Origin of the sequence: Bacteroides sp. L008, from assembly GCF_040812255.1 — a bacterium.
Classification (GTDB): Bacteria; Bacteroidota; Bacteroidia; order Bacteroidales; family Bacteroidaceae; genus Bacteroides; species Bacteroides vicugnae.
In genome coordinates this window covers 1,211,099-1,265,126 of sequence record NZ_JBFNXO010000002.1, presented here as the reverse complement: position 1 = coordinate 1,265,126, position 54,028 = coordinate 1,211,099, and the positions used below count along the sequence as shown (strand labels likewise).

44 protein-coding genes are annotated in these 54,028 nt (G+C 40.6%); 12 read left to right on the top strand and 32 right to left on the bottom strand.

Features of this window, described 5'->3' with window-relative positions:
- The 8 genes from AB3G73_RS23840 to AB3G73_RS23805 all read right to left on the bottom strand — a co-directional run.
- Positions 1-5,712, bottom strand: a 5,712-nt coding sequence (locus tag AB3G73_RS23840) for a leucine-rich repeat domain-containing protein (RefSeq protein ID WP_367745719.1), incomplete at its 3' end; no start/stop codon positions are given.
- A gap of 5 nt (positions 5,713-5,717) precedes the next feature.
- Positions 5,718-6,104: a hypothetical protein gene (locus AB3G73_RS23835; protein ID WP_148364451.1), complete on the bottom strand. Its 387-nt coding sequence runs from the start codon at positions 6,102-6,104 to the stop codon at positions 5,718-5,720.
- Complete coding sequence (locus AB3G73_RS23830) at positions 6,101-6,691, bottom strand: N-acetylmuramoyl-L-alanine amidase (RefSeq protein WP_148364450.1); 591 nt, start codon at positions 6,689-6,691, stop codon at positions 6,101-6,103. Before AB3G73_RS23830 ends, AB3G73_RS23835 begins: the two co-directional genes overlap by 4 nt.
- On the bottom strand, positions 6,688-7,062 hold the full coding sequence (locus AB3G73_RS23825; RefSeq protein WP_148364449.1) for a hypothetical protein: 375 nt from the start codon (positions 7,060-7,062) through the stop codon (positions 6,688-6,690). The genes AB3G73_RS23830 and AB3G73_RS23825 overlap by 4 nt, the downstream gene beginning before the upstream one ends.
- Positions 7,063-7,072: 10 nt before the next feature.
- Positions 7,073-9,412, bottom strand: coding sequence for a DUF3672 domain-containing protein (locus AB3G73_RS23820; protein WP_258979783.1), 2,340 nt, complete (start codon positions 9,410-9,412; stop codon positions 7,073-7,075).
- Positions 9,412-12,801: a hypothetical protein gene (locus AB3G73_RS23815; RefSeq protein ID WP_367745717.1), complete on the bottom strand. Its 3,390-nt coding sequence runs from the start codon at positions 12,799-12,801 to the stop codon at positions 9,412-9,414. Before AB3G73_RS23815 ends, AB3G73_RS23820 begins: the two co-directional genes overlap by 1 nt.
- Positions 12,798-13,214 carry a hypothetical protein gene (locus tag AB3G73_RS23810; protein WP_148364448.1) on the bottom strand — a complete coding sequence of 139 codons (417 nt, stop codon included), beginning with the start codon at positions 13,212-13,214 and terminating at the stop codon, positions 12,798-12,800. Before AB3G73_RS23810 ends, AB3G73_RS23815 begins: the two co-directional genes overlap by 4 nt.
- A 4-nt stretch (positions 13,215-13,218) precedes the next feature.
- Positions 13,219-17,394, bottom strand: coding sequence for a tape measure protein (locus tag AB3G73_RS23805; protein WP_259011394.1), 4,176 nt, complete (start codon positions 17,392-17,394; stop codon positions 13,219-13,221).
- Positions 17,395-17,600: 206 nt separating this feature from the next.
- Between AB3G73_RS23805 and AB3G73_RS23800 the strand changes: the two genes are divergently transcribed.
- The 6 genes from AB3G73_RS23800 to AB3G73_RS23775 all read left to right on the top strand — a co-directional run bounded on the left by AB3G73_RS23800 (position 17,601) and on the right by AB3G73_RS23775 (position 22,192).
- The gene (locus AB3G73_RS23800; RefSeq protein WP_148364446.1) at positions 17,601-18,335 is read left to right on the top strand and encodes a hypothetical protein; all 735 of its coding nucleotides are present in this window, start codon (positions 17,601-17,603) and stop codon (positions 18,333-18,335) included.
- A 76-nt stretch (positions 18,336-18,411) separates the two neighbouring features.
- Entirely contained in the window at positions 18,412-19,134 is a 723-nt protein-coding gene (locus AB3G73_RS23795; RefSeq protein ID WP_258979768.1) for a hypothetical protein, read from the top strand.
- Between the two features lie 71 nt (positions 19,135-19,205).
- Positions 19,206-19,928 (top strand): hypothetical protein, encoded by a 723-nt coding sequence (locus AB3G73_RS23790; protein WP_367745716.1) that lies wholly within the window; start codon positions 19,206-19,208, stop codon positions 19,926-19,928.
- 73 nt (positions 19,929-20,001) lie between these two features.
- Positions 20,002-20,748, top strand: coding sequence for a hypothetical protein (locus AB3G73_RS23785; RefSeq protein ID WP_148364442.1), 747 nt, complete (start codon positions 20,002-20,004; stop codon positions 20,746-20,748).
- Positions 20,749-21,279: 531 nt separating this feature from the next.
- Entirely contained in the window at positions 21,280-21,480 is a 201-nt protein-coding gene (locus tag AB3G73_RS23780) for a hypothetical protein (protein ID WP_259022482.1), read from the top strand.
- A gap of 58 nt (positions 21,481-21,538) precedes the next feature.
- The gene (locus AB3G73_RS23775) at positions 21,539-22,192 is read left to right on the top strand and encodes an Ig-like domain-containing protein (RefSeq protein ID WP_148364440.1); all 654 of its coding nucleotides are present in this window, start codon (positions 21,539-21,541) and stop codon (positions 22,190-22,192) included.
- 85 nt (positions 22,193-22,277) lie between these two features.
- On the opposite strand, the gene AB3G73_RS23770 is transcribed toward AB3G73_RS23775, so the two are convergent.
- From AB3G73_RS23770 to AB3G73_RS23755, 4 genes are all read right to left on the bottom strand, one after another.
- Positions 22,278-22,985, bottom strand: coding sequence for a hypothetical protein (locus AB3G73_RS23770; RefSeq protein WP_148364439.1), 708 nt, complete (start codon positions 22,983-22,985; stop codon positions 22,278-22,280).
- Between the two features lie 69 nt (positions 22,986-23,054).
- Complete coding sequence (locus tag AB3G73_RS23765; RefSeq protein ID WP_148364438.1) at positions 23,055-23,522, bottom strand: hypothetical protein; 468 nt, start codon at positions 23,520-23,522, stop codon at positions 23,055-23,057.
- A gap of 177 nt (positions 23,523-23,699) precedes the next feature.
- Positions 23,700-24,152, bottom strand: a complete 453-nt coding sequence (locus AB3G73_RS23760; protein ID WP_148364437.1) for a hypothetical protein — start codon at positions 24,150-24,152, stop codon at positions 23,700-23,702.
- A 17-nt stretch (positions 24,153-24,169) separates the two neighbouring features.
- Positions 24,170-24,355 carry a hypothetical protein gene (locus AB3G73_RS23755; protein ID WP_148364436.1) on the bottom strand — a complete coding sequence of 62 codons (186 nt, stop codon included), beginning with the start codon at positions 24,353-24,355 and terminating at the stop codon, positions 24,170-24,172.
- A gap of 691 nt (positions 24,356-25,046) precedes the next feature.
- On the opposite strand from AB3G73_RS23755, the gene AB3G73_RS23750 reads away from it, so the two are divergent.
- Both AB3G73_RS23750 and AB3G73_RS23745 read left to right on the top strand, forming a co-directional pair.
- Positions 25,047-25,460, top strand: coding sequence for an HU family DNA-binding protein (locus AB3G73_RS23750; protein ID WP_367745715.1), 414 nt, complete (start codon positions 25,047-25,049; stop codon positions 25,458-25,460).
- 6 nt (positions 25,461-25,466) lie between these two features.
- Positions 25,467-27,266, top strand: coding sequence for a hypothetical protein (locus AB3G73_RS23745; RefSeq protein ID WP_148364434.1), 1,800 nt, complete (start codon positions 25,467-25,469; stop codon positions 27,264-27,266).
- Between the two features lie 144 nt (positions 27,267-27,410).
- Here the strand turns inward: AB3G73_RS23745 and ccsA are convergent, their stop codons facing one another.
- The 11 genes from ccsA to AB3G73_RS23690 all read right to left on the bottom strand — a co-directional run bounded on the left by ccsA (position 27,411) and on the right by AB3G73_RS23690 (position 41,870).
- A complete protein-coding gene (ccsA, locus tag AB3G73_RS23740; protein WP_367745713.1) occupies positions 27,411-29,888 on the bottom strand; it encodes a cytochrome c biogenesis protein CcsA in 2,478 nt (825 codons plus the stop codon).
- A 44-nt stretch (positions 29,889-29,932) separates the two neighbouring features.
- Positions 29,933-31,063 (bottom strand): PTS cellobiose transporter subunit IIC, encoded by a 1,131-nt coding sequence (locus tag AB3G73_RS23735; protein WP_259022478.1) that lies wholly within the window; start codon positions 31,061-31,063, stop codon positions 29,933-29,935.
- Between the two features lie 39 nt (positions 31,064-31,102).
- Positions 31,103-31,987, bottom strand: coding sequence for an aryl-sulfate sulfotransferase (locus tag AB3G73_RS23730; RefSeq protein WP_148364431.1), 885 nt, complete (start codon positions 31,985-31,987; stop codon positions 31,103-31,105).
- A 151-nt stretch (positions 31,988-32,138) separates the two neighbouring features.
- Positions 32,139-33,941: a c-type cytochrome gene (locus AB3G73_RS23725; protein WP_320995906.1), complete on the bottom strand. Its 1,803-nt coding sequence runs from the start codon at positions 33,939-33,941 to the stop codon at positions 32,139-32,141.
- Positions 33,938-36,451 carry a hypothetical protein gene (locus AB3G73_RS23720; RefSeq protein ID WP_259022475.1) on the bottom strand — a complete coding sequence of 838 codons (2,514 nt, stop codon included), beginning with the start codon at positions 36,449-36,451 and terminating at the stop codon, positions 33,938-33,940. Before AB3G73_RS23720 ends, AB3G73_RS23725 begins: the two co-directional genes overlap by 4 nt.
- Before the next feature lie 47 nt (positions 36,452-36,498).
- The gene (gene deoC, locus AB3G73_RS23715) at positions 36,499-37,215 is read right to left on the bottom strand and encodes a deoxyribose-phosphate aldolase (protein ID WP_148364428.1); all 717 of its coding nucleotides are present in this window, start codon (positions 37,213-37,215) and stop codon (positions 36,499-36,501) included.
- A gap of 42 nt (positions 37,216-37,257) precedes the next feature.
- Entirely contained in the window at positions 37,258-38,292 is a 1,035-nt protein-coding gene (locus tag AB3G73_RS23710; RefSeq protein ID WP_367745711.1) for a zinc-binding dehydrogenase, read from the bottom strand.
- A 23-nt stretch (positions 38,293-38,315) separates the two neighbouring features.
- On the bottom strand, positions 38,316-39,833 hold the full coding sequence (xylB, locus tag AB3G73_RS23705; RefSeq protein ID WP_367745710.1) for a xylulokinase: 1,518 nt from the start codon (positions 39,831-39,833) through the stop codon (positions 38,316-38,318).
- A 31-nt stretch (positions 39,834-39,864) separates the two neighbouring features.
- Positions 39,865-40,344: a hypothetical protein gene (locus AB3G73_RS23700; RefSeq protein ID WP_148364425.1), complete on the bottom strand. Its 480-nt coding sequence runs from the start codon at positions 40,342-40,344 to the stop codon at positions 39,865-39,867.
- Positions 40,345-40,357: 13 nt separating this feature from the next.
- Entirely contained in the window at positions 40,358-40,729 is a 372-nt protein-coding gene (locus AB3G73_RS23695) for a hypothetical protein (protein WP_004325051.1), read from the bottom strand.
- 52 nt (positions 40,730-40,781) lie between these two features.
- Positions 40,782-41,870, bottom strand: coding sequence for an SMP-30/gluconolactonase/LRE family protein (locus tag AB3G73_RS23690; protein WP_148364424.1), 1,089 nt, complete (start codon positions 41,868-41,870; stop codon positions 40,782-40,784).
- Positions 41,871-42,336: 466 nt separating this feature from the next.
- On the opposite strand from AB3G73_RS23690, the gene AB3G73_RS23685 reads away from it, so the two are divergent.
- From AB3G73_RS23685 to AB3G73_RS23670, 4 genes are all read left to right on the top strand, one after another.
- The gene (locus AB3G73_RS23685; RefSeq protein WP_004301932.1) at positions 42,337-42,630 is read left to right on the top strand and encodes a hypothetical protein; all 294 of its coding nucleotides are present in this window, start codon (positions 42,337-42,339) and stop codon (positions 42,628-42,630) included.
- Between the two features lie 11 nt (positions 42,631-42,641).
- Complete coding sequence (locus AB3G73_RS23680) at positions 42,642-42,932, top strand: cell division protein ZapA (RefSeq protein WP_074557855.1); 291 nt, start codon at positions 42,642-42,644, stop codon at positions 42,930-42,932.
- Positions 42,933-43,055: 123 nt separating this feature from the next.
- Positions 43,056-44,591 carry a ribonuclease Y gene (rny, locus tag AB3G73_RS23675; protein ID WP_074557854.1) on the top strand — a complete coding sequence of 512 codons (1,536 nt, stop codon included), beginning with the start codon at positions 43,056-43,058 and terminating at the stop codon, positions 44,589-44,591.
- A gap of 64 nt (positions 44,592-44,655) precedes the next feature.
- Positions 44,656-45,411 carry a copper homeostasis protein CutC gene (locus AB3G73_RS23670; protein WP_298043830.1) on the top strand — a complete coding sequence of 252 codons (756 nt, stop codon included), beginning with the start codon at positions 44,656-44,658 and terminating at the stop codon, positions 45,409-45,411.
- Positions 45,412-45,529: 118 nt separating this feature from the next.
- Here AB3G73_RS23670 and AB3G73_RS23665 read toward each other — a convergent pair whose 3' ends face one another.
- From AB3G73_RS23665 to AB3G73_RS23625, 9 genes are all read right to left on the bottom strand, one after another.
- A complete protein-coding gene (locus AB3G73_RS23665) occupies positions 45,530-46,744 on the bottom strand; it encodes a sodium ion-translocating decarboxylase subunit beta (RefSeq protein WP_148364422.1) in 1,215 nt (404 codons plus the stop codon).
- Positions 46,745-46,758: 14 nt separating this feature from the next.
- Positions 46,759-47,190, bottom strand: coding sequence for a LapA family protein (locus AB3G73_RS23660; protein ID WP_367745708.1), 432 nt, complete (start codon positions 47,188-47,190; stop codon positions 46,759-46,761).
- A gap of 247 nt (positions 47,191-47,437) precedes the next feature.
- Positions 47,438-48,280: an FAD/NAD(P)-binding protein gene (locus tag AB3G73_RS23655; RefSeq protein WP_320995921.1), complete on the bottom strand. Its 843-nt coding sequence runs from the start codon at positions 48,278-48,280 to the stop codon at positions 47,438-47,440.
- Entirely contained in the window at positions 48,273-49,286 is a 1,014-nt protein-coding gene (locus tag AB3G73_RS23650) for a 4Fe-4S dicluster domain-containing protein (RefSeq protein WP_074557848.1), read from the bottom strand. The genes AB3G73_RS23655 and AB3G73_RS23650 overlap by 8 nt, the downstream gene beginning before the upstream one ends.
- Before the next feature lie 9 nt (positions 49,287-49,295).
- Positions 49,296-50,096 carry a 4Fe-4S binding protein gene (locus AB3G73_RS23645; protein WP_367745706.1) on the bottom strand — a complete coding sequence of 267 codons (801 nt, stop codon included), beginning with the start codon at positions 50,094-50,096 and terminating at the stop codon, positions 49,296-49,298.
- On the bottom strand, positions 50,089-50,562 hold the full coding sequence (locus tag AB3G73_RS23640; protein WP_074557844.1) for a hydrogenase iron-sulfur subunit: 474 nt from the start codon (positions 50,560-50,562) through the stop codon (positions 50,089-50,091). The genes AB3G73_RS23645 and AB3G73_RS23640 overlap by 8 nt, the downstream gene beginning before the upstream one ends.
- A gap of 14 nt (positions 50,563-50,576) precedes the next feature.
- Positions 50,577-52,577, bottom strand: a complete 2,001-nt coding sequence (locus AB3G73_RS23635; RefSeq protein ID WP_367745704.1) for a 4Fe-4S binding protein — start codon at positions 52,575-52,577, stop codon at positions 50,577-50,579.
- Positions 52,565-53,431 carry a CoB--CoM heterodisulfide reductase iron-sulfur subunit B family protein gene (locus AB3G73_RS23630; RefSeq protein ID WP_367745703.1) on the bottom strand — a complete coding sequence of 289 codons (867 nt, stop codon included), beginning with the start codon at positions 53,429-53,431 and terminating at the stop codon, positions 52,565-52,567. The genes AB3G73_RS23635 and AB3G73_RS23630 overlap by 13 nt, the downstream gene beginning before the upstream one ends.
- A 2-nt stretch (positions 53,432-53,433) precedes the next feature.
- Positions 53,434-53,988 carry a 4Fe-4S dicluster domain-containing protein gene (locus AB3G73_RS23625; RefSeq protein ID WP_148364418.1) on the bottom strand — a complete coding sequence of 185 codons (555 nt, stop codon included), beginning with the start codon at positions 53,986-53,988 and terminating at the stop codon, positions 53,434-53,436.
- Positions 53,989-54,028 lie beyond the last annotated feature (40 nt).

Here is a 54,028-nt window from a genome sequence, read left to right as displayed (position 1 = left end):
AAAGTATTTAAGTTCATCAAAGGACGTAATAACCGAGTTCCCTTTGAACTTAGTACCTAAATTGGTTACCGAAGCAGCTTGTTCGACAGTTAACTCACCATTGCTACCCCAACTAGCTACACACATATTCTTTACAGTGGAATCTTTGAAATCAATATATGCCTTTCCGGTCATATTAAATAATATATTTGGATAATAGCTTTTTAAGCTATAAAGTTTATCCGGAGAATAATTAGCAGAACAATGCAATTCTCCTGCTAGAACAGGGATGATACTGTCATCTCTATTTCCTTCTTGATTAATCCCATGATAATCATTTTCTGCAAATGCAACAAGAGTGTTTAGAATCGAACCATCTCCATAAAAATTCTCTTCAAAACCTATCGCTCTAATATATCGAAGTGCATGACCACTTTTTGAATAAATTGAATCCAATGTTGAAAGCGTATGCCTGTTTTTATCACAGTTCTCCACCCAAAAATCTATTATTTCATCTTCGTTATTTATTTTCAATACGGCCTTAGAATACCCAACCATTCTTATTTTACTGGAACCACTATTATAAGTTACGCTTTCAAGATTATCAGTAGGGTCCGGCATTGCTTCAATTATGTCATCGGAGTCAATAATCAGATTTGTAATATACGAGCAGTCTGATAAATCTAAAACAATACTACTTCCTGTAAAAGCAGATGTCGCTAATATCTTCAATGTATCAGGAAGAGTTATGGTGTCTAACCTGGAACATCCTATAAACTCGTTAGTCAAAGAAGTAATTTTAGATAATACAAGTTCATTGAAAGACTTAATTTCTTTTCCCACAAAAACATTTCCCAATTCAGTAACCTCTCCCATTTGTCTCTCGCTTGTACCTATCCCATCACCAAAATGTGCCGCACATAATGATTGTACTAAATTGTCCATAAAACGGGTATAAAAGTCTCCAGATATGTTCAAGGCTAGTTTCTTGAACGTTTCCCGCAAAGATTCAACCGTATCTTTATATGCACTCGCATTGATATTAAGTGTGCCGTCAAGCACCGGAAGGTCATCCTCACCGGACAATCCCTCACTGCTCAAACCGCTATATGTACCATCCGACAAATCCACCAGTTTTTCTAGTATCAATGAATCTTCATACGATTCCTCGAAACCGACAGCTCTAATACGTTTAAGGGCATGGGCGGTACCTTGCTCTGCCTGTGCATCCATAATGCTGACAAGTAATTCCATCGGTCGCATTTGGATACAGTCAACAATGAAGAAGTCGCTAAGAACCGGTTTGCATAATTCTATTTTAACCCCGTCGTTTGTAAGAAGGGGGTAATTGGATAATAATAGATATTGGTTATGCGCACTGAACTCAATCAATTCAAGACCACCACCATTAGGCAGCTTAATTTGAGATAAAGAGGTTCCATCAGCATATACTTCCTTCAGATGTGTACAAGCCGACAAATTTAAGTTTCCGCTAAGAGTTGCAATATTAGATAATATCAACTTTTGTAATGATACGCAGTTCGAAATGGTTAAAGACGAAATGCTGATAACAACAGGCTCTGTTTTATGCCCCAAGCGTATATCACGAAGCATACGTCCCTGGATAATCATGGAGCCGGTTACATTCTTATTGTGCCAGTCTCCTATATCTTGCAAATAAGAAGCTCCCTGTATCGCATTTTGTTGGTCACCGGAGCCGGACAGTTCTATTTCCATTTCGCATACTTCACCCGCTTTCGTTCTTTCTCCTCGGATAATAGATGTACCGTTAGCAATTGCCGGATACATATCCATTGCAGGAGTCAGCTGATACGTTATAGTATTTCCAGCTGCACGAACTGTAATGGTGTCCGTTCCATTCGCGGAGAATAACCCGAACGAATATTTTGACATCATATATAAGATACGCTTCGTGACCCATCGCTGTTCAGCAAGATAATGATCGCCCAATGATTGTGTGATCGGGTCCGTATCATTTGAATATCGTCCTTCATTGTATGCTAGTTTACCATATTCATAACAGTACTTCGCATCAGCATTGAAGGCATTTGCAGGAAAGTATTCCTGTGCCTGGTCGAAAAAGTACTTTTGATAAAATGCGTAAATTTTTTCAAGGTCATTACCAGATTTCAATCCTCCTAAAGCTTGCATACCCGTCATAGACTTGCGCATACTGGCAATCTTCTCTTCCGGGAAAGCGAGTTCCATCAAGTTAAAGAAATTGTTCGTCTCGCCATTCCATATTGCAGCTCCGGTTTCATCCAAGTCGTGCGTTTCAACGCTATATTTTTTATCAGGAAGACCGCGATTCGTTGTATCGAAACGAGTATCCGCATCGTCTACACGCCATCGCCACTTGGAAGTTATGGTACCGAAACAGTAGGGGTACGTATTTTTTGCACGTTCGTCAGTACCGGCATTGAACTCTACATTATTCATGAAAAACAAGCAGTCGTCAATCTCCCAATACAAAGGAGCTTCCAATCGGAATTTGGATATACGAGCGTTAATAAACAGGGCGTTCAGCTCGTCATTGCTCTTTCCTGTAAGATCGGACGCGGATAAGCCGTAACCATTACCCGCCAGTTGAGTGACTAAGTTTATTTGCCCTTCTCCGATATCAGAAGGCATAAATCTACCTTCTGCCGACTCAAAGTAGTAAACGTTGTATTGATTAATGTCATCCTGTTTAGCAATCCAGAATTCATAAGGCTCATTCTTGTAATCGGCAAGTCGGGCGTTCAGTTCTTCCAGCGTTCCATTGAAGGGACGCAACCTCGGGGAACACTGATATACAATGTTGTATGCCGGAATGAATCGTGAGATGTTTTCGGTTGTTCCTGCCGCAAAATTCCATGAATTCGCACCGTTGTATTGCCAGGCTTCTTTATCTTCATTATAAACGATATAAGGCTTATCCGGATTCCAGGGAACGCGGAAAAGAGTGCATAATGGAGAGTTGTCCGAACCTTCGATACTTATCATATCAGGGTATGTATCCGTATTATAGCCGAAAGTGTCCGCATCTCCCTTATCAGGACCGAACGTATACAAACCACGGAAGATATATACTATTTCCCCTTCATCGTTAGTTTGTTTTTCAAAGCAGACAAAAGGTGCCTCCCATACTGATACACGAACTTTCTCATCGTTCTGCATCGCTTCATTAAGAATACCGACTTCGCGTACTAAATCAGTGTAAGAGTTAACAGCACCGATTTTATGAGACTGCATAGAGGAAGCGTAATTTTTCTTGGCAGTAAATTTGCGCCCTGCCGGGAGATTCGGTGTCATTGACCATTTGGCACCGGCTTTTGAAGTTGTGCCGTCAGCATAGATTATAACGGACAGTTTCTTGTCAAGCTGATAGCGGGTATTCCATATCCAGTATTTCATGGATGATGTACCCTGACCTTTGCCGGTTACGTTACTGATTGTGACATTCCATTCCGGGTGGTCATAGAAAAGAACTTCAAGATTACCGATACGTTGTGTCTGGTCGGCCATAGATGGAATTGCATTGTCAAACACCAATACATTGAATTGATCCTTCGTGTTCTCAAAGTCTATTTCTGAACCATGTGAGTCAAGAATGTCATTATCTTCCGTTTCCTGTAATTTTGAATCAGTGGTGACCAGCCAGTTGATGAGATTTCTTAGAACACCCTGTGATGTCAGACCTAAATTATATTCGCGGATACCATAAACATCCACATCGGCATAATCCGATCCTATTACAATATTGCCGGAATGGGCAAAGTAATCGTTATCCTCGTAGGTAAATTCGCGATTCTTTCTGCCATTAATATACAAGATACAAAGGTTTAGTTCACTATGACCATAGGCGTTTGGTAGAACAGTCAATGTCAACCGTGTACGTTTCCCCTCGAAGGTATGCAGGCTCTGTACGCTATCCTCCTTTAAAGATTGAGTATGCATAATGATATCGTCCGCATAAATATTAAGTCCGACAAATGAATCTCCGGAAGGACTGGAGATGGTAATGACAGGTTCGGAATAATCGGTTACATTGTCAATCTTATAATCTATTTCAAATGTTTTTCCAGTACGGGCACACTCTGCAGAAAAAGGGGCATAGTTTATCTCCAGCAATGAACCTGCCATTAACCGAAGCGCTTTGTTCCCGTCTTCGTCCGACTGCCATCCGTCATTACCCCAGTTCATGTTCTCCCAAAGACCATCGATTACAGTACCGTCGATTTCATTGACAATCTCTTGCCTGTTTCCCTGCCGGTTAGAACGAGTTTTGGGATTCATATAAAATACGGCTCCGGCAGTTGCGGAATATCCCAGAGAGTTGTTGACCGGAAAAGTGATGGAAGATGTTAATTCTGTTCCGTTATCGTTATGAATGTGCGTAACTATTTCAAAATCGGAATTATCCATAGTCTCAATTTCCATAGGGAATGAAAACGTATGTTTGGTTGAGCAGGCAATAGAATCTTCATTGGAAGTAAATACGCTTTCATCATTTTGTGTAATAATGAAATGGGCGGAAGTGTTAACATTGTCCCCATTGTACATAGAATAGTCAAATAAGATATTCTCGGTCCAGTTAGTAGCCTTCTGGAGGACATTATTTATTGCAATAAGTTTAGCTTGTTCTCCGGCCACTGCACAGATTACGTTGAATGAGACAGTCTTTGTTTTAATTGTCCCGTCCGAGTTGGAAATATATGCGGATATATTATATACTCCCGTAGCTCCCGGATGGACAACGGAGTAATTATATGCGGTTTCAGTATATACAGACGTGCCCAGGGAAACCTGATAAGATTCATTATAGCCGTTTCCTGTAACGTTGACATATAAAGTTTTAGCAATGTTACCGCCAATGTTTAATGGTAAAGTGATATCACCGGTATAAGCGGTCCACCATTTAAAGTTATCAGCACTTATGGATAGTGAAGTAAGTTGAACTGTATATACAAAAGCCGGGGTTGATTCCTCTGTCACTTCTCCGGTAACCTTCACCATGACGTTATTTGCACCCGAAGACAAATACTCTGCAATGTCAACCTTAATCGAAACGGCAGAAGGTATATACATCTCCTTGACTACTACGTACTCGGAATTTACTGTATTTTTAACAGATATTTGTAACAGCCCTCTCTCCCCCGTATTTTCGTAAGGGTCACTAATACTATATCGTTCCTGAGATACGAATGTTAAATCTAAAATACATGGATCTCCTTTACTGGCAGACAGGTTTTTTGAGTCCAAGTTATTTACCACACGAATATTACGTTGCACCTTATCACCTCCTGACATGGAAACAATAAAGCCAACTAAATCATCAAATGTCTTAATAGCAGTACCGTCTGTCATTTCTCCAGTGGGAATAAACATCTCCGATGCGGGAATCCACCTATCATCCTGCTTCACTAAGACAGAACCATTCCGGGGATCTTCTGTAAATTCAACATCCTCCAATTCGCTCAATTTAGCTACTCCTTTGGACTCTTCCCATTCACCATCACCTTTATAATGATACTCTTTACCCTCTGATACTACATACACTTTACAACCTACGCGAAGACGCTCTTCAGGAAGAGAATCACGTTCTTCCAACGTTGAGACTTCCTTATATCCTCCCTTACCATATTTACTATCATGGGTTGGATATTTATCTTCATCAGTGCCCGGAACAATAGGAGCATATATATTTGTTCCTTTCAATTCTTCACTCATATCTACTACATTTTTAAGTTTTTCAATTTCACTATCACAATTATAATCATCACCAACATGGCAGTACCTCCAAAATCCAGTTTGAACTGTTGCCATTTAGACAGTTGCTTCTCCACCGGATAAGGAATCTGTATCGAATCTACCTTCATTAAAGTATCTGTTCTGTTTACGTACTGATATCTATACAAATACTTGTATTTATACTCACATACAGTATCTCCTTTCACCATCACATATACACTGTCACGATGATATATGCTGTCATATCGGATACTATCACGAGCCCGGTATTCGGTTCTTATCGTCTCGACAGGAATATATTGGGTTCTACAAGAGCTCAACCATCCCCCCAACGTGATAAGAATAAACAATATGCATGGAAGTAGCTTCATCTCTTATTTTTTTTCAAGTAATCTATTATTCCATCCACATGAATTTGTGTAACCATTAGTTTACCTTCATCAGATAATAAATATTCGACATCCTCCTTATTATCTTGAAAGAAGTTCTCCGTCAGTATAGCCGGACAAACTGTATCCCGACATATAGCAAGATTTTGCATCCAGAATAATTGCCCGGGCATTGGCTGACGAACAAAAACATCTTTTTTAATAGCTGTTTCCCCTAAACATACAGCCAAGCTCTTGCTATTCACTGATGCATTATTAGATACAAATACACTCCATCCATGCGCAGACAGCCAATCTGAACCGGAACCGGCAGCATTGCAATGGATAGAAACTAATATAGCATTACCTCCGGTTTCTCTATAAATCGTATTTGCACGCCTACATCGTACAGATAAAGGTATATCTACCATTTCTTTAACGATCCTTTCGGCATCTATCCCTTTATTTCTCAATCCGATTATTACCATACCAGCAATCCTTCTTGTATATTCCCATTCTCTCAATCTTCCATCCGGTGAACGCTTACCGGGAGTATTCTCACCATGTCCGTTATCAATCAATACTTTCATTGTTGCACCTCCTTTATTCTATTTTTAAATTTAGGTGGAATTCTTTTCAGACATTCCCATAAATCGCATCTACTCAATTCTGCTTCTTTAAGTTGCAATTCTGCCACATATCTTTTATGTATATCTTCCAAATGAGCAGATTGCTCCTCTCGAAGTTCAACATAAATAGCATCAATCTTCGCATCCCGTTGAGCAATACGTTCCTCCAACCAGGCAACTTGATTACGTTCATTCTCATTCTCTGCCGCATCTGCCGCTGCATCCTCTTTCCTTGCGTCAGTCTTCCGATTAACGTAAAAGTTAACCATCCACTTGATTGCTTCCAAACCTCCTAAAGCTCCGAGTATAGTTAGCCAGTCGTTTAGTTCCATATATACTCTACTAATCTTGCCTGTTTAGTACATCGTACCGAAATCCATCATATTTACTAATAAGAAGCGTAAGAGTATCTCCTTTAACCATTGTTACATTAATCAAATTCGCATTCCAATCATATACGTTATTAATTGTTATGTCATAGGACCAAGGTCTTATATGAAGAGTGAACATTACTGAAAAATCACCAGGGAGTGATGTTAAACCAAAATAAGATGCGACGGTTGATTCGGTTGGAAGGTTTAAACTCATATTGCGATTAGATGCAAGTAAATAAACGCTGTATTTTGAAAAATCAAAATCCTTACCATCGTCAGAGCTGCCATTTATCCAATATATGGGTCTGGCTATTTTCATTCCAATGCACGAAGTAGCAACTATGGGCGCATCTGATTTGATCCCATAATTTCTTTTCGCTCCGCTCACATTTATCATCATACCATAATTAGCACCATTGTATGAATCATTTTTAGTATTATTAGTGAACCTGCACGTTGAAGTGTAAGCTCCACCCGCTGTACCAGGAATTGTATCACCTCCTAATAACGAATAACTATCACTGTTTCCTACACGAATAAGGTTATTATATATCGCAAGCTGTCCGCCGCCATATTCTGTATTCACTTCAGAACCTATGCGACCACTTGTAATTTCAAAACCACCAATAGAGCCTTTTTCCGCAATTATCGTCCCTTTAAAAGTGCCTTTATCAGCATTCACTGTCCCATTAAAAGTTCCGCTATCCGCAATTACCTCTCCCTTAAACTTATACTTCTTATTTATCGGGTCAAGTTCAAAAACGATTTCATCATCCACTAAAGCAAAAATTCCAGAATGTTTATTTCCTTCTTTATCTATAAGACAGTCTTTGCCTTGTACAATGCCAGTCAATTTTCTATCAGAAGAACGTACCCCACTAAACATTTTAGGAGTTACAATATAATCTTCCCCTAACTCTGTTGCATAGCCGTTCCATTTCTCAATCCACGAAAGAAGATTTGCATCCTTTCCAGGCTCCCCTTTAATTTTTATAGCTTCTCCCCATTCTCCATCAGTAACATTCTTCGCTACTTTCTGCGAAATCCAAATAACAGACGCAGTTGCATTGGTATGCCAACCTTCTGTTGTGCCGTCTCCAACTGGTTTTGCCGGTTCCTTTTCACTGTCATTATAGGTTATGTATACCCTCATTCCATCTTCACCGTCCGCACCAGGTTCACCATTCGTACCATCCACCCCGTCGTTGCCATCTGTAACCATTAAAGCCCATACTGCACCAGTATAGATATAAACCTGACCATTATCCGTATCCCGATATGCCCAGTTCTTTTGAGGATTGGCAGGAGGAGTTGAAGAGTCTCCTTTCCAAACAATATCAAGACCATCTTTACCCGGCTCTCCTTTTAGATTTTCTTTTGCATCATTATCCAGATTGTCCCAAGTAAGTACAACACCTTTCATTGTACAAACGTATTCCAGTTCCTCCTCATTCAATTCCCAAGCAATTGCTCCTCCAGCAATATATCCAGACTTATTTGGTTTGAACAAAGCTGATTTATCTCCCAATTCAGCAGTACCATCCGGATATAAGCAATAAGTAGTATGTCCTGATTTATCAATTCCCTTTATCATTCCATTCACACTATAAAATCCTCTCGCTCCATCACCACCTGGAATATCTCCTCCCAAACGAACTTTCAAGCAATCTGACCAATCTTTTGAATAAATTTCATCCAACACATCAATAGCCGGTTGCAATCCTTCGTTAGCATGCATATAAATAGCAGAATGGCGACCTACATATTTCTCATCGTGCGAACTATTACCGAATTGCACAATATCATCTCCCGGAGCCGGTGGGTTCAGCACTATCCCCTCTTCATCCAAATCAAATTCAGATAAAGGAACCCGAATGATTCCATCTGCTACTGATTCTATCTCAACATGATAAACCTTCTGACTTCCGGTAAACTCCTGACAACGGATAAAGTCATGTTCCATAAAACTCATATCAGCATCTTCCAGTGTGATAAGATAAGCAGTTCCATCTTTCGATAATTCAACAGCCTTTACCTTCCCACAACCTTGTGTTATAGCTTGTGCGCCAATAATAGCCCTCACTTTACTGATCAGCATTTCGAATACAGTAAACTGTCCGCGAACACGAATCGAGTCTATTTCCAACATCCATTTGCCTTTGGCATATTCCCATATCTTCCACCCATGCCCTGCAAATCCTGACACAAAATCTTCCACATATTCTTTCACTCCATTTGCTAGTTTCTGCCCGGTTTCTTTAGCAGAACAAAGGAAGCCATAAAACTTACCGTTACTCAATATTGCCATTATTTTATTTCTATATTTAATACACCCGTCTGGATGCTGTTTAACCTAAAAACTGTATAACTCTCCGTATATCCATAAGCATTAGTAATCTCCCGAATCTCCTCTATCCAATCAGAATTACGCAATCCTCCAATCCAAAACTGAATGCCAGCTACCATCGATGTAGGTAAAATGTAATAAGGATATTTACCACCTGTACAATCAAACACAGTAGAAGCTTGCGCACGCCCCGCCCATAGACTGGATAAAGCCAATACTTCTTCATCAGTAAGCATTTCACGAACAGAAACTCCATAATACTTTTTCAATCTAAATTCAACAGAAGTCGATTTCGTATAAGTTTGTCCATCAAATATAGCCGACAAAATATAAGTTGTATCAGTAACAATACCTTCATATTGCTTTGTACGCATATTAACCGCAATCGTTTCTCGATTAATTGATTGAGATATTATATCCCGATCATAACTCCAAGAAAGATTTATCGTTTGCATGCTACCTTTCTCATACGTAGCTCCCCCAGTGAAAGTCATAGTAAATGGAAAGACCTCATCCATCAATTTCGAAACATTTGAAAATAATGTTGTGTTAACCGTCCACTCTGAAGCTCCTGAAAGACGAACTATCAAGTCATTTGTTTCCGATATTTCATCTGCTTCTTTACTCACATTAGTTATTTCCCCAAGAGTCGTAATATCACTCCTTATTGATAATTCTTCTACCAGAGCATCATCTTCTTCCACTAAAGCCATTGGAGAAACTTCTATAATTTCCTGTTTACGAACAACAAGACCGTTGTTAGCTTCTATCAGTTCTTCAGAAATTAATCCTTTAGAAAAACTAATTAACCCGGTAGCTTCATCGTCATTAATTTTACTTAAAGCACGCTCCCCGATCTCATTAATAATTCTTTTTGAAGAAAATGTATTTCTATCTGATGGCAAAGTTTTATCGTTTACTCCAATCACGTAGACACTAGTTCCACCTCCTCCATTTACACTAATTCCACTATATGTCTGTCCTTTATAAGTCAAAGAATCCACTTTACTTTCAATTGCTCCCAAACGAGAATAGGCAGCAGTCTCACCAACTGTATAAATTGGGTGATCGTAAGGAATATCCAAAGGCCATTCAAATCCGATAACACGGGATTGACGACCATCCTTAAAATATGCCTTATTGATAAGGTTCACTTTGTCTCCAACCTCAAATGTACGGAGATTACCGTTGTTGTAGATAAATTCCGGAACCATCTCACAATTATAAGTAGACGGATCAATCATCGACTTTTTTATATACTTTTTTGCCGTTTCAAACAACCTTTGTTCTGAATTAGGTAGCATCTGTTCAGAAATAAACGCAGTATCAAAGCCACTAAGAATATAGGTATCAGCCGGGACATCTTTTCCGTTTTCAAGATGAATCGCTTGAGGAAAAAGCGTATCATCTGGAAGATAGCGCCCGTAATTATCATTGCGGATAATTTTAAAAGTCGTTCCAGTAGCATCACTTTCTTCGATATTAATCACAAATTCAAGACCTGAAAGTTTACCTGTCTGAAATATTAGTGTAAGGTCTTTGCCCTTAAGTTTAAAGTCATATGTAAATTTCTTAAGTTCTGTATCCTTAAATGTGTAAACTGGATATTTGTTTTCGGTAGACTCCTTAGTTTCTTCATCTTTTTCCTCTATCCATTCAGGGTCAGGAACAACATTGGTATTACCTACATATTTAGGATATTCATCCTCAAAAGTAACAATCTCTTCAACTACTTCTTCTTTTGGCATTTCAACGTTATCCGAATCGTCATAACGTTCATCATCAATGTCCATACGTTCCCCTGTTGGACTATAACGATAGGCGTCAACATAAGGAATCCCTTCTGGTAACATTAATCGTTTCTGAACAATTCCATTTAAGGTCATTTCTTTATCGTCCTTGCTGAAATAACTATCAGGGACTTTGCCTTTGATGATGTTGTTGATGGTATATCTGTCACCTAAGGAAGCCGTTACTCCTTCGGGAAGACGGATAACATTTGAATTATCTCCTGTTAGCAAATCTGGGTTATAAACAGCATAGAATATCTGTCCAACGTTTGAACCGGAAAGGAATGTCACCGAAGTATTGGTTGAAATTGCTTTATTTTCCAATATTAAATTAAATGAAATACGTGCAGAAACACCACGAGGAGCTATATCAGTTTGTGCATTCACTGTCAGTACTGCTTCCAAACTATCAGCATCTTCCTCTATATCAATAGAAGAGGGAAGATTAAGTGTATCCTTGAAGCCATTTACTGTATTATCAACAATATAGTGCTCTCCACTGATACTATACATAGTATGAGATGTACCAGATTTTATATAACATAAATCCAGCTGATAATTATACGTTCCTTTAGGGGGATAATACGCAGTTGAACCTGTACCAGTTATTCCACTAATCATAAACGGAATAGATGTCGTTAATACTGAATAAGCTCCTTTAGTTAATGAACTTATCACAGTATATTTAAATTGTTGACTTCCATTAGTGATAACTTTATCAATATCAATTTTCCCTTCTACAGTCTTTTTAGGGATTAAATCACGTGACGGAAAAAAAAATATATCAAGCGCTCTTTCTGTATCAGATATATCCCGTCCATTAACCTTCTTCACGTCAAATATCAGACTTTTCCGATAGCTAGCGGGAATATTACGTGTAGAACCAAAAGCGTAAATACGAGTCGCATAAGTTGTCTGGCTGTCACTGCGTGTCATGCTGTTGACATTCACATTCTCGGTATCCGTCAGGTTGCCAGCCTTAAAATCAACAGGAGAACTATATTCACAACGCCCGAAACAAATCTCATGATTTTCTATCCACCATTCACACTCCCATGTCTCCGCCATTTGGGTAAGTGCGTCAATCAGATTCGTATTATCATAAGATACGAGTTTGGAAGATTGCTCTACTGTATCATCTATTTTAGAAATAAACTCCTGATCCCTGAATTTATAGCCAAGAGCATTCAAGTTGTCAATAAATACTTTTAAATGAGTTTCAAGAGTAGCTGTCATGTTCCATCCAGCTTCTCTTCCTGTATTCTTTGGAGTATAGAAAAACTTTTTATTCTTCCATTTCCAATAATAAGCATCAAGACGCAGTTCGTAATCATACCCTCCTGTTTCTGCATTATAAACAGGTTTGTAAAGATCTATAAGTTCAAATATCCCCAATTCATTATCTATTCCATCTCCTAAATTGAAATAAACAGGATTATCCAAAGAGAACTTTAAAGTTATATAGTCTTCTTGCATCAACGTGAATTTACGCTTTGATCCCTTGTTTATTGGAGTAGAAAAACGAATATTTCCGGTTACATCTTTAATATCTACTATCATATTGTTCTATCATTAGGATTTGGTTCATAAAGTTTAAGAGTGAACTTGCCAATACCACGCATAAACTGACTAAACTGGCTACACGATTGATATATTGTCCTGTACACAACATTCGGTTGATACTTAGTTCTAACTTCAAGCATTCCTGTAGCCAATTCTTCACAAAAGCTATTGTACCTTTCAAAAAACTGCTGTTCATTGGAAGCTACCAAGTTTATGTTAAGAGTCAAGTTTCTTGTATCCAGTTTAGATTTCGTCACAATAACTTGTTTTCCGTGTTCTAATCTACTTTCATTCTCAATAAACACTTTATTAGAAACAGGTGTCATTAATTCTGACAATGAGGTATCATCCATACTAATTCCCCAAGTAGTGTAGGCATCTTTGCCGTTAAGGTATAATTCATCTTTCATATCTTTATATTTTTTGTGTATTTCTATCTATATTATCCAATTTCTCTCCAAACCCTAGCATCACTTTAGTATATTTTGCAATATCCTCCAAATGCCCATTAGACATGACTGCCAAATTTCTCATTTCCATTAAAAGAATATTTCCATCAGAAGCAGTCGTGCACAAAGAAGATAAACTACCCAAAACAAACAACATCGAATTTTTAATTTCTTCATTTGAAATTTGTAAAGCAGTAAAGCGTCCGTTCAATTCTTCCCCTGTATCCTGTGACATAGCAGCAAAGCCTGTTTGGCTAGAAGATTGCGAAGACGAACTTTCAGAAGCCCAATCAAATTGCTCCATTAAAGCATTGCGTTCAGCCATAGCATCTGAAACGATAGCATTCCAATCACGCTGCAAATTTTCATATTCCGTAGTAGTTATCCCCGCATCATCATCATTAGCTTTAGCAAATGCTTCATACCATGCATTAATTCTAGATTTATACTTATCGACAAGCATCGAATTCAAAATGGCTTTCTGCATATATTTCTCAAAATTATCCGCAAATTCTTCAGAAGAGGTTCCCATATCAGAAAGAGCATCAAGAAAACTACTATAAACATCATCAAAAGACGTTTGTGTCAACGATTGGTTCAACAGATCATGCATTTCTTCGGTCTTATCATTACAAGCAATTATTTGTTCCAAGTAATCACTCACATCCCCATCTAACTTAGCCCAGAATGTTGGAGCTTCCATCTGAAGCTTCTCCAATTGTTCAACAGAGAGATCAAACAATCCGGTCATACGTCCATCCCTTATCTGATTATATGCACTCGTACCAATGGCTTTCTCCGCTTCATTCCATCCCTCTCTGGACATACCATCTTTTATGCGAACCCCAATAGAATGTGAACCGGCACTTGCACCTGCATTCAGACGTTCTTTACCAAGTGTCCGCGCGGCATTTGCCTGTTTCTCTATTAATCCTAATGCACTTTGCGAGGCCTCAACAGCAGCTTTCCCCGTCAATGTTTCTAGTAATTCCTTTTGTTTACCAATAACAACATCAAGGACTTTCACATAATTCTCATAATTCTCTTTTGCTGCATTATAATCAGAGTAATCGGCACCAAACATATTTGCAATCTTCGTAGCTATCTGCAACGCAGCTCCGATTATAGCTAAAATTACAGAAGCCTTCTCTACTGTTTGTATAGATTTCGATGCAGCTTGTGAAGTACTACTCATAGCAGACGCAGATCCTGTTGCCAAAGTCACTATTCCATCTATCATTTGGAGAGTAGATGATGTAATACCACCTGCAGCAGATATAATCTCTCCGGCTGTACCACCAACAGCAGCACCTATTTCATCAAATTCTCTCTCTACCTTACTTAGTGTTTGATATAGATTTTGCCATTCTTCTATACTTCGTTTTCCTGGAGAGGGTTTCGTCTCCCTTTCTCTCTCATTAACTTCATTTTTTAACGAAGTTATCTTTGATCGTTGAACAGCTAAATTGGGATCATTAGGATGTAAAAATTGAGATCGTTGAAGTTCTTGCTCGGCTTGAAACAATGATTTTTTCAGTTCCTCCAAACTGAGATTTGCGATATTATCAGTCCAAGCCTTAAAAGAATCTTCGCGCATTGCAAATTCACTATCAACAGCTTTTAAAGCCTCTTCTTTCTGATAATCATGTTCTCCCAAAGTTTCTTTTGAAGCTCCAGCTTTAACCAGCGAATCTCTTTCTTTCTTGAATTTATCTTCTATAGTCAGACGTTTCTCCGCATAACCTTGATATTTTGACAACAAATCTTTATAATACAAAGAAGTTTCATTTCCTTGTTTTTTTATAGTTTGGTTCTCTAAATTATTAAACATCCTTTCTTCTTCTTGATTCAAAGATATTTTCGACGAATCAAAAGATTGACCTTTATTCTTCTCTGGATTAGCCTCAAATATCGCCTTTTCCGTATCTATTTTCTTTTGAAGATAGTCTGCTTTAAATTTTTTAAGTTCATCTATTTCTTTTTGATGATTAAATTTTAGCTGAGCCAGTTTCTTTTCTTCCCCTTCATCCATAGCATCAATTTCGGCTTGGGCATTTCTATTCTTCATATCCTCCATGAAATTAACTTCATCCAAAGTTTGCTGTTCTCGTATTCGCTTTATTTTACCTTCATTATCATCCGATTGAAAATTCTGATTATATTTCTGTTCATAATCAAAACCTGTTTTAATCCTATAAGATTCTTTTAGTTCACCTAATTCTGTTATTCTCTCTTTCAAACTATTATCATCACCAACTCCCTTTTGAGCATTTTTTCGGAGCTCCATAATACTTTTTTCAGTCGTTCGTATATTCCTTATTAGTTCATCAAGTGATTTATTTTTTTCTACTTCTTTTTTATTTGATTTATCGAATAATATTTGAGTTACTTCTTCATCTGTTATTTTAAACTTATCCTTATATTCATCAAGAATTACCTCTGTAGCCTTTGTTTCCTTTTTTATCTCTGAACGTAAATTGAACACATTGTTTTTGAAATCAACAATTCCATCTTCAGCATTATTTCCCCATTTTATCTCCCAAAAAGTTGCCTTTCTTAACTCCTCTGATACATCCGATGACAAAGCAGTTCCATGCATAGTACTATCAAAGAATTGATCATAAAGATTAACTCCTTTAGTTTTACCATACTTTTCAACCAACGTTTCATATGCTTTCTCTAACTTTCCGCTGACAATTATATCTAATGAATCTTGTTCTGCTTTAAAAAAGGATTCAAACTTTCGCTGTCCAATAGATAAACGCATATTTTCCACCAATTGAGAATATACAGTTGAAAGATTACCTACACGCTCTATTTCTTCATCAAGGCCCTTATAATATTGTCCATAATTATCTACTATAGTTTTTTTTATATTATTATATGCCTCAGAGCCTTTTTTCACTTCTACTAATTTCTTCTCCAAAGATGACAATTTTGACATTTCTGAAGAAAGACCTTTTTCTACATTTGTATTAGCATTTCCTAATCTTTTATGTGCTTTTTCCAATTCCGTTTCAGCAGTTGTTACTTTGTAAATTGAGTAACTCAATCCAACAATAGCAGCAGCTACAAATACATAAGGATTCTTTAAAAGTGCCGCTGTATTAGACTTTATAGCCCCTGTGAACAATTTAGTTCCTGCTGCAGACATCGCCTGTGACTTAGTCAGAATCTCTCCTGATCTTGCTGCTAGCACCATCTCTAACCTAGCTTGCTCTACCACAGTTTTATGTAACTTTTCCAATGCAGTTAGAGATATAAGTACCGCTTTATAAGTACCATATACTCCTGCTAACTCTAAGACTGTTCGCCCCAATTGCTCATAATTCTCTAATACATATTTAACTCCATCCAAAGAATTATTAATAACATCTTCTTGTGATTTTCCTACCGTATTGAGCATCGCATCCCATGCACTACTCACACTGTTTAGTTTTCCCGCAATCGTTTTTGATTGTTCATCCACTAATCCATAGAATTGCCCTCCTCCATTCGTTAAAATTTCTACAACTTTTTGTACTTCTGGAAAACCTATTTTTCCAATAGAAACCATTTCGTCTATTTGCTCTATCGTAACTCCTAATATGCTTGCCAAACTTTCAAGCATCGGGATACCCGCCCCTGCAAATTGATTAAGATCGTCACTATATAAATGCCCTTGTTCCACAACCATCCCATAAAGTCCAGCCAAGCGCTCCAATGGAATTCCTACCCCCAATGCAATATCACCTAATCGGAGCAAAGTTTCATTAACCTGCTCAGTCGCAACACCACTTTCAATTAACTGCTTTGCTCCAGCAGACAATGTTTTTAATTCAAATGGAGATTGCGCTGCAACAGCTATCATTTGAGATACCAAAATATCTGCCTTTTCTTTACTTTGCAGTAAACTTGCAAAAGAAATTTCAAGTTGCTGAATTTCAGAGCGTACACGAATTACATCGTCAGCAAAACCTTTTAATGTTTCCATTCCACCTATAACATCAAAAGCTTTTTTCATAGTATTTGTCCATCCATTACTTACGTCACTCGCCTTTTTTGTCTCCGTTGTTATAGCATCAATAGAATTACGCATTTGTTCCGCCTTTTGAATAAAAACAAAACTATTTCCTTCAATATTAAAACTTAAATTTTCCATATTTATTATTTTTCAAATTATTACTAAACAAAATTATGGTAAAGTCTGAATATTATTAAATGAAATCATCATCTATTCATGACTAATCTCTAATAGTCACAGTATTTATCTTTTTACAGATAATTCTCTTATTTCACGACCTCCCAATCATCCATTTCAAAATATATTCCGTACATTTGCAACAAATTCATAAATAAAACAACTATATGAAAAAAATAGCAACAGTACTTATACTTATATTGCTTATAATTAGCTGCAATCATAAAAATAAAGGACTAATAAATCCTCAAGATTCAGATTCTATTATAAGAGTGGAAAAAAGAAATCAAGAAATACAAGACTCGCTGAACCAAATCAGAACTGACTCCTTGTCGTTAATAGCATGGGGAGACGCTAAATTCGGAATGAGCATTAAAGAAGTTTTAGCAACAGAATCTTTCAAAAACGGATACAAATATTCCTCCAAGGACTTTAATTCAATTTCTATGGATTTTGATAAAATATGGAAGCTAAAAGAAATCTTCAATTTAAATCTATCAGTAGGCCAATTAGAGGCTTATTTTCAAGAAGACGAATTGACTAAAATAGAAATTGAATCATACAAATTAACAGCTGATAAAATTAAGGAGTTAGTAGCAGATTGTGATATTTTCATTAATAATTTCACTAATAAATACGGGAATCCATCTTATCAATGCAGCAGAGTCAATATTTTAAATTTCGAAGCTGGCACAGTATTTACATATGCAAGATTCCGAATAGGGAGCAAAAGTATTACTATTAAACTAGGAGAAAGAAGTTCTGGGCATAAATATTATTACATCATATATATAGAAAATGATAAATTCCCCAAAAAGAAACACATTCAAACAGAGAAAGAAAAAAGGGAAGAACAAAAACGTATGGAAGAAACTGAAAAAATAAGAAATAATTCATTCTAAATAAAGTATTAGAAAAACAAAAGAACAATTATGTTTCAATATTGGTCATATGTTGTTCTTATTTAATAATGAAATCATGAAAAAAATATTATTACTACTTACAACGATACTACTAACAATTGGTTGTAACCAAAAGCAAAAAGAACAAGTAGTATCTCAAGAATCAAATCCACAGCTCACAGCAGCAGAAATAAGGAATCAAGAAATACAAGACTCTTTAAAGAAAGTAAGAAACGACTCGCTTGCCCTAATTGCATGGGGAGATGCTAAATTTGGGATGAGCATGAAAGAGGTATTAGCTACTGAAACGTTTAAAGGGGGAAAAAAATACGATGACAGTATTGCAATGGAATTCAGTCGCGAACAAAATTTTAAAAAAGCTTTTGGATTAGAAAATCCTTCAGGTGTTTGGGCTGAATTCAAGGATAAGGAATTATACAGAATATATATCAAATCAAAATATCTAACAGCGAGTAGAATTGATGATTTAGTGAAGGATTGTGATATATTTATCAAAAAGTTCACAGAAAAGTATGGAGCTCCTTCATATAAAAATAGTAAGATTGATATCTCTGAATTCAATCCCGAAGAAAATTTTGTATATGCTAAATTTCAAATAGGAGATAAGATGATAGCAATAGAATTAGGAGAACTAAGAAGTGACGTCAGATTCTATTACCATATATATATAGACAATAGCAAGTTCCCCAAAAAGAAGCATGTTATGACAGAGAAAGAAAAAAGAGAAGAACAAAAACAAAAAGAAGAAACTGAAAAAATAAGAAATAATTCATTCTAAATAAAGTATTAGAAAAACAAAAGAACAATCATGATTATACTCCATTATTATAACTATAAATAAATAATTCCATGAAAAAAGTATCATTATTGCTTTTAACAATATTACTAACAATCGGTTGTAACCAAAAACCAAAAGAACAAGTAGTATCTCAAGAATCAAATCCACAGCTCACAGCAGCAGAAATAAGGAATAAAGAAATACAAGACTCTTTAAAGAAAGTAAGAAACGACTCAATTGCTCTAATTGCGTGGGGAGATGCTAAATTTGGAATGAGCATGAAAGAGGTATTAGCCACCGAAACATTCAAAGGCGGAGATAAATATTATGACAGCATTACTATGGAATTCGAACGCAAACGAAATTTTAAAAGAGCGTTTGGATTAAATAACCTGGCTGCTTTTGAGGCTGAATTCAAAGAAAATGAATTATATAGAATATATATCGAATCAAATTATCTGACAGCAAATGGTATTAATGATCTAGTGAGTGATTGTGATATATTTATTAAAAATTTCACAGAAAAATATGGAGAACCTTCATATAAAAAAAGTAAAGTCAATATCTCCGAATTTAATTCCGGTGAAGAGTTTGAATACGCTAAATTTCAAATAGGAGATAAGACGATAACAATAGCATTAGGAGAATTAAGCGGTGAAGTCAAATTCTACTACCATGTATATATAGATAATAACAGATTCCCCCAAAAGAAGCATGTTATGACAGAGAAAGAAATTAAAGAAGTACGAAAACAAATGGAAGATACTGAAAAAATAAGAAATAATTCATTCTAAATAAAGTATTATAAAAACAAAAGAACAATTATGTGTATGTCTCATCACCATAACTCTGAAAATAAATAATTCCATGAAAAAAGTATTTTTTCTTCTATTTATAGCTACTATAGTCTCTTTAGTTGGCAATGCCCAAAGCAGAACTAATAGTGATCCTACAGCGCTATCTTATAAATCTAAAGAAATAAAATCTGCCCTATATTGGCAACAAAACAGTAAAACGGGACGCTGGGAAAGTCGCAAAAACACAAAACGCATATATCTTGGCGAAGGAGTAGCTATCGAAAATTTCAACAGCATATTCATAGGAGAATATAATAATAAGCGTTATCTTTTTTTGGACTTTTATAGATATTCTTGGCGCTATCCTGCATTGAAAAAAGAATGGATGTATTCACGAACAATAATGGCAGCATTACTTTCTGATGATGATTATAGCCATTTATCATCGCTTGCTACCAATCAGACACTCTCAATTATACCACGCTTCTACCATAGTATGTATAAAGGACACGCAGAATACTCATTTCCATTCTTTTTGAGTTTAGGAGAAACGCTTCTCTCTGCCACAGAAACACTATATAAATCCAATAAAAGAGCATACGGAGAAGAATATGCTAACAAAGAATGGAAAAAAGACTATCCACCTATTAATTTTATAGTTTTGAAACGTATCACAGATTCTGACGGTCAGGACGTTGTACGATTCATTTTATATCCTAAGGCCTTACCAGAGCTAATAGACTACACATATTTCGAAGTTGATTATTCCGTTTATAAGAACCTACTCACAAAGGACAAGAAGGTAAGCTACAAGTAAAAACAAATAAGACAAACGAAATCGATAAAATAACTAAAAGTTATGGCATCAATCTATTTAGAAAGCACTGTTCATAATTTTGTGTAAATGAAAAACAGGATTCTGATATTTTGGGGACTATCCATTACATCATTAACTTTGAACATACTGCGCATATATGTCCAACGTATTGGACATATATATCCAGCACGTTGTGTATATATAGCCAATATCTTGGACATATATACACAACAAACACCTATCACTTATACAAAAGTGGAAGATTTAATATATTTTTTTTCAATAACGACTAAATTAGAAAATATATCACTACCTTTGTCTCAGGAAATAATTACATAATTATTAATACAATAAAACAAACAGATTTATACTCCAAAACTAAAAAAAATATTACTCAAACAAAACTAATTTCAAATATAAAACAATGAAAAAAGAACTCTTCCTATTGGCTCTATTGCCTATATTGATAACTAATTATTCAAAAGATGACGAATTAACTAAATAAAAAAATCACGTAAACATGTACACTAAATGGAAAAATTACGAAAAAGAAATATCAAAATAAGCTTTGTATATATCTTCGTGAATGAAAACAAGAGTATCGACAATAGCAAAAGTGCTGAATCTGTTACAGATGACGGAGTAATCACTTACACGGATGGCAATAAATCTTCAAAGCCTAAATATGGAAGAAGCTGTAAAATGGATTTGTTAGTAATGAATCTGATATAACTTCTTTATATAGAATCGTTTTAATAAAATTATTATTTACAAATAAAAACATAAAAACATGAGAAAAGTATTATTTTTATTACCTGTATTGGCATTTCTGTTCTTGTATGGATGTAGCAGCGATGATGATAACGCTAAACTATCATTGAACAAATCCACTGTCACACTGAATTATAAAACAACTGAACAGCTAAAAGCATCAGGGAAAGTTGAATGGACTTCAGAAAATGATTTTGTTGCCAGCGTAAATGAAAATGGAGTAATTGAAGGGAAGCATGTAGGAAAAACATTTATTGTAGCTTCTAACGGTACTGAAGAAGTAAAATGTGCAGTAGAAGTTGCTCCTAAATATAACACCTATAGCGAACCCATTTTAGATTTCGGAATAACAAAAGCAGAATTAAAAGGAAGAGAAAATAGAGAATTACTATCCGAAACAAGCACAACAATCAAATATCGTGGTAATAGCGGAAGCGCAGCAAGCGAAATAGCATATGCTTTCAAGGATGGCAAAATGAACGGAGCTGGAGCATTAGTGAAATCCTCATACAGTTCTGTTATTATGGATTTTTTGATAGAAAGATACCAGGCTGCATTTCAAAAGGAAGATGTTTTCTATTTTATTGATGGAAATAGCAGCAATTATAATAAATTTGTTTCATTATCAATCGGAGCGTCTGGCATTATCATAATGTATACACCGAAAAACTAAAAATGCATATAATCTACATCTCAAGTATTAATACTCAATGTGTAGACTATTAATACTTGAGATGTAGGCTATAATATCCAAGACATCATTCACTAATCATCTTCCTAATCAAATCCCTATTCTTAGGATCATCTGCATCAACCATTCTCCCATCACCACGTCCCAGTTTTTTTCGTTCTTCATCACTTAGATACACGGTGGTGATAGCATCTGCAAACAGCATATTTAGATTCACATAACTAATTCCCCAAAGCACATAATCCATTGTCCAGCCATAACGCTGGCAAGCAAAGTCAATTAATAGTCCATAGATACTTTTTCCTCCGAAAGTGATACTACTACCTTCCCCTTTAATCCGACTGATTTGAGTCTTCATTTCCCGGTCGGCATCTATCCCAAAATACTGAATAAACTCTTCAATCTTGTCATTTGAAAGAATAATAGTCAGAATCGTAGCCATGTCCTCCACCGATATATTATCCTCAAAAAACTTGGCACGATGAAGAATTTTCTCTATATCTAAAACACTTTTCTTACCATCGGACGTAGAATAAGCTATAATTTGACAAACTATATCTGATTTCTCCGTACAGACTCTCAACGTTTCAGCCAATGGATTAATTGACAAAAGCTTCATATTCACATCCATAGAAAAATACAGATTCTTCAATATTTGCATCTTTCCAAGCGTGGGCGGATAAAGGCATAATTTAGACTTGCCAACACTAAAACGAATAGGTTTCTCAATAATAGCATCGGATATACTTAATTCCATCTCTTTATTAAAACTCATAGCAATATATTTATATAAGAAGAGCGCTGTGGCCAGCACTAGCGCTCTTCGTTAACAAAAAAAATAAAATTACTTTCCTTCTTCAGCAGAAGGTGTGTAAGGTTTCACCTGATCGCCTTCGTTAGGTTTCAACACGTCTACGGTATATTTCCATTTCTTACCCTCGGCAGTGTCATAAGATTCCTCGAGAGAAACTACAGAGCGCTCTATCAGAATACCTTCGCAAGTTGCATCTTCCGGAGTAAGGCGGAAAGCGTATTCGCCCTCAACTACTCCATCTGAATCTTCGATCGGTTTCTGACGGCCTTTCGCTGCACGGATTTCAAACTCGAATGCATAGGTGTTTCTTGCATACTTAACAGCTTCATTTTCGCCTCCTTCTACTTTAGCTTCTTTCTTTTCGCCTTTAGTAGGAGTAAGTTTGGTTGAACTTTCAACCGGATCGTACGCAAGTTTTGTCCATGTTGTAGGTGCAGCTCCGTTAGCTCCACATTTTCCAAACTCAATGGTGGGTTTTCCCCAAGATAATTGTGCCATAATTCAAATTGTTTAAATTTTTAATTAATAATTTATATATAAAAAAAGCTAGCTTTTGATTTTTTCTTTTTTGCAGTTTCTACAGAAATCTTGTTTTCTAATTCGATGGTAAAAGTACTGCCATTATTAACAACGGAGCTATTTTCAGTCCTCCTAGCCGTGACATCTCAACAAAAGTCACAAAATAAGAATGTAAGGCAACATTCCCCGATCTTCTAAACGACTCCGTATACTGGCATAAAGAAGATCTACCTCTTCTCTAAACATTCTATAATTATCATAAGTGGGTACCAGATTTTTTAAATGATTGGACACTGCGGACTTAGACTTATAACCTAATAATTCCGTCAATATATCCCGGATGCCATTTGGTATTCTATGCCCGGTCAAGCTAATAGGGGAATAAAAGAACATAATGATAATAAGAAATTGCATTTTTCTATCAGTATTAAGTTTACCTCCATCTCCACTATCACCAGATAATTCGCAGAACCATTCGAATATCTGCGGAATATGTTCCAAGTCAGTAAGCATTGGAGTAGCCAGCTCTGCTTCTTTCCTCTCTAATTCAGATTTCTGTATATGTACAGATATCAATTCTCCTATTCTAAAAAAGTCATTAATCATCATATTAGTTTTTAGTGTTATTACTTCATTAACTTGTCATTTTGCAGGGCTTCTTTTTCTTTCTCTTCAATACGTTTGCCCCAACCCCACATCATAGCAGAATAAATCGCAGTCGTGTACAAATGCAATTCTCTTCCATTTGTTATAAAATCAACCCGAAATGCCGCGTTTCTCGCTATTGCCCATATTTTTTCATTGTTTGCCATAATTCAATCATTTCTATTTTTTAATATTAAATTTCGCTCATCACATTCTTCCATTAGATTAGCTTTTATTCCGCCAATCCACACATGTATAGATTATTCAATGAAAGTACTACGAATATTTATGATTAAGAGGAATCTATCTGATCAAGACTTGACATTAGAGAGAAAGTCACAAAATTGACAAAACAATTATAAGAATGACACTTATTATGAAGAGTATTGTTTAAAAATATAATGAAGATATAGACAATGGTACTATTCTTGATGACAGAAAATGTGAAAACGAGATAGATAGGAAGAGGACATAAATTAGCATATCCCTCTAAAAAGAGTATAATAATATAATCTGCATATTTCTTACGAATGAAGAACAATATTGTTTGTATTTCTTATATTATCTACTAATATATAAATTTCTATACTTCTTTAAATAGAATAAACATTATTATCCCTATCTTTGTACTGTCTTAATCGACAAGATGTTTTTACCAATTCATAAGGAAGATGTAATTAGTTCTACTCGATATATTAATAATTCCCCCTTATCTTTTAGCAAATTCATCCGCATGAATTAATCTGTTGCACTTGAGCAACCATTCAGCTATACTTGTGCAACCACCCAGTTACACAAGTCCATTTCTGGATTTACTCAACTGCAATACATAATAGTCATCTAAAAGAAATTAGATTTATGAGCATACTTTATAAAACCACTCGTTTTGCGGATACTTTTACCGGCGACAAAGAAACGAATGTACGGGTACAACTATTATCATGGGACACTTTGGATACCAAAGCTTTTGTTGAATACTTAGCTGACAAAAACAATATCACCAAAGGCGACGCATACAAAAATCTAAGTATGGTACTGGAGGGAATAGAGGCCATTCTGAAAGATGGAAATATTGTCAATCTGGATGATTTCGGCAGTTTTTCTCTGAACGGCAGTTTCTGCGAAGACAAAGAACCAGGTGAACACCACCGTGCAGAATCCATAGAGGTGAAGAATGTTGTATTCAAAGCCGAAAAACGTTTGAAAAAAGCGATAACAGCAGCCGGATTCGAGAAATATAATCCGGAAAGACACAACAAACGAAAATACTAAAACAACATGGAATACGATAGAATCTACTCCATCCGAAAAGGTGAATACTTTGCGGATGCATTGAAACGTGCCGGCAAAGACTTCATCCCGACCAATTGTATCATTAATAAACTCCTTCCCGGATTGGGAGCTACACACTGCGAATTGACGGCACCCCGAAAGTCTATCATTATTGAGCCCAACGTACCTGTTATTGAGTCTAAAGCAAAGGTACACAAAAATTCATTGGCTATCTATAAAGGAGTCAGCGTCCGGCAAATCACAGACTTTCTGGAGAAGAACCAAGACAAACATTACAAACTGTTGACTACTCCCGAAGGCTTCACCAAAATCAAAGAAGCCATGCTGGCTGTAAATATAGATATGTATACAGAGTGTTTCATCTTGTTTGATGAATGTGAAAAGCTAGTGCAGGACGTGCATTACCGTGATTCTATCCGCGAACCGATGAATGATTTTTTCCATTTTCAGCATAAGGCATTGATTTCGGCCACTCCCATCGTACCCGAAAAAGACAATCGCTTCGACAGTTTCATGCGGGTACTGATTCAGCCGGATTACGAATATCGTCAAAAGCTGAAACTAATCACTACCAACAATGTTCTGGAAACGTTGCAGGAGGTGATTGAAGCGAAACGCGGCACGGTCTGCATCTTCTGCAACAGTATCGATTCGATAGATAGTTTCTACCGATTGATTCCCGAATTGAACAATGCCTGCACTTTTTGTAGTGAAGACGGACAATACAAACTATGGAAAGGCAACCGACGCAAAAAATCAATGATGATTACCGAACTGGAACGTTACAACTTCTTCACTTCACGTTTCTACTCCGCGGTGGATATCTTATGTAAAAACCCGCCACATGTGATTCTCATCAGTGATTTGCATGGCGCAACCCAATCGGTTATCGATCCTACTACCGAAGCCATTCAAATCATCGGACGATTCCGAGGGGGAGTAAATACCGTGACACATATTGCTTCCATCCGCCCGGATCTGGAATGTATGTCAACCAATGAGATTGATAGTTGGATACAAGGCGCTTCCCATATCTTCAACGGATGGAAAACTCAACTGGCACAAACCTCCAATATTGGTGAACGTACTCTGTTGCAGGAAGCTATCGGAGAAAATTCATATCTCCCCTATCTGGATGCGAATGGAAAACCTGATCCGTTTCTAATAGCAAATTTATATGAGAAAGAGCAAGTGAAGCGACTATACACGTCCACCGATCTGCTTTGCAGTGCCTATCAACAGACCGATTATTTTATATTCTCTCATGAAGAACGTCTCATGCCGGTTTCGGATAATGAACGTATGGCAATCCAGCATCGCCTGGCAAAAAAGAAACGGGCAGAGTTGATCGTCCGTAAGCTGGAAGAAATGGAGAAGATGAGCCGCACTACTGACAAGAAAGTACAAAAACGCTACCAACGTATGCTGGGAAATCTGCTTACTACGACCAATGACAGGTATATATACGATTGTTTCTGCCGATTTGGAGGAGATTTCATTCGTGAATCTGACTATAATGAGAATAAATTACGGACTGCATTGAACGTAAGCAGTGAACATACGATTAAACAATCAGGACAGATGCGTAGCTCTATCCAACGTACTTTTCCCATAGGTTCGGAGCTTTCCGTTCAGGAAGTGAAAAGTATGCTGAAACAAGTATATAAAAAGATGGGACTGAATACGGGACGAGGGATCACAACCAAAGAACTGGAACAATATGCAGAAATAGAAAAAGGATGGAAACACGACAATAGAACAATCAAAATACTGAAATTCAAATAATTGGCAATAAAATGCAGTTTTCCTTCCGAAAAAAGCAGAAACTCCGTATATGTTTCCTGTAAACTTCTCTTATTTTCGGCTATTTTCAGAGATAAGTCATTGATTATATGATCTGCCACATTTTTGTTTCTCCCCGTATAATACTTAAAAGAAAGATGAAAATGTGGCAGAGAGTTTCTTTAAACGTCTGCGGGCAAACAACGCTAAAACAAGTACGAGACATACTCCCAATCCCCAGATCCACAACAAGAAATCTCCTCCTTCGGTTTTTCCATAAGAATGCAGACCGCTCAAATAGTAGTTCACTCCAAACCAAGTCATTATAACCGAAAGGACGGCAACAACGGAAAGCAGATTAAAACACCAGGTGGTCTTTCCTTTCAGGAGGGGAATAAAGCGGATATGAAGCACCAATGCATAGACAACGATTGAAATCAATGCCCAAGTTTCTTTAGGGTCCCATCCCCAATATCTACCCCAGGAGACATTTGCCCAGATAGCTCCAAGAAATGTTCCGGCAGTCATAAAGAACAGACCAAGAATCATTGCCATTTCATTCAGTAACGTCAGTTCACGGATGCGGAACAAGAGTTTCACCCGGTTGGTGGCGGAAAGTAAACTCATCAATACAAGATTAAACAACCCTGTCAGCGCACAAAGAGCAAAAAAGACGTAACCGATCATAATGATAGCGACATGAGACATCAGCCAATAAGATTGAAGTACCGGGACTAAAGGAGTAATTTCCGGATTCAGGTGATTAAGTCCTGCTACAAAAAGCATGATTCCGCCCAATAGTCCTGCCAATGCGGGAAGAATACGGAATCGGCGGGCAAACAGGAGTCCGCTACCTACCAGCATCCAGGAAGTACATATCATCGACTCGTAAGCATTTGCCCAAGGGGCATGTCCGCAAATATACCAACGTAACAAGACACCTGCCGTATGTGTGAGAAAAGCAATTGCCAGAAGAGCAATCAGAACACTGCTAATTTTTCTTCCCCATTTAAAGTCTGCAATAATCTCTCCACAGACAATGAAAAGTAGGATGCCACCCAAAATCAAGTAAGCCAGACGACACCAGAAAAATAAATCCAGTTGATTATAGAGAAGTTCGGCTTTCACTTTCCGGTTGTCAATAGCGGGAACTTTAGCCTTTGCTTGTTGGTAGACATTCATCATTTCAACTACCTTGTCTGCTTCCTTCCAGTTGTTAGAACGAACTCCATTTCCTAGCTCATAGATATACCAGTCCATGATTTTAGTTACAAATAGAGAATCTTTCCCATGAAAAGCACTCAAGTCATCACCCGGTGAATACCATTTTCCCTGCAAATCGTTTCCATCCGGAAAAAGCGGTAACAGTTGGTGTTGCATGATGCGATATACGATGTTTACCGATTCATCCAGTTTTAATAAATCCGAGTCCAAACGTTTTCGCTCCGCAGCCGGTTTAGCGTAAATTGTGTTCAGTTCATTCGTCAGGATATAGTTACCGTCTGCATCAAACACATCTTGCCAGGCAATGTATTTGCCATCTCTGCCGAAGCGTTGAAGAAGTTCTTTATTATCAACTTTGATAAAAGGAAAAGCTCCCCATTCATCGGGAAAAGAAAGTAGATTCAAAAAGAATTGATCTGAATTGATGCCATTCTGTTTATCGGCTCCATACAATTTGCGTAAAATGGCAGATGTATAACTGTTGACGGGTTCGAGGCGTCCGTTAGGGTTAAGCACTACCAGACTGCCAAACTTTTCGGCATGTGAGGAAGAAACACAAGGTAATTGCGAAACGAGGAGAGATTGTTGTGAAGAGGCAACCGGTTGTTGTGCAGACAATGCCTGCATATTGGAGATGCCGGATAAAGCCAGAAAGAGCAATAAGCAGAAAGGGGTATTCTTTTTCATTTCTCCCAATTCTCTGCGCAACCGCCCGAAACGGGATTTCTTACTGAACAATGTCAAGACAAAACCTACCAGTAAAAGGAAATATCCCGCATATGTAAGCTGCATACCGGGACGGTCATAGCTCACAGATAACACGGTACCTTGTTCGTCAGAATCGAATGAAGACTGAAACAGACGGTAACCATCCACATCAACCACTTTATTCATTCGTATGGTTGCCTGTAAAGGAGATTCATTTTCTCTCTTAATCACCAGGTCACTCTCATAAGACATCGGGCTATGAGAACCCGGATAGCGCTGCAACCGGAAATCATTCAGAGTTACAGAGAAAGGCAAGGAAGCATTTTCCATCCCTGTTCCTTCCTCTTTCATCATGCTATTTGCCGTTTCCCCTTCACGGATATGCATGATACCCGTCACCCCTACATAGTGAGTGACAGCAGCCCCCAACCAGATAAAAAGAAAAGCTCCATGAAAAATCAGACTGCCTTTACTAATTCTCTTAAAATAGTTTCCCTGAAGAAACATAGCCAATAAATTGACTGCCTGCAACAACTGCAACAGTATAAACCAGGGAGCATAATAAAAAGATTCACGGGCAACGGCAGGACCATAAGAGTTTTCCACCAAAGTGGCTACCGCCAATATCAGGGCATAAAGTCCCGCTAATATATACATCAATACCGGTGAAGCGATCAGTCGAATCAATTTCATCTGTTTTTCTTTTATAATAAACAATGCTTTTATAAATGAGGCAGTTATAAATAAGCAATTCCTTCAATTTCTACCAGCAATTCCTCTCTGCATACATCCGCATAAAGATATACGATAGGAATATCCGGGCAGAGTTTATCCAAGTCTGCTTTCACAGCTGGCGCATCCTCTTCATTCTTGAGATATACACGAAGAAGTCCCAACTTACCGGAATGTTCCGGTAGTTTCTCCCTACCCTCTTCCAAGCCGATCAAATGCTGGATATTTTCAAGAGTGATTTCCGTTTGAGAGAGAACATCTCCGGTCGTTACACTTTCCTCGCCACGGATAGCAGCTGTGCCGGAAATATAAATCACCTCCTGCCGACGGTCGGACAGCGACTTTCCTCTTTCAAATTTAGGAGTTCCCTTCTTCCCATCCGCCCGATGGCTAATCAACACCTCATCCGAATAGACATGAGCAGCCCGTTGCCAGTCGTTATCTAAAGGAGCAATATTCACTTCTCCACTGACAGCATTGAAATCAATCAGAACGCCGCCATGCTGTGTGCCAATCCCCGTTGCTGCCGGATAACCCAATTCCCATTCCGAAGAAGCATAGAACAGAGTACGCACATCATTGAAATCCTGATAACACTGATTGCCATGTGCAATATCCGTGATATTTTCCAGATAATTCCACTGACGGACAATGTCGCCAAAATTCATCTGTTCCGCCTTTAAGATCTCTTCTGCCTTCCTGAAAGCTTGTTCCGATTGTTCGCGAACAGGCAGATTCAAATCATCCGCGTAAAGTCCCCCCACTATTATTTCCCGATAGTGAGGAGTCATGATCCGCAGGTAGCGGACAGAGAAAGAACTAATTTGTTCCTCTATGGTGACTGCCTCATCCGTAATCTCCACCAACGAATGTACCTCCAATACCAAGTCTGCTACCAAAGGCTTTTGAGCCACCAGCGAAACCACCGGACGGGGAGAAACGAAATGCCGCTCCACCCATTGTTCCAGAAAGGAACGCTGAAACTTGTATTCCTGATTATCCGTACAGCGTGTAAAGAGTACAAGACGGAGCACCCTCTCTTCGCGGACAGCGGATGAAAGTAATTCCTCCGCCATCTGTTCCCAACTGTTTCCTGTCGTTTTATACAAATTACATGTGATTCGATGATACTTCATACTGCAAATTTCAATGTTTTTTCTGATGAACGATACTTATTAATGATAGGAGGTAACACCTGCCGGAACGTCCATGCTATAGACAGATGACATCGTTTTCAATCCCGGAGTATTCTCCAAAGAATAAAGCACTTTCTTTTGACGGTCTACCAACAACATGTGTACTTTCTCTTTCGGATTCACATGTCCCGTCCAGTTCGTTATCAGGATGCGTCCGTCGGAGAAATACTGAAAACCGCCCAGAAACTTCAACGGTTTTCCAGGGATATCCGCATTCGATAATTCCCAAACAGTCTTTCCGTCTGCCGTTACTTCGATAATTCTCGGATTCTGGTCTTTATCTGCTACGGCAATCAATGTATGCCCGTTGGGCAGACGAGTCAGAGAGTGTGGTCCGCCGGGAACATCCAGTTTCCACACCTCTTTGCCGTTCGTGTCATATTCCGTCACACATTGCGGTCCGTAATGTGCTACCAGAAAATGCCCGTTATCCAAGCGACGTGCATTACGCATAAACGCAAAACCTTTCTCTTTCACTCCCTCCGGCAGGATGCAGACTTCTTTCACAATCTTACCTTTAGGAGAGATTTCCAGCATACGTCCCGTGGTACATTCGCCCACAAACGTATTGCCGTTCTTCAACCGCTGACAGGCAAAAACCGGACTTTTAGACTCGTAATGGAAGATTGTATCATTCTGACGGGTCATTTCGAGTACCCCGTGCCCAGTGGTGAAAAGGATATTGCCATTAGGCAATACCCATAAATCATTAGAATCGGGAGCTTTGTGCTGCCATACAATCTGATTGTTTTCCATCACAAAGACGATTCCCTGTGAATAATCTGTTCCTGCAAACGTCCGGGTCTGTGCCAACAGGGATGCAGAGAACAGAAATGTCAGAATCACAACATATATTCTTGTCATAAATATAAATTCAAAAATAGTTTTATATAAAAGATTTTTCAGGCACGGATTACACGGATTACGCGGATTTTATTTTCTGAATCCAATGATAGTACAGCTTTTAAACCGTGAAATCCGTGTAATCCGTGCCTAAAATCATCAATGAAGTTCACTACAAAGACAATACGTATTCCTCCAACTCTTCCAGTTCTTTATCAGAAACAGGCTTATGAGGTCCGTGTACCTTTAACATATCTTTCATCGAATAGCTACGACCGTCATACAGATAAGGAGCCGTACGCCAACATTCATTCAGAGCAGGAACGTCCATAGCCAGTCCTTTATCAGATCCGGTAGTCCAATCCACTTTATATTGCTTCTGATCCGTATAGTATTCTCCGGAATGGCAACTCGCGCAGTTTTCTCCAAATATCTTCTTTCCTCTTTTCGCTTTCGCAGAAAGTTTACCATTCTCAAGATAAGGGCTTGGCAGAGGCTTCAGAGATTTCAAATATTCGTCGATAGATTCGTAGATCTCATCATCTCCCTCCATAAACAGGATATATTTCACTCCCGAACGAACGGCTACTTCGGCATTTTTACGAATACCGGTCGCCATACAAGGCGGAGTCTGATGGGAAAGCAAGAGTGTTTTCGTATTCTTCGGATTACCCATGCCATCATTCAGCAAGTCCCAGTTAAGCCCGTCCATGCGTGCATCATTCGGATGACAGGTTGCACAACTTTGCCAGTTCTGGAAACAAATGGTTGCATCATGGAAGTACATATCTCCCTTACCAACTTTAGTGAATGCCAATGGAACACCCAAAATCTGCTTCTGCACATTCTTACCGTTCAAATCCATAGACACCAATTCCGACGTATAATAGTTGGCAGTATAAATTTTACCTCCCGTAGCTACGACCGAACGCGGCCCTTTTCCCTGTGTAGGAATGAAGTCACGGATGCCATACAAGAATCCCGCATCATTAGGTATATTGCCCCACGCTTTCATGGAAGGAGTAACCATTTCCCCTTGTTTCGCTTTGCCAAGACGTTCATGCAAAGCAATGCGATCGATACGCACCAATTCCTGACTACCGGCAGCAGCTACTATGATCTGCTTATCATCCGGGGTAACAATTACCGACCACGGATTGGCTGCTCCTTTCTGTGGAGTGTCTAAGATGACGGAAGTGAGCCACTTTCTTGCCTTCAAATCAATGATGGATAATGTATTTGTAGCCATCCATCCTCTATCCAGCTGATTGGTAGGCAACTGATAGCGGGAGATTAAATGAGTGACATACGCAAAAGTATGATTCTTATCCACCGCTACCGACTTCACATCCGTAGAACCGTTCGGCAACATAACACGTCCTGAAACCTTTTTCGAAAGTACATCTACCATATCGAGCTGTACTGCAATCGGATAAGCCGTAGAAGGCATTTCCGGCAGATTATTGGCAATCAGCAGACAGGAATCACCTGCAAAAGCAGCCATCGACACCGGTTCGCGGCCGACAGCTATTTTAGTTTTCACCTTACGGGTGGCCGGATCAATCTCCCAAAGTTCGTTGTTGAACCGCTGCGTCACCCAAAGAGATTTAGACAACGGATTATACAGAATATCCGAAGGAGTAGCTCCGCTTTTTGTTTTGGATTGTACGGAAAGTTTCTTTCCATCCAGTTCGTACATGGTACCGTAGTTTCCGTCACATACCACCCAGAGTTTACCATTCGCATCCTGCGTCATGGCATTGACAGGGGACGAGAAAGAGACTTTCTTTTCCATTTTCTGTCCGTCGGACGACATCTTGATGAGTTCACAGCCTGCCCTGTTTGTTACAAACAAGGATTTCCCGTTGTCTGCCAGAAACAAACGGTCCGGTGAAACCGTCGTTTCCGCTTCTTGCCAAGACGCACAAAGAAATATGGCAGCCATACCAACAGGTATCAATATCTTCTTTTTCATTTTTTCTCTTGTTTAGTTTGAAGGGATTGAATGTATTGACGAATATTCTCCTGATCTTCCGCACGGGCTGCTTCCCGCTTCTTATCGTAATAGTTATAGAAGTCGAGATCCTTTTGCGACCAGTTGTTCGCTTCACGGTAGTCTCCGATAAAGGGCACAAGCAAGTCAATCCAGAGAGCTACTTTTCGTATTTCCTGAGGAGTCAGTTTGGTTCCTCCATGTCCGCTTTCCAGACGTTTAATCAGATTACTCTTGTTGGAACCTGCAAAATAAGGCGGCAGCAACGTAGGTTCGGACAAAGCGCTGATCCAGTTTACTTCCGGATGGTGTGCGTTGCCTCGCCATGCTCCTTCGTCTTTTTTCTTAGTGGCATGCGTCAGGCTCAAATAAGAATCGGTATATTTTCTTTTACTTTGTTTATCCATTACCTTCAATTCACCTTTCAGGCTCATCGGTTGCTTCACTCCATCGTGACAAGAGATACAATGTCTGTCCCAGATAGGTTGGATTTCTTTCAGGTAACTGAAATTGCGTTCGCCCATCTCATCTTCCGGAGCCAATACTTTGACACCTTTGTCCATTGCCATAGATACCGGATGCCCTGCTACGGGAACCGTGTTCTTATGTTCGTGGCATCCTACACAACTCTGCACTTCGTTCGGCTGCAAAGTAGACCAACTACGCATTGTTTGCACTACACGCCCGTTTTCGTCCAATGCCTGGAAATAAAGCGGCCGGCGTGCAGGAACTTTAAAGAATGCGGAACCGTCAGGATATACTTCCGTCACTCCCAACACTCTCTTCACATCCCAGGCGGCATTGCCCACTCCTACCGGAGAACTCATGATAGCTCCTCCACCTTTATCATTACCGTTCACTTCACCTACACCTGCTGCACGGAACTGGATTTCCACCACACGCAACTGTTTGATAGTTCCCGGTTTCACACCTTTCAATCCATTACCCTCGTAGATATTCTGCATATAATATACGCCTTCATTCTTTGTATAATCTACCGAAGATGAACGGCGGAACGGACGTTTACGGGGAGCGACCAACACAGGCTGGTTGCAGGATATACGCGCATCGGATACGAGTAATTCACGTTCTCCGTCCGCATTCATCCAATAAACGCCAAATTCCATCGGATGTCCGACGTAATAACCCAACGGAGTATACGATATTAAAAATTCCGTCTCGCTCAATGGAAAAGGATGCTGGAACTGGTCGGTAAACTTTCCATAACCGTCAATACGTTCCGGTTCCGGTTTGTGAACCGGAGCTACGAACATAACACCTTCATTCTCATCACGTCCGGCTTCAGGATCTATGATACCCAGTTTGCCATGTTGAGGAGTATGGTGCCCCATAAAAACTCCCATCAACTTACGAGTACCGGGAATCTGACGAATCTGTGCCACCGTTGTCGGAAACCAGCTATTCATTCCGTAATATTCAGCCTGTCCTGTTCCATCGGGATTCATTTGGAACAAAGGCTGCGCCCATATCTGGCCGCGGTCATTGTAATCCCAGCGAGTATAGACCACCCGACCGTCATCCAACAAAGTCGGTGTTACCGTATGCACCTGGTCGAAACCGACCTGACGCATATAACGCCCCTCCCTGTCGCAGAGATACATATTGCTGACTTCTGTAAACCAGCAGTCTACCGTACTTCCGCAACGGGTAGAGTTGAACAGGATATTGTCATCCGGCAAGTAAATGCCTTCAATGTCGGCATGTCCTTTTCCGAAAGTCAACTGCTTGATTTCCCGTGTCTTTAAATCCATTTCATACAGATGGAAGTCGTCTTCCTTGCGGGATTTCTTCCAGGAGAAAAGCAGATGCTGACCATCAAAATGAAGATTCGGATCACGCACTACTCCTTCTTCATCTGTCAGCATGGTTTCTACTTCCGCCCAAATTCCATTCATCTTCAATTTCGCCAACGCACCGCCCGCAATGTAGTTGCATTCAGCACGGGCATCCGACACTCCTTCGGTATAAGCAAAGAAAGAGGGACGCAACGTTCTGTACTTTGTAAAAACAATCTCCGGTTTATCTGCAGTGAAGGCTTCCAAACGCTTGATACGTCTTTGTTCACACGCTTTCAGATAAGACAGGAAAGCTGATTCGATGCTTTCCGGAGCATTAGTCACGGCAGCTTTGATGTTCAGCTTCTGTAAACGCACGGAAAGTTCCTGATTAAAACTCTTGTTAAACCAGTCTACATCACCCGTTGTTCCATCCTGTAGCCACCAATCGTAATAGACCGGATAGGCACGCGTCAATCTCCGGTGCACGGCTTTTATCTTGTTGTCTGTTTCTTCCTGATTACCTTTCTGTTTTATCGCCTGAATTTCCGCGTATTTCTTCTGAATCTCGACGATAAAACCTTTCGCATCGGTAGGCTGAAGGGAAGTGTCTTTCGTCTGCCATGCTACGATGGAGAGGAACACACAACATGCCATCCCACACTTCAACAGCTTCATTAATTTCGATCTTATCATTTTATCTTCTTATTTACCTTAAATTTACCTTCCTGAAAAGAGAACGATTACAAACCTTTCTTCAGTTCCTTATAGGATTCTATAATCTGAATACCGCTTGATGTACCGATACGGGTAGCGCCCGCCTGAATCAATGCCAACGCAGAATCCAGATCGCGAATACCACCTGCTGCTTTCACTCCGATAGTAGGTCCTACCACACGACGCATCAATGCTACATCCTGCACCGTTGCTCCTGCCGTACCAAATCCGGTAGAGGTTTTCACAAAATCCACTCCGGCTTCTTTAGCTATACGACATACGGTTTCTTTCTCTTCATCCGTCAGATAACAAGTTTCAAGAATGACTTTACAGATCACACCGGCAGGTTTGCAGATAGAAACCATGTCTTCAATCTCTTTCTTTACAATTTCAATCTGTCCTTTCTGTAAAGCACGAACATTGATGACTGTATCTATTTCAGTAGCACCTTTGGCAATGGCATCACGGGTTTCAAATGCTTTGCACTCTACTGTGTTCTGTCCCAACGGAAAACCGATAGCGGCTCCTACACGCACTCCCGATCCTTCAAGCAACTTCACACAAATTTCTACTTCCGCAGGATTGATGGCTACCATTGCAAACTGATACTGACGGGCTTCCGCACAAAGTTTCTCAATAGGTGATGCATCACCGAAAGGTTTCAGGAATGTATGGTCGATCATACCTGCCAACTGCTCTACTGATAATTCTGCAATCACTTCGTTTATATTCTTCTTTTCCATTATTTTGAGTCGTTTAATAAGTTATTATAAATATACAGTTTCTTAAAAAGTCAATACGCATTTCAATACTTCACCCCGCTTCACGGCAGCAAAGGCTTCTTCTATTTCTTCTATCGCAAAGCGATGCGTGATAAAGTCGGATGCAGAAAGTCTGCCCTCTTCAATCCATTGTGCCAATGTGGTCATTGCCGCCTTTTCTTCGGAACGGGTAGGCCATTGATGCATGTGCAGGTCGAAGTTATAAGGAGCTTTCGACAAGTCGAAGGTTGGATTCTTAGTCATAACGCCATAGACACACACATCTCCACCCATCTTCACCAATGGTAATACGGAATTTACGACTACATCCAGTCCTACCGCATCAATGACAGCATCATAAGAGCGATTAGCCGCGGCAATAAATTCCGGAGTACTGATTTCGGCGGGTGTATATCCGTTGTCTGCTCCCATCCGGCGGGCTACTTCCAGTTTAGCGGGAAGCATATCGACAATGTCAATCTGTCCCAGACCGAACAATTTACCCAACTTCACAAAGCTCAATCCTACAGGACCGGAGCCTACTACAATCACCTTTTTCCCCGGAGTCAGATTGAAATCCTTGAAAGCTCCCAACACTTCGCGCCAGGTACAAGAAATGACCGCTTCTTCCGGTTGCACATGAGAAGGAACTGTGTTCTGAATCTCAAAACTGTCCCAGCATCCCTGTTCGGGGGTAGCCAGTCCCTCTTCTTTCAGTACCTCAAAGTCGTTCACTACCACATATTCGCTGAAACCACCCCAGCCGCTATTGATACCTTGCGCGCCAAAATCGGAAATAAGACCGCCAATAGCACGGTCGCCTACCTTAAAGTTACGTACTTTTTCACCGACAGCCACTACAATTCCGGCATTTTCATGCCCCAAAGCCAATGGATAAGTATCCACTCCGGGGAATTTTCCGGCTATCAGTTTACTGTCAGTCGCATTACACAAAGCGACCATTTCCGTTTTCACCAATGCCTGATAAGCATTGATAACAGGAGTTTCCACCTGTCGTATTTCTATTTTGCCGGGAGCCGGCACTATTACTGTTTTCATTCGATTATTAGGTTTTATACAGATTATAATTCAGTTTTTGCAATTTCAGTATACATATCGCACAAGGCGTGATAAGCTTTATCAAAAACAGGCATCCAAGTCTCATACTTCTTCACGTTTTCCTGAATCGGCTGCACGGTCTGTTCGATACGGACAAAGCGGTCTATCACAGAGAAGTCTTTAAAGACTCCCGCACCGATACCTGCCAGAATAGCTGCTCCCATCGAAGTAGCCTCTTCCAGATAATTAGGTACACGGATTTCCGCCTGATAAATGTCTGCCATCATCTGACGCCATACAGGGTTTTGCGCACATCCTCCAATCACCGTCACCTGGTCGATGGGAACGTGTTTGCGGAAGATATTGACAATAAATCCCAGATTGAGAGTAATTCCCTCCATCACAGCACGTAGCATATCGCCATGTGTATGCCCCAGCGTCAGACCGATAAATGCTCCTTTGGCATCTACATTCCAACGGGGAGTACGTTCACCAAGCATATAAGGTAAGAATAGGAGTTTATTGGCTCCTATCGGAGAGGAAAGGATCTGTTCGTCAATCAGTTCGAACACGCTACGTCCGAGTTGAGCAGCCAATGCCTGCTCGTGCTGGCAGAGTTGGTTAATCATCCAGTTGTAGGAAGAGCCTGCCGCCTGCATCGTTCCCGACGGATGCAGCATGCCCGGCACTACGTGCGCCCAATTCATGGTGCGGCGTTGTTCGTCTACAATCGGCTTTTCTACTGTCAGAGCTACCCAAGAGGAAGACCCCAGATAGTTGTATGCGCTACCCGGAGCCACACAGCCGACGCCTACTCCGGCACAACTACCATCGCCTCCACCACAGATTACGGGTGTTCCGGCAAGCAGTCCTGTTTCACGGGCAACTTCGTTGGTCACTTCACCGATCACGTCAATAGACGAACGGACTTCCGGGAATAAGGAAAGATCGAGTCCGGCAGCTTCTATGATTTCTTCACTCCATTGCCAACGGTTCAGGTCGTATGCATTGGTACCCGAAGCATCCGAGGGATCTGTGGCTAGAGTGCCGCAGAGGCGGAAGTTGATATAATCCTTGGCATTCAATATCTTGGCTGTCTGTGCAAAGATTTCCGGTTCGTGCTTCTTTACCCACATCAGTTTCTCAATAGAATAGGAAGCGCTGATCCGGTGTCCCGTGATTTCATAGAAATGAAGCGGGTCTATCTTTTCGGAAAGAATAGTCTCTTCTTCCTGCGAACGCTGGTCGCAATAAAGCATGTGAGGACGAAGCGGGTGACCGTTTTTATCCACACAAAGACAACCCATCATTTGTCCGCTAAGTGCCACACCGGCAATATCATTGGGAGATACCAGTTGGAGAAGTGCCTGCGTGGTATCTACAATCGCTTTCCACCAATGGAGCGGATTCTGTTCCGCCCGGTTGCCGGAAGCGTAATCTGTAGGGTATGCGGCTGTACGTGAAGCAATCAACAATCCCGATTCGTCGAATAAGGTTGCTTTATTACCGCTGGTACCCAAGTCATGTGCTAATATATACATATATGTTCTTTCTTCTTTTCAGTTAATTAATTCAGAGTGCCGCATTCGTGTATCCGGTAAGTCCGACGAAAATACCACCGACGATACCGCCCAGGATAATCACCAGCCAACGGGGAAATGCTTCTTTCATTAGTCCCCCACGCGTGCCTTTCGGTGCGCAAAGTACATCGGCCAGAATGAAGCCCATCGCAATCGCCCATCCCATATCTACCCAGGGAGCACTGCCGCGATTTCCCTGATGAATCAAACTGAATTGCATCGGCAGACCTTCAGCATCATTTAAGAGTCCGGTGGAAAAACCAAATCCGGGCAGTTTGTGATTGACTATCCAAAAAGTACCGATAATAAGGGCGGCCGCCATAAATCCACCTATCGGACCAAAGTCCTTTACTAATTTAGGCCAACTCATCAACACGGTAAAGGTGACGGCAAAAGCTCCGAAAATAGATGTGATGATTCCGGCATGATACATGCCGAAGAATTCATTATAAGTCTGTAACCATTCGCTCATTGTTCTTTCCTCCTTAGTTTATCTTCCGGGCACAATCGCACGAACGGATTTTCCATACTAATATTCCTGCCAAGGCACCTCCTATCAGACAACAGATTAAGGTAGGCACTGCATAAAAGAAATTGGTGATGTCGCCTTGAAAGCGGACAATTCCCCAGGCAATCCCGGCAGAACCGATACACCAGCCCTGATCCAGCCATATTTTTCCCGGAGGATTCAGAATAGCTCCATGATAATGGTTCATATACCACATAATGCCGATAATCAGTGTGGCTGCCAACCAGCCTCCCATCAGACCGTATGTCTTCCAAAGTTCCGGCCAAATGCCAAATGCAAATCCGCCACAGATAGCAGAGCCGGCAAAGGTCGATAGATATTGTTTCATATAATTGATAATGTGTTTTTTAGGTTTATAATAGTAGTTCGGGGTTGTTTATTTATTCCAAAGACAACTTAGCCAGTGTGAAAGGCTTGTCGTGTTTCGTGTTTACCTTATCCGGTCCGGTCACCAAGTCGAAGCAAGATACAATCACCTGTCCGTTCCATACGATAGGTTCGCCCGGCTGATCCAGACCTCCGTCGCTTCCGTCACAGTCAGGACTTTGAGCAATACGCTGAATTTTTCCGTCTTTATCAATACATGCAACTGCATTTGCCGAGAAATCCGCTACCCAGATTTTACCTTTATCGTCTATACACATTCCGTCCGTGGTACGTAACTGGGTGGTATCTTGCGCCCATACATCATTACTAAGTACATTCCCTTCCACATCCATCTTTATGCGATGAACAGCTCCATCACCGAAGTTCCCTACAAAGAGGTCGCCCGCTTCGTTGAAAACAATTCCATCCAGTCCATATTGCACTTCCGGGTTCTTTGTGATAACGGTGGTAATAAGGTTTTTATCTTCTAATGTATTAGTCACTGCCACATCACGGTCATTCATATCAAAGCAATATACCCCGCTGACCAACAATCCCGAAGGATCTTTTATCTGTGATAATGAACTCTGGGTGACGTACAATTTCCCGTTACGGATACGCAGTCCGTTAGGATGCTCCATACCGGATGCCACAGTGATTGTTTCCTTTAATTGGTCGTTTTCAAACTTCAGACGAAGAACACGTCCTTTATTCTGTGCTTTCTCTGCTCCGCTCCAACCCTGATTGTCGCAAATAAACAGATCACCCTCTTCATTAAAGGCAATCCCCATCGGAGAAGCCCAGCCGGTTTCTTCCAACACCGGAACATCCATCCATTTCGCAATCTCGCCATTTTTAGTGATGCGCATCAGACAAGCAGGCTGCGTGATATCTGCAAAATTCGGACAGGCCAGAATCAAATCTCCATTAGGAGCGATAGCCATTCCATCCGGAGTCGGACAACAATCCGGTAATTTTGCAAACAATTCACTCTTCTGCGGAAGAGCATTCTCACCACTTTTTTGTTTCGGAGAAGTACATTGAATACAAGTTGCTCCCATCAAAGAAGCTGCCACAAGAGATAGTAAATAATACTTTTTCATGGTTAGATAATACAAATGTTTATGTTTATAATTTGAGCCCGTCAGTTCGGTACGCAAACATACTGGTATTTATCAGCAAAGAAGGAAAATGACAAATCAATAAAGGACAAAAATTGTTCAAAATGCTGGGAAAAGAGCCGGTTTGAGCTGTAAATAGAGAGATTACCAATCAATCTCTATTTTTTCAGGCACGGATAACACGGATTACACGGTCTTTAGTGTTGTCATTGCCGCGAAGCAACCGCGTTAATCCGTGTAATCCGTGCCTAAATTATTATATAGACTAATTATGAACACATACTTATATATACCTTATATTATAAAAGCAGTCGGCACTTACTTCCTATGCAATACTCTACTTTCCCCTCCGTTCATGGCTAATTTAGGCTAAAAAGAACATTTTCTCATAAAAAGTTTTTGTAATATCAGAGTTAATCGTATTTTTGTGTACAATTTTGGTGTAGTGATGACAGAAGAAGAAAAAAAGTTATTGAATTCCTTTGAAACGCAACTCCGGCATTTGATTTATTTACACGATGAACTAAAGCGTGAAAATGCCGAGTTGAAGAAGCTTCTCGATAATGAAAAGCTGAAAAACGAGAAGGTACAAGCTCAATACGATGAATTGGAAGTCAGCTATACAAACCTAAAAACAGCTACGGCAATCAGCCTTAACGGCAGCGACGTAAAAGAGACGAAGCTGCGATTGTCAAAATTAGTGCGTGAAGTCGATAAATGCATCGCTTTGTTGAATGAATAAGAAGAAGATGTATGAACGATAAAATAAAGATAAACCTGCAGATAGCAGATTCAAACTATCCGCTAACCATCAACCGTGAGGAAGAAGAAATGGTACGGGAAGCCGCCAAGCAGGTAAATATCAGGCTTAATAAGTATCGGGAGGTTTATAAGAACCTGGAACCGGAGAAAATTATTGCCATGGTAGCCTATCAGTTCTCGTTAGAGAGACTGCAATTGATGCAACGTAATGATACCAGCCCCTATGTGGAGAAGGTAAAAGAACTGACAGAATTGCTGGAGGATTATTTTAAGGAGGAATGAATCCTGACCGGCTATTCACTGATAAGAGATAAAACAACCACGCACTGCACAATATCCAAGCAAAAGTATATGCTTTGATATTTGGCGGTGCGTTTTTATTTATATACTTAAATTAAATGTAGAATGATAGCAATAATAGCAACAGCAATTGCCTGCTTCATCGTAGGAGGAATCCTTTCATATATACTATTCCGGTATGTACTGAAATCCAAATACGATAATGTCCTGAAAGAAGCGGAGACGGAAGCGGAAGTAATTAAGAAAAACAAGCTGCTTGAAGTAAAGGAGAAATTCCTGAATAAAAAAGCAGATCTTGAAAAGGAGGTAGCATTGCGGAATCAGAAGATTCAGCAGGCGGAAAACAAACTGAAACAACGTGAAATGGTTCTTAGCCAGCGTCAGGAAGAAATCCAACGCAAAAAGATGGAAGCCGAAGCTGTAAAAGAGAATCTGGAAGCGCAACTTGTCATTGTCGATAAGAAAAAAGATGAACTCGACAGACTGCAACAACAGGAAATCGAGAAACTGGAAGCAATCTCCGGATTGTCTGCCGAGGAAGCTAAAGAACGTTTGGTAGAATCACTGAAAGAAGAAGCTAAAACGCAGGCACAATCATTCATCAACGACATTATGGATGATGCCAAGTTAACTGCCAGCAAAGAAGCGAAACGGATCGTTATCCAGTCTATCCAACGGGTAGCTACGGAAACTGCCATCGAAAACTCTGTTACGGTATTCCATATTGAATCAGATGAAATCAAAGGACGTATTATCGGACGTGAAGGACGTAATATCCGTGCTTTGGAAGCTGCTACCGGCGTTGAAATCGTTGTTGACGACACTCCGGAAGCAATCGTTCTTTCTGCTTTCGACCCGGTTCGCCGTGAAATTGCCCGCTTGGCACTGCATCAGCTTGTGACCGACGGACGTATCCATCCGGCCCGTATCGAGGAAGTGGTAGCTAAAGTTCGCAAACAGGTGGAAGAAGAAATTATCGAAACCGGTAAACGCACAACCATCGACTTAGGTATCCACGGTCTGCATCCTGAATTGATCCGTATCATCGGTAAGATGAAATATCGTTCTTCTTATGGTCAGAACTTGTTGCAGCATGCACGTGAAACAGCCAATCTTTGTGCTGTGATGGCATCTGAACTGGGATTGAACCCGAAGAAAGCGAAACGTGCAGGTTTGCTGCATGATATCGGTAAAGTGCCTGATGAAGAACCGGAATTGCCGCACGCATTGCTGGGTATGAAACTTGCCGAGAAATACAAAGAAAAACCGGATATCTGCAACGCTATCGGTGCTCACCACGACGAGACGGAAATGACCAGCTTACTGGCTCCTATCGTACAGGTATGTGACGCCATCTCCGGTGCACGTCCGGGTGCACGTCGCGAAATCGTAGAGGCTTACATCAAGCGTCTGAACGATCTCGAACAATTGGCAATGGCTTATCCGGGTGTAACAAAGACTTATGCTATCCAGGCAGGGCGCGAACTCCGCGTGATCGTTGGTGCGGATAAGATTGACGACAAGCAGACAGAAAGCCTGTCAGGCGAAATCGCTAAGAAGATCCAGGATGAAATGACTTATCCGGGACAAGTGAAGATTACCGTCATTCGTGAAACACGTGCGGTTAGTTTCGCTAAATAAAGCAACTATTCAAAAGAAGATTCATATAAGGGCGAAGAAATTCGCCCTTTTTTAGTACACGACTATGGAAAAGTATCAAATTGAGATTTGTACCAATTCAGTGGAAAGCTGTCTGGCTGCACAGGAAGGTGGTGCCAACCGCGTGGAATTATGTGCCGGAATACCGGAAGGCGGGACAACCCCTTCCTATGGTGAAATAGCCATTGCAAGAGAAGTATTGGCTCATACCCGCCTGCATGTTATTATCCGGCCACGTGGAGGAGATTTTCTTTATTCGGAGATGGAAATCAGAACAATGCTGAAAGACATCGAAATCGCACGAAAATTGGGAGCGGACGGAGTTGTATTCGGTTGCCTGACAGCAGACGGCGAAGTAGACTTAACATCAATGCAAATTCTAATGGAAGCCTCTAAAGGGCTGTCAGTCACCTTCCACCGGGCATTCGACGTATGTCGTAATCCTCAAAAAGCATTGGAGGAGATCATCGAGCTGGGATGCAACCGTATTCTGACTTCCGGTCAGCAACCTACGGCTGAACAAGGTATCGGTCTTTTAAAAGAATTGCAAGGACTGGCTGCGGGAAAAATTACGTTACTTGCCGGCTGTGGAGTAAATGAAAATAATATTGCACGGATTGCGGCAGGAACCGGAATCAATGAGTTTCATTTCTCGGCACGCGAAAGTATTCAAAGTGAAATGAAATTCAGAAATGAAGTTGTCTCAATGGGAGGAACAGTACATATCAACGAGTACGAACGAAATGTGACTTCCGTGCGAAGAGTCAAAGAAACAGTGGAGGCTTTATATAAAGGAATGTAAGTGATCGCCTCTCTACTATATACTAAGAAATGGTGAACATACAGCTTTAAGCCTTTTGTTCACCATTTCTGTTTTGCATTACCACCAGCGGTATCAAGAAAAACTGCTATACCTTTATTTATAAATAAGGAATCACCGTAATATAAATACCTGTAATAATAGCCGAAGTAATTACTCCCGAGATATTAGCTCCCAAGGCATCTCCCAAGACGAATGAGTCCGGATTATCTTTGCTTACAATCTTTTGTGCAACCTTTGCGGTAGTCGGCACACAGCTAACTGCTGCAATACCGATGACCGGATTGTAATTACCCCGTTTAATAATATACATGATATATCCTCCGATTATTCCTCCGATACCGGAAAGTAATAATGCTACAATGCCTAATACTAATAGTTTCAATATCTTCGGATCGAGCAGCAGATGTGCATCACAAAGTACACCCAGCAACACGCCCAACATAAAAGTCGATCCATAAAGCAACGGACCGCTCACAAAATCATAGATGTGTTTCATACCCGACTCACGAACAGCAACCCCCAGGAACAAAGAGAAAAACAAAGGAGAAGCTACCGGGAATAAGAAACAGAGAATAGCACAAAGAACAGCAGAGAAAGCCAATTTTACTTTAGCATCGTAATTCTTCGGAGCTTTCTTTGTCACCATCTTAATAGCACGGAAACGTTTGGGAACCAACAGCTTCACAAGGTAAGGATAGCCTCCATATGTCAATCCTAAATAAAGATAGGCAACCACCGTAATAGGCACAAACAAATGCTTTGCCAATGCCAGTGAGGTAAACAAGACCATCGGTCCGTCTGCTCCACCTACCATCGCCACTGATGCACTTTCTTTGAGAGTCAGGCCGAAAGCGGAAGCAATAGGAACCGTCAGGAAAGTGCCCAGTTCTGCACACAGAGCAAGGAATATACTTGCAAATGGTTTCTGAAGCAGGAATCCGACATCCAAAAGTGCCCCGATACCCATAAAGACAAAGCAGGCTATGAGCCCATTACTAAACGTCAGAGTGTAAACAGGTTGCAGGAAATCTATCTGCATGGTATTCATTAATTGATCCGTATCTGAAAGCATCGGATCGAGAAAGAGGTTACCCAGTGTGCCGTCGGGCATCATCAGTGTTCCGCAGTTGATAGCCACCATTCCGAGTCCCATCGGAATCATCACCATAGGTTCGAGGATACCTTTCCAGCCCAAATAGATCAGTAACAGACCGAGAAGTACCAGAAAAACTCTTGCAGAAGCAAGCACCCATCCGCTTGCCATCATTGTACCAATACCTTGAAATAAGGTAGCAAAATCTATATTTTCCATAAATTAGTTTTCTTTTATTGTTTGTTGTTAGTCAGTTTCTTTGAGTTCTTCTTATTGGCATGTACCTGCTCTTCTTCCCGAAGAAAAAATTCACGGGTATCCTGCGAATAATAATAATTAACCAGATTATTTTCCGAAGCTCCCGGACTCACTCCATGATAATAGCCGGGATAACCAGTAAAGTTCCTGTCAATCCCCCTACTATAGTCTTCACGAGAATCTCCTAAAGCATCTTCATCTACAAGAGGTATCTGCCGGACTAATCTTTCCACCTTCTGCCGATGCTGCCGCCAGCGTCGTAGCCGGAGTAGCTCCAAACGGTGGGAACTATAAAAATCAAATGAATCAGCCGCATAGGCAATCAACTTGATGACCGCAGCGACAAAAAAACCGATGAGGAAAGTAAGCCCCATCATCGCAAGAGTAGATAGTAATAAATGAATCATAGTAATATAAAAAATTAGGTTGTACAATCATATTCAAAATAAAGAAGAGGCGCCCAATGGTGAAACCATTATAAAATTTAGACACACATGAAAGTTAATTCCATTGGGCATTCCTCATCACCATATAAAAACAATCGGCGGATATTATTTGCCTGAAATCACTTCGGTATATATCCTTGCTTTTATACAACGTAACTCCCGTTTCACAACGGAAAACACAATATTTTAATCCTTAAACACCTTATCATTAGTATTCAGGAGGTATATCATTCAACTGGGCTTTGGTAAATACGGGACCGTCTTTACAGACATACAACTTCCCGACATTACACCGTCCACATTTTCCAACACCACATTTCATCCGGTTCTCCAGGGTGGTATAAATATTCTCATCGGCAAAGCCTAACTTCTCCAATACAGGAAAAGTGAACTTTATCATCACCGGAGGTCCGCAAACTATTGCCACAGTATCTGCACTGGCAGGTGCAGCAGCCTCAAGCACCGAAGGTACAAAACCGACTTTTCCTGTCCAGTCGGGAGTCTCCCCCCCAGGATCAACCGTAGTTATCAGATTGACATCCGGACGGTTTTCCCATTCTTTCAGCTCTTCTTTATATACCAGGTCGTTAACAGACTTGGCTCCGTAAACAATCGTTATATCTTTAAAATCTTCCCGCCTGTCCAATGCATTCCAGATGACGCAACGCATCGGCGGAAGTGCTATACCACCTGCAACGAACAACAGATTCTTTCCTTTCCACTCGTCCAACGGAAATGTGTTTCCGAAAGGTCCGCGAAAACCGACGGTAGCTCCTTCTTCCAGTTTGGCAAGTCCGGTAGTCACCCGTCCTGCCTGGCGGAATGTACACTCGATATATCCTTTACGAGTAGGCGACGAAGCAATACAGAAAGTTGACTCTCCTTCACCAAACGCAGAGTATTCACCGAACTGTCCGGCTTTGAAGTGAAAGGCTTCTCCTTCCTTCTCGTCTTTAAATCTTAACCGGAAAGTCTTCACTCCCGGAGCTTCATGGGTTATCTTCTCAATCACCATCGGGTGCGGAAGATATATATTCGACTGCTCATTCATGGCTTGATATCGATATTAAGTGTTCAAGTATATTCATATCTACCGGGCAGGCACGCGAACAACGTCCGCATCCGGTACAACCGGTTTCCTGTATCCGTTCAGGCATATAGGAGAACTTATGCAAAATGCGCTGACGCCAACGGGCGCTTTGTGTCGGACGCGGATTATGTCCGGACGTATGGAGGGTAAACAGCGAAAAGCCGCAAGAATCCCAACAACGGACACGATGGCCGGACGAACCTTTGGCATCTTCCTGAATATCAAAACAGGCACAGGTTGGACAAACATAAGCGCATGCGCCACATCCCAAACAGCGTTCGGACTGTTGTTTCCAAACAGGACTGTCGAATGCTCCCGCCAACTTCTCCCGTACATTATCAACATTGAAACGAATGGGAACGGATGCCAGATATTGTTCCTTATCTATTTCTTCGGCAGGTGTATATTCTTTCACAAAGAATTTAACCAATGCTTTGCCTTTTGCTGTCAAGACTTCCACCAATGCACTCTGATCCGGCAACTCCGTAATCTGAATATCACTGCCGGCAGTATTACCGGGCCCCCCGTGAACGGAAGTACAGAAACATGATTCATCGCATTGTGCACAACTGAAGCTGATTAATGTCATTTTCTCCCGCCGGGCATTATATAGTTTATCTTTATAATCCCAATTAAAAATACCGGAAAGGGGTGCAACCCCTGCCGCATCACAAGGACGGATTTTCCAGAGAATCATTTCGGGAATTGCATTAATATCCGCTTCCTGCAAAGTAGCTTCTTTCCCGTCTTTCTGATAAGAGAACAGCACTTCTGTTTTCGGGAACGCAAATCGTTTAGCCGACTGGGTAGTCTGCACATAGTCCGTCGCTACCTCATCGTAAGAAGTCACTCTTTTGAAGTCTACTTTATCTCCTGAACGCACAGGAGCAAAAATATGCATTTCCTTTTTCACCATCTGGTGAAACCATTCTTGCAGACTGCTTTTACTGATATGTAGATTTTCCATTACTTTCTTTTAATGTATAAAGTTCTCTTTATCTTCTGCCTTGAAGGTAGAAAGTACATTTCCCGCAGGATTGATAGCACCGGGAGCAACCCCGAACTCGTCCTGAATGTCTTCCATCATACTTTGTGTCATCAAATGAAGAGGAATCCCCACCGGACAAGCTTGCTTACAAGCGCCACAACCGATACAGCGTCCTGCCATGTGCATCACGCGGTTAATCTGCCACTCCATATTTGTCAGCGGAGCAGACCAGGGTTGTACCCACTGCGGACAATTGACCTCCACAATACACCGGCTGCAATAACACAACGGACAGGCAGCCCGGCAAGCATAACATTTGATGCATTTCGACATTTCCCCCATCCAGTATTTCCACCGCTCTTCACGACTCATCTTTCTCAGACGATCAATCAGTTGAAGATTCTCCTCACTAATAGTCAAGGGAAAATCTGCCAGATATGTTTTTATTTCATCGAATCCTTTAAACTGGATAAGTTCTCCATGTCCGTCAACGGTCAGTACCAGAAGATTATCTTCTTTCAACTGGTTTTCGAATGCCAATTGAACAATCGTCCGTAATGCCGGAACCGTAGCTGTTATAGCCACTTTGCCTGTTCCTGTTAATTCCCGTTTTGTCAGATAGACTGCGATATTATTCGTGCAACGGTCGTCCAGTATCAGTCTGTCGGCATTTTCTGCCTGCCGGCAAAAGAGAGGACGTGTTCCGTGATTTCCTTCTTCATAGCCTATCACAAGATTCACTTCTCCTTCTTGTAACAAAGCAACTGCTTTTTCTGTCAGTTTACTCATAGATAGCCTCCTTTTCCAAATAGTCCGAAGCTTTCTGATACTCCAGATAAGGTCCCAGTTCACGGATTCCGGCAACTGTTTCATTCACCAGATCAGCCCACTTGGCTCCCTCCGCCGCCGACACCCATGAATAACGGATACGACGTACATCAATACCCAAGAAGTCGAGCAGTCCACGGAATACAATCCAACGACGACGTGCATGGAAGTTTCCGGATGTATAATGACAGTCATTCGGATGACAACCTGAAACGATAATTCCATCAGCACCTCCGGCAAAGGCTTTCAACAGTAACATAAAGTCAATTCTTCCTGTACAGGGGAAGCGGACAATTTCTACATTAGCCGCATACTTCAACCTGCTCGTACCTGTCAGGTCTGCCCCGGCATACGTGCACCAATTACAGACAAAAGCTACAATGCGCGGTTCAAATTCCTGATTATTCTCGATCTTATTTTCGTTCATAGCTTACTCTCTTTTTAATGGTTCAGCAATGCCATCACTTCGGCATAGACCTGTTCATTGGAATATCCTTGTATATCAATAGATTTGGAACGGCAGAAAGCAACACAAGTACCACAACCCTGACAAAGTCCGGGATTTACTTTAGCAACTGTCTTTATTACATTTCCATTCCTGTCTTTTATTTCTTCACGTTCGATGGCCTGATAAGGACAAGCTGTCTGACACATGAAGCATCCTACGCAAGTACTGAATAACGGAGGGGCAGTACGATTGACAACGGCTATCAACGGCTCACGAACCAGATTTGCCTGTGAAAACAATCCTGCTACTTTCACAGCGGCTCCCGAAGCCATTCCCACTGTTTCGGGAATATCTTTCGGCGCCTGACAGGCTCCTGCCAGATAGATTCCGGCTGTATTCGTTTCCACCGGTTTCAGTTTGGGGTGAGATTCGGCAAAGAACTGATAAGGGTCATAAGAAATGTGCATCTTCTGCGCCAGTTCTTCCGCTCCCTTGTTGGCGACTCCCGCTGTGGCAAGCACTACCATGTCAGCTTCTATCTCGACAGGTGATGCTCCCAACAGGGTGTCTACTCCTTTAACAATCAATTTACCGTTCTTCTCATATATGCGGGCGACGCGACCACGGACGTAATTCACTCCATCCTCTTCAATGGCACGGCGCACAAATTCTTCATAATTCTTTCCTCCGGCACGAATATCCATGTAGAACACGTACGATTCGCCACCATGTACCTTGTGCTGATAAAGCATCGCATGTTTGGCAGTGTACATACAGCATATCTTAGAGCAATAAGGAACTCCTTTGGCCGGATCACGGGAACCGGCACAGGCTACAAATACAATCTTTTGAGGAATCTGTCCGTCAGACGGACGGCGAATCTCTCCGAATGTAGGACCGGAAGCCGATGCCAGACGCTCAAACTGCAATCCGGTAATGACATCTTTGTATTTTCCATATCCATATTCGGGGAAGAAGTCGGTATTTAATACATTGAATCCCGTAGTCACTACAATTGCTCCGACTTCTTCAGTGATAATACGATCCTCCTGTCCGAAACGGATAGCCCCCGTAGGACATAGCTTTTCACAAACTCCGCATTTACCATTGCGATAATGGGTACAATGTTCTTTATCAATCACCGGTTTATTGGGCACTGCTTGCGGAAAAGGAACATAAATAGCTGTACGCATTCCCAAACCGGCATTAAATTCGCTCGGTATCTTCTTGTTGGGACATTTAGTCGTACAAAGTCCGCAACCGGTACATAATTTCTCATCAATGCTCTTCGCTTTCAGGCGTATACTGGCTTTAAAATTACCGATAAAGCCTTCCACATGCTCCAGTTCGGCATACGTATAAAGAGTGATATTCGGATGCTGCGCTACTTCCACCATTCGGGGAGTAAGAATACACTGCGAACAGTCTAATGTAGGAAAAGTTTCCGAAAGCTGTGACATATGTCCGCCGATAGACGGTTCTTTCTCTACCAGAATGACCTGATGTCCGCAATTGGCGATGTCCAGACTTGCCTGAATTCCGGCAATTCCTCCTCCAATCACCAGTGCTTTTTTGGTGATAGGAACCTGAATGGGGACCAAAGGATGATTCCGCTTTACTTTTTCAACCAGACTTTTGACAATATCGACAGCCTTACGGGTAGTTGCCTCCCCTTTCTCATGTACCCAAGAGCAATGCTCACGAATATTAGCTATCTCGCACAGATAAGGATTCAATCCGGCTTCCGCACATGCCCTCCGAAAGGTAGGTTCATGCATTCGCGGAGAACAGGCAGCAACGACAACGCCATCCAATCCATATTCTTTAATGGCGTTCTTAATCAATGTCTGTCCCGGATCGGAACACATATATTTATAATCGATGGCATAGGCAACGCCTTCCATTTCTTTTGCCGCCTCGGCCACTTTTTCGCAGTCGACAGTTGCACTGATATTTTCACCGCAATGGCAGATAAAAACTCCTATTTTAGACATACTTCCGCCTCCTTCAAATTTACAGCTACAAAATGACGTCCCAGTCCCAATTCCTTGGGAGTCAGTCCGACAGCCAGTCCGATAGCCTGTGTGATATAAAGAACCGGTATGGTAACAGGTTTTGCCAGATAGTGGTTGATAGCAGGGCGACGCATATCCAAATTAGAATGACACATCGGACAAGCCACAATCACGGCTTCCGCTCCCCGGTCGTCAGCATCTTTCAGAATATTTCCCGAGAGACGTCCTACAAGGTCTGTGCGAGAAACGGACAAGCCCGCACCGCAACACTCCGTTTTGAAAGCCCAGTCAATAGGAGTGGCACCAATCAGAGACATGATTTTGTCCATGCTTTGCGGATCTTCCAAACGGTCGAAGTTTAATATTTTATGGGGACGCACCAGCAAGCAGCCATAGTAACAAGCCACTTGATGAGCAAAAGGACGTACTATCTTCTCTTTTAATGTATCCAGCATATATTTCTCTATCATCTGGATGACATTCAATATTTTCACATGACCGAGGTAGCGCATTCCAACTGTAGTCAGTATTTCATCCTTCAATGCTTCATTGTGCATTAATTCGTATTGAGCCACACTCAACCGATTGTAACAGGAAGCGCAGGGGACAACGATCTCTTGAAATCCCTGTTGTTCTGCCAAAGCCAACACACGGGTAGGTAAGGCAAGAGACAATTGTTTGCTCATGGAGTGAGCAGCCGTTGCACCGCAACAGTTCCAGTCTTTCAACTCGATCAGTTCGAATCCCATCGCCTGTGCCAGTGCTTTGACTGATTCATTATATTCACGAGAAGTTCCGTTTAGCGAACATCCCGGATAGAAACCGATTCTCATAGTTACTTTTGAGTCTTTTCAATGGTTTGTGCAAATATCTTTTTGATCATATTCTCATCTTTTACCCGTTCCGGAAGAAGGTTGAGCTTCCCTTTGACGAACATAACAGGAGCCACATTCAAATCCTGTGTCAAACGTAAGGTACGGGCTTTAAAACCTGCCACCAATCCAACCTCGTAGAGTCTTCCTGTTCTTTTTACTGATTCGAGAAAAGCGGAATGGAAAGCTACAACAGGGCGTGACTCTTTACTAATGCATCCTTCTTGACGGGATTTCTCACGCAGATAGTCCATCACTTCAGGAATGTTTATTTCTTTGGGACACCGGGCAATACAGTTTTCGCAATTCAAGCAAATCCAAATGGCATTGGAACTTAACACGCGACGGTCATTTTGAGCATTTTTTGTCTGCAACAACCGGAGAATATAGCTGGGAGCATAATCCATCTCCTCTGATAACACACATCCGGCCGTACATTTGCCACACTGGTAGCAATAAGACACATCAATACCCGTCTTTTGTTCCAAGTCATAGGAAATACATTCTTTGTTTTCCATGTTGACATGAATAAAATAGATAATAATAAAAATAAAGGAA

Excerpts from the sequence above, each read along its gene's own strand:
- AB3G73_RS23835 (WP_148364451.1), bottom strand. The coding sequence starts at position 6,104 with ATGAAGCTACTTCCATGCATATTGTTTATTCTTATCACGTTGGGGGGA.
- AB3G73_RS23830 (WP_148364450.1), bottom strand. The coding sequence starts at position 6,691 with ATGAAAGTATTGATTGATAACGGACATGGTGAGAATACTCCCGGTAAG.
- AB3G73_RS23825 (WP_148364449.1), bottom strand. The coding sequence starts at position 7,062 with ATGGAACTAAACGACTGGCTAACTATACTCGGAGCTTTAGGAGGTTTG.
- AB3G73_RS23820 (WP_258979783.1), bottom strand. The coding sequence starts at position 9,412 with ATGGCAATATTGAGTAACGGTAAGTTTTATGGCTTCCTTTGTTCTGCT.
- AB3G73_RS23815 (WP_367745717.1), bottom strand. The coding sequence starts at position 12,801 with ATGATAGTAGATATTAAAGATGTAACCGGAAATATTCGTTTTTCTACT.
- AB3G73_RS23810 (WP_148364448.1), bottom strand. The coding sequence starts at position 13,214 with ATGAAAGATGAATTATACCTTAACGGCAAAGATGCCTACACTACTTGG.
- AB3G73_RS23805 (WP_259011394.1), bottom strand. The coding sequence starts at position 17,394 with ATGGAAAATTTAAGTTTTAATATTGAAGGAAATAGTTTTGTTTTTATT.
- AB3G73_RS23800 (WP_148364446.1), top strand. The coding sequence starts at position 17,601 with ATGAAAAAAATAGCAACAGTACTTATACTTATATTGCTTATAATTAGC.
- AB3G73_RS23795 (WP_258979768.1), top strand. The coding sequence starts at position 18,412 with ATGAAAAAAATATTATTACTACTTACAACGATACTACTAACAATTGGT.
- AB3G73_RS23790 (WP_367745716.1), top strand. The coding sequence starts at position 19,206 with ATGAAAAAAGTATCATTATTGCTTTTAACAATATTACTAACAATCGGT.
- AB3G73_RS23785 (WP_148364442.1), top strand. The coding sequence starts at position 20,002 with ATGAAAAAAGTATTTTTTCTTCTATTTATAGCTACTATAGTCTCTTTA.
- AB3G73_RS23780 (WP_259022482.1), top strand. The coding sequence starts at position 21,280 with ATGGAAAAATTACGAAAAAGAAATATCAAAATAAGCTTTGTATATATC.
- AB3G73_RS23775 (WP_148364440.1), top strand. The coding sequence starts at position 21,539 with ATGAGAAAAGTATTATTTTTATTACCTGTATTGGCATTTCTGTTCTTG.
- AB3G73_RS23770 (WP_148364439.1), bottom strand. The coding sequence starts at position 22,985 with ATGAGTTTTAATAAAGAGATGGAATTAAGTATATCCGATGCTATTATT.
- AB3G73_RS23765 (WP_148364438.1), bottom strand. The coding sequence starts at position 23,522 with ATGGCACAATTATCTTGGGGAAAACCCACCATTGAGTTTGGAAAATGT.
- AB3G73_RS23760 (WP_148364437.1), bottom strand. The coding sequence starts at position 24,152 with ATGATGATTAATGACTTTTTTAGAATAGGAGAATTGATATCTGTACAT.
- AB3G73_RS23755 (WP_148364436.1), bottom strand. The coding sequence starts at position 24,355 with ATGGCAAACAATGAAAAAATATGGGCAATAGCGAGAAACGCGGCATTT.
- AB3G73_RS23750 (WP_367745715.1), top strand. The coding sequence starts at position 25,047 with ATGAGCATACTTTATAAAACCACTCGTTTTGCGGATACTTTTACCGGC.
- AB3G73_RS23745 (WP_148364434.1), top strand. The coding sequence starts at position 25,467 with ATGGAATACGATAGAATCTACTCCATCCGAAAAGGTGAATACTTTGCG.
- ccsA (WP_367745713.1), bottom strand. The coding sequence starts at position 29,888 with ATGAAATTGATTCGACTGATCGCTTCACCGGTATTGATGTATATATTA.
- AB3G73_RS23735 (WP_259022478.1), bottom strand. The coding sequence starts at position 31,063 with ATGAAGTATCATCGAATCACATGTAATTTGTATAAAACGACAGGAAAC.
- AB3G73_RS23730 (WP_148364431.1), bottom strand. The coding sequence starts at position 31,987 with ATGACAAGAATATATGTTGTGATTCTGACATTTCTGTTCTCTGCATCC.
- AB3G73_RS23725 (WP_320995906.1), bottom strand. The coding sequence starts at position 33,941 with ATGAAAAAGAAGATATTGATACCTGTTGGTATGGCTGCCATATTTCTT.
- AB3G73_RS23720 (WP_259022475.1), bottom strand. The coding sequence starts at position 36,451 with ATGATAAGATCGAAATTAATGAAGCTGTTGAAGTGTGGGATGGCATGT.
- deoC (WP_148364428.1), bottom strand. The coding sequence starts at position 37,215 with ATGGAAAAGAAGAATATAAACGAAGTGATTGCAGAATTATCAGTAGAG.
- AB3G73_RS23710 (WP_367745711.1), bottom strand. The coding sequence starts at position 38,292 with ATGAAAACAGTAATAGTGCCGGCTCCCGGCAAAATAGAAATACGACAG.
- xylB (WP_367745710.1), bottom strand. The coding sequence starts at position 39,833 with ATGTATATATTAGCACATGACTTGGGTACCAGCGGTAATAAAGCAACC.
- AB3G73_RS23700 (WP_148364425.1), bottom strand. The coding sequence starts at position 40,344 with ATGAGCGAATGGTTACAGACTTATAATGAATTCTTCGGCATGTATCAT.
- AB3G73_RS23695 (WP_004325051.1), bottom strand. The coding sequence starts at position 40,729 with ATGAAACAATATCTATCGACCTTTGCCGGCTCTGCTATCTGTGGCGGA.
- AB3G73_RS23690 (WP_148364424.1), bottom strand. The coding sequence starts at position 41,870 with ATGAAAAAGTATTATTTACTATCTCTTGTGGCAGCTTCTTTGATGGGA.
- AB3G73_RS23685 (WP_004301932.1), top strand. The coding sequence starts at position 42,337 with ATGACAGAAGAAGAAAAAAAGTTATTGAATTCCTTTGAAACGCAACTC.
- AB3G73_RS23680 (WP_074557855.1), top strand. The coding sequence starts at position 42,642 with ATGAACGATAAAATAAAGATAAACCTGCAGATAGCAGATTCAAACTAT.
- rny (WP_074557854.1), top strand. The coding sequence starts at position 43,056 with ATGATAGCAATAATAGCAACAGCAATTGCCTGCTTCATCGTAGGAGGA.
- AB3G73_RS23670 (WP_298043830.1), top strand. The coding sequence starts at position 44,656 with ATGGAAAAGTATCAAATTGAGATTTGTACCAATTCAGTGGAAAGCTGT.
- AB3G73_RS23665 (WP_148364422.1), bottom strand. The coding sequence starts at position 46,744 with ATGGAAAATATAGATTTTGCTACCTTATTTCAAGGTATTGGTACAATG.
- AB3G73_RS23660 (WP_367745708.1), bottom strand. The coding sequence starts at position 47,190 with ATGATTCATTTATTACTATCTACTCTTGCGATGATGGGGCTTACTTTC.
- AB3G73_RS23655 (WP_320995921.1), bottom strand. The coding sequence starts at position 48,280 with ATGAATGAGCAGTCGAATATATATCTTCCGCACCCGATGGTGATTGAG.
- AB3G73_RS23650 (WP_074557848.1), bottom strand. The coding sequence starts at position 49,286 with ATGGAAAATCTACATATCAGTAAAAGCAGTCTGCAAGAATGGTTTCAC.
- AB3G73_RS23645 (WP_367745706.1), bottom strand. The coding sequence starts at position 50,096 with ATGAGTAAACTGACAGAAAAAGCAGTTGCTTTGTTACAAGAAGGAGAA.
- AB3G73_RS23640 (WP_074557844.1), bottom strand. The coding sequence starts at position 50,562 with ATGAACGAAAATAAGATCGAGAATAATCAGGAATTTGAACCGCGCATT.
- AB3G73_RS23635 (WP_367745704.1), bottom strand. The coding sequence starts at position 52,577 with ATGTCTAAAATAGGAGTTTTTATCTGCCATTGCGGTGAAAATATCAGT.
- AB3G73_RS23630 (WP_367745703.1), bottom strand. The coding sequence starts at position 53,431 with ATGAGAATCGGTTTCTATCCGGGATGTTCGCTAAACGGAACTTCTCGT.
- AB3G73_RS23625 (WP_148364418.1), bottom strand. The coding sequence starts at position 53,988 with ATGGAAAACAAAGAATGTATTTCCTATGACTTGGAACAAAAGACGGGT.